At 56.1% G+C, this 56,834-nt stretch carries 53 protein-coding genes and 1 pseudogene (2 of these 54 only partly in view); 25 read left to right on the top strand and 29 right to left on the bottom strand.

The features are described 5' to 3' along the window. The 5 genes from AC0J4F_RS14370 to AC0J4F_RS14350 all read right to left on the bottom strand — a co-directional run. A protein-coding gene (locus AC0J4F_RS14370) for an amidase (RefSeq protein WP_473023823.1) crosses the window boundary here: on the bottom strand, positions 1-257 show its start. It extends 1,150 nt beyond the left edge of the window; the window shows 257 of its 1,407 coding nt (coding positions 1-257); its start codon is at positions 255-257; its stop codon lies beyond the left edge, outside the window. Between the two features lie 5 nt (positions 258-262). Next, positions 263-466 carry a hypothetical protein gene (locus tag AC0J4F_RS14365; RefSeq protein WP_155189772.1) on the bottom strand — a complete coding sequence of 68 codons (204 nt, stop codon included), beginning with the start codon at positions 464-466 and terminating at the stop codon, positions 263-265. Between the two features lie 55 nt (positions 467-521). Beyond that, positions 522-1,673 (bottom strand): M24 family metallopeptidase, encoded by a 1,152-nt coding sequence (locus AC0J4F_RS14360; protein ID WP_473023822.1) that lies wholly within the window; start codon positions 1,671-1,673, stop codon positions 522-524. Positions 1,674-1,716: 43 nt separating this feature from the next. Then, a complete protein-coding gene (locus AC0J4F_RS14355; RefSeq protein ID WP_473023821.1) occupies positions 1,717-2,874 on the bottom strand; it encodes a M24 family metallopeptidase in 1,158 nt (385 codons plus the stop codon). Between the two features lie 269 nt (positions 2,875-3,143). Then, positions 3,144-3,845 (bottom strand): GntR family transcriptional regulator, encoded by a 702-nt coding sequence (locus tag AC0J4F_RS14350; protein ID WP_473023820.1) that lies wholly within the window; start codon positions 3,843-3,845, stop codon positions 3,144-3,146. Positions 3,846-4,175: 330 nt separating this feature from the next. On the opposite strand from AC0J4F_RS14350, the gene AC0J4F_RS14345 reads away from it, so the two are divergent. Continuing rightward, a complete protein-coding gene (locus tag AC0J4F_RS14345) occupies positions 4,176-4,298 on the top strand; it encodes a hypothetical protein (protein ID WP_286183217.1) in 123 nt (40 codons plus the stop codon). A gap of 93 nt (positions 4,299-4,391) precedes the next feature. Here AC0J4F_RS14345 and AC0J4F_RS14340 read toward each other — a convergent pair whose 3' ends face one another. From AC0J4F_RS14340 to AC0J4F_RS14325, 4 genes are all read right to left on the bottom strand, one after another. Then, a complete protein-coding gene (locus AC0J4F_RS14340; RefSeq protein ID WP_055671241.1) occupies positions 4,392-6,044 on the bottom strand; it encodes an ABC transporter ATP-binding protein in 1,653 nt (550 codons plus the stop codon). Between the two features lie 2 nt (positions 6,045-6,046). After that, a complete protein-coding gene (locus AC0J4F_RS14335; protein ID WP_473023819.1) occupies positions 6,047-7,111 on the bottom strand; it encodes an ABC transporter permease in 1,065 nt (354 codons plus the stop codon). Between the two features lie 10 nt (positions 7,112-7,121). Next, entirely contained in the window at positions 7,122-8,078 is a 957-nt protein-coding gene (locus AC0J4F_RS14330; protein WP_008194311.1) for an ABC transporter permease, read from the bottom strand. A 187-nt stretch (positions 8,079-8,265) separates the two neighbouring features. Continuing rightward, entirely contained in the window at positions 8,266-9,876 is a 1,611-nt protein-coding gene (locus tag AC0J4F_RS14325) for an ABC transporter substrate-binding protein (RefSeq protein WP_473023818.1), read from the bottom strand. 419 nt (positions 9,877-10,295) lie between these two features. On the opposite strand from AC0J4F_RS14325, the gene AC0J4F_RS14320 reads away from it, so the two are divergent. The 4 genes from AC0J4F_RS14320 to AC0J4F_RS14305 all read left to right on the top strand — a co-directional run bounded on the left by AC0J4F_RS14320 (position 10,296) and on the right by AC0J4F_RS14305 (position 14,500). Further along, on the top strand, positions 10,296-11,843 hold the full coding sequence (locus AC0J4F_RS14320; RefSeq protein ID WP_133946826.1) for a trimethylamine methyltransferase family protein: 1,548 nt from the start codon (positions 10,296-10,298) through the stop codon (positions 11,841-11,843). 65 nt (positions 11,844-11,908) lie between these two features. Further along, the gene (locus AC0J4F_RS14315) at positions 11,909-13,012 is read left to right on the top strand and encodes a mandelate racemase/muconate lactonizing enzyme family protein (RefSeq protein WP_473023817.1); all 1,104 of its coding nucleotides are present in this window, start codon (positions 11,909-11,911) and stop codon (positions 13,010-13,012) included. A 25-nt stretch (positions 13,013-13,037) separates the two neighbouring features. Then, a complete protein-coding gene (locus AC0J4F_RS14310; protein ID WP_209173865.1) occupies positions 13,038-13,769 on the top strand; it encodes an SDR family NAD(P)-dependent oxidoreductase in 732 nt (243 codons plus the stop codon). Then, positions 13,766-14,500 (top strand): SDR family oxidoreductase, encoded by a 735-nt coding sequence (locus AC0J4F_RS14305; RefSeq protein ID WP_133946823.1) that lies wholly within the window; start codon positions 13,766-13,768, stop codon positions 14,498-14,500. The genes AC0J4F_RS14310 and AC0J4F_RS14305 overlap by 4 nt, the downstream gene beginning before the upstream one ends. 19 nt (positions 14,501-14,519) lie before the next feature. Here the strand turns inward: AC0J4F_RS14305 and AC0J4F_RS14300 are convergent, their stop codons facing one another. Continuing rightward, a complete protein-coding gene (locus AC0J4F_RS14300) occupies positions 14,520-15,371 on the bottom strand; it encodes a LysR substrate-binding domain-containing protein (RefSeq protein ID WP_473023816.1) in 852 nt (283 codons plus the stop codon). 90 nt (positions 15,372-15,461) lie between these two features. On the opposite strand from AC0J4F_RS14300, the gene AC0J4F_RS14295 reads away from it, so the two are divergent. Then, on the top strand, positions 15,462-16,484 hold the full coding sequence (locus AC0J4F_RS14295; RefSeq protein WP_473023815.1) for a permease: 1,023 nt from the start codon (positions 15,462-15,464) through the stop codon (positions 16,482-16,484). A gap of 53 nt (positions 16,485-16,537) precedes the next feature. Here the strand turns inward: AC0J4F_RS14295 and AC0J4F_RS14290 are convergent, their stop codons facing one another. From AC0J4F_RS14290 to AC0J4F_RS14275, 4 genes are read right to left on the bottom strand one after another with little or no spacing between them, the layout of a single operon-like run. Continuing rightward, positions 16,538-17,875 (bottom strand): NAD(P)/FAD-dependent oxidoreductase, encoded by a 1,338-nt coding sequence (locus tag AC0J4F_RS14290; protein ID WP_473023814.1) that lies wholly within the window; start codon positions 17,873-17,875, stop codon positions 16,538-16,540. Continuing rightward, on the bottom strand, positions 17,875-19,374 hold the full coding sequence (locus AC0J4F_RS14285) for an aldehyde dehydrogenase (protein WP_473023813.1): 1,500 nt from the start codon (positions 19,372-19,374) through the stop codon (positions 17,875-17,877). Before AC0J4F_RS14285 ends, AC0J4F_RS14290 begins: the two co-directional genes overlap by 1 nt. Before the next feature lie 2 nt (positions 19,375-19,376). Next, positions 19,377-20,294 carry a dihydrodipicolinate synthase family protein gene (locus tag AC0J4F_RS14280; RefSeq protein ID WP_473023812.1) on the bottom strand — a complete coding sequence of 306 codons (918 nt, stop codon included), beginning with the start codon at positions 20,292-20,294 and terminating at the stop codon, positions 19,377-19,379. Between the two features lie 17 nt (positions 20,295-20,311). Beyond that, positions 20,312-21,022 carry a GntR family transcriptional regulator gene (locus AC0J4F_RS14275; RefSeq protein WP_473023811.1) on the bottom strand — a complete coding sequence of 237 codons (711 nt, stop codon included), beginning with the start codon at positions 21,020-21,022 and terminating at the stop codon, positions 20,312-20,314. Between the two features lie 129 nt (positions 21,023-21,151). On the opposite strand from AC0J4F_RS14275, the gene AC0J4F_RS14270 reads away from it, so the two are divergent. Then, positions 21,152-22,129, top strand: coding sequence for a GlxA family transcriptional regulator (locus AC0J4F_RS14270; protein WP_473023810.1), 978 nt, complete (start codon positions 21,152-21,154; stop codon positions 22,127-22,129). A gap of 266 nt (positions 22,130-22,395) precedes the next feature. Here AC0J4F_RS14270 and AC0J4F_RS14265 read toward each other — a convergent pair. The 3 genes and pseudogenes from AC0J4F_RS14265 to AC0J4F_RS14255 all read right to left on the bottom strand — a co-directional run. Continuing rightward, positions 22,396-22,722, bottom strand: a pseudogene (locus AC0J4F_RS14265) (transposase); the annotation flags it as partial. Positions 22,723-22,810: 88 nt separating this feature from the next. Further along, entirely contained in the window at positions 22,811-25,516 is a 2,706-nt protein-coding gene (locus AC0J4F_RS14260; RefSeq protein ID WP_473023809.1) for a hypothetical protein, read from the bottom strand. 337 nt (positions 25,517-25,853) lie between these two features. Continuing rightward, positions 25,854-26,732 carry a LysR family transcriptional regulator gene (locus AC0J4F_RS14255; RefSeq protein ID WP_133946815.1) on the bottom strand — a complete coding sequence of 293 codons (879 nt, stop codon included), beginning with the start codon at positions 26,730-26,732 and terminating at the stop codon, positions 25,854-25,856. Positions 26,733-26,824: 92 nt separating this feature from the next. Here AC0J4F_RS14255 and AC0J4F_RS14250 point away from each other — a divergent pair, with 92 nt between their 5' ends. Further along, positions 26,825-28,081 carry a M24 family metallopeptidase gene (locus AC0J4F_RS14250; protein WP_473023808.1) on the top strand — a complete coding sequence of 419 codons (1,257 nt, stop codon included), beginning with the start codon at positions 26,825-26,827 and terminating at the stop codon, positions 28,079-28,081. A gap of 102 nt (positions 28,082-28,183) precedes the next feature. Here AC0J4F_RS14250 and AC0J4F_RS14245 read toward each other — a convergent pair whose 3' ends face one another. Then, a complete protein-coding gene (locus AC0J4F_RS14245; protein WP_473023807.1) occupies positions 28,184-28,846 on the bottom strand; it encodes a L,D-transpeptidase in 663 nt (220 codons plus the stop codon). A 288-nt stretch (positions 28,847-29,134) separates the two neighbouring features. Here AC0J4F_RS14245 and AC0J4F_RS14240 point away from each other — a divergent pair, with 288 nt between their 5' ends. From AC0J4F_RS14240 to AC0J4F_RS14205, 8 genes are all read left to right on the top strand, one after another. Next, positions 29,135-29,764 (top strand): glutathione S-transferase family protein, encoded by a 630-nt coding sequence (locus AC0J4F_RS14240; RefSeq protein ID WP_473023806.1) that lies wholly within the window; start codon positions 29,135-29,137, stop codon positions 29,762-29,764. Positions 29,765-29,774: 10 nt separating this feature from the next. Then, positions 29,775-30,668, top strand: a complete 894-nt coding sequence (locus tag AC0J4F_RS14235; RefSeq protein ID WP_473023805.1) for a LysR family transcriptional regulator — start codon at positions 29,775-29,777, stop codon at positions 30,666-30,668. Between the two features lie 189 nt (positions 30,669-30,857). Next, complete coding sequence (locus AC0J4F_RS14230; protein WP_473023804.1) at positions 30,858-32,045, top strand: 2-aminoethylphosphonate--pyruvate transaminase; 1,188 nt, start codon at positions 30,858-30,860, stop codon at positions 32,043-32,045. Positions 32,046-32,067: 22 nt separating this feature from the next. Further along, positions 32,068-32,847: a phosphonoacetaldehyde hydrolase gene (phnX, locus tag AC0J4F_RS14225; protein ID WP_473023803.1), complete on the top strand. Its 780-nt coding sequence runs from the start codon at positions 32,068-32,070 to the stop codon at positions 32,845-32,847. Continuing rightward, the gene (locus tag AC0J4F_RS14220) at positions 32,847-34,349 is read left to right on the top strand and encodes a sulfatase-like hydrolase/transferase (protein WP_473023802.1); all 1,503 of its coding nucleotides are present in this window, start codon (positions 32,847-32,849) and stop codon (positions 34,347-34,349) included. Before phnX ends, AC0J4F_RS14220 begins: the two co-directional genes overlap by 1 nt. A gap of 98 nt (positions 34,350-34,447) precedes the next feature. Beyond that, on the top strand, positions 34,448-35,272 hold the full coding sequence (locus AC0J4F_RS14215; protein WP_473023801.1) for a trypsin-like serine peptidase: 825 nt from the start codon (positions 34,448-34,450) through the stop codon (positions 35,270-35,272). 154 nt (positions 35,273-35,426) lie between these two features. Continuing rightward, the gene (locus AC0J4F_RS14210; protein ID WP_473023800.1) at positions 35,427-36,239 is read left to right on the top strand and encodes an NAD kinase; all 813 of its coding nucleotides are present in this window, start codon (positions 35,427-35,429) and stop codon (positions 36,237-36,239) included. 117 nt (positions 36,240-36,356) lie between these two features. Continuing rightward, positions 36,357-36,884, top strand: coding sequence for an Hpt domain-containing protein (locus tag AC0J4F_RS14205; protein ID WP_473023799.1), 528 nt, complete (start codon positions 36,357-36,359; stop codon positions 36,882-36,884). Positions 36,885-36,973: 89 nt separating this feature from the next. On the opposite strand, the gene AC0J4F_RS14200 is transcribed toward AC0J4F_RS14205, so the two are convergent. The 4 genes from AC0J4F_RS14200 to AC0J4F_RS14185 all read right to left on the bottom strand — a co-directional run bounded on the left by AC0J4F_RS14200 (position 36,974) and on the right by AC0J4F_RS14185 (position 41,173). Then, complete coding sequence (locus AC0J4F_RS14200) at positions 36,974-38,134, bottom strand: DUF2336 domain-containing protein (protein ID WP_473023798.1); 1,161 nt, start codon at positions 38,132-38,134, stop codon at positions 36,974-36,976. A 109-nt stretch (positions 38,135-38,243) separates the two neighbouring features. Further along, positions 38,244-39,653 carry a transglycosylase SLT domain-containing protein gene (locus AC0J4F_RS14195; RefSeq protein WP_473023797.1) on the bottom strand — a complete coding sequence of 470 codons (1,410 nt, stop codon included), beginning with the start codon at positions 39,651-39,653 and terminating at the stop codon, positions 38,244-38,246. Between the two features lie 318 nt (positions 39,654-39,971). After that, the gene (locus tag AC0J4F_RS14190) at positions 39,972-40,574 is read right to left on the bottom strand and encodes a flavin reductase family protein (protein WP_133946802.1); all 603 of its coding nucleotides are present in this window, start codon (positions 40,572-40,574) and stop codon (positions 39,972-39,974) included. A 2-nt stretch (positions 40,575-40,576) separates the two neighbouring features. Further along, positions 40,577-41,173, bottom strand: a complete 597-nt coding sequence (locus AC0J4F_RS14185) for a nitroreductase family protein (RefSeq protein WP_133946801.1) — start codon at positions 41,171-41,173, stop codon at positions 40,577-40,579. Between the two features lie 180 nt (positions 41,174-41,353). Here AC0J4F_RS14185 and AC0J4F_RS14180 point away from each other — a divergent pair, with 180 nt between their 5' ends. Continuing rightward, positions 41,354-42,448, top strand: coding sequence for a hypothetical protein (locus AC0J4F_RS14180; RefSeq protein ID WP_209002158.1), 1,095 nt, complete (start codon positions 41,354-41,356; stop codon positions 42,446-42,448). Between the two features lie 53 nt (positions 42,449-42,501). On the opposite strand, the gene AC0J4F_RS14175 is transcribed toward AC0J4F_RS14180, so the two are convergent. The 4 genes from AC0J4F_RS14175 to AC0J4F_RS14160 all read right to left on the bottom strand — a co-directional run bounded on the left by AC0J4F_RS14175 (position 42,502) and on the right by AC0J4F_RS14160 (position 46,994). Beyond that, complete coding sequence (locus tag AC0J4F_RS14175; protein WP_133946800.1) at positions 42,502-43,344, bottom strand: lysophospholipid acyltransferase family protein; 843 nt, start codon at positions 43,342-43,344, stop codon at positions 42,502-42,504. Positions 43,345-43,514: 170 nt separating this feature from the next. Continuing rightward, positions 43,515-45,497, bottom strand: coding sequence for a threonine--tRNA ligase (gene thrS / locus AC0J4F_RS14170; RefSeq protein ID WP_473023796.1), 1,983 nt, complete (start codon positions 45,495-45,497; stop codon positions 43,515-43,517). 156 nt (positions 45,498-45,653) lie between these two features. Further along, the gene (locus tag AC0J4F_RS14165) at positions 45,654-46,367 is read right to left on the bottom strand and encodes a substrate-binding periplasmic protein (RefSeq protein WP_473023795.1); all 714 of its coding nucleotides are present in this window, start codon (positions 46,365-46,367) and stop codon (positions 45,654-45,656) included. 192 nt (positions 46,368-46,559) lie between these two features. Beyond that, positions 46,560-46,994, bottom strand: coding sequence for an Lrp/AsnC family transcriptional regulator (locus tag AC0J4F_RS14160; protein WP_473023794.1), 435 nt, complete (start codon positions 46,992-46,994; stop codon positions 46,560-46,562). A gap of 134 nt (positions 46,995-47,128) precedes the next feature. Between AC0J4F_RS14160 and AC0J4F_RS14155 the strand changes: the two genes are divergently transcribed. Beyond that, on the top strand, positions 47,129-48,028 hold the full coding sequence (locus AC0J4F_RS14155) for a DMT family transporter (RefSeq protein WP_473023793.1): 900 nt from the start codon (positions 47,129-47,131) through the stop codon (positions 48,026-48,028). Between the two features lie 9 nt (positions 48,029-48,037). On the opposite strand, the gene AC0J4F_RS14150 is transcribed toward AC0J4F_RS14155, so the two are convergent. The 3 genes from AC0J4F_RS14150 to AC0J4F_RS14140 all read right to left on the bottom strand — a co-directional run bounded on the left by AC0J4F_RS14150 (position 48,038) and on the right by AC0J4F_RS14140 (position 50,766). Next, complete coding sequence (locus tag AC0J4F_RS14150; RefSeq protein ID WP_473023792.1) at positions 48,038-49,819, bottom strand: B12-binding domain-containing radical SAM protein; 1,782 nt, start codon at positions 49,817-49,819, stop codon at positions 48,038-48,040. A 96-nt stretch (positions 49,820-49,915) separates the two neighbouring features. Next, on the bottom strand, positions 49,916-50,266 hold the full coding sequence (gene yidD / locus AC0J4F_RS14145) for a membrane protein insertion efficiency factor YidD (protein WP_209002157.1): 351 nt from the start codon (positions 50,264-50,266) through the stop codon (positions 49,916-49,918). A 47-nt stretch (positions 50,267-50,313) separates the two neighbouring features. Then, positions 50,314-50,766 (bottom strand): iron-sulfur cluster assembly scaffold protein, encoded by a 453-nt coding sequence (locus AC0J4F_RS14140; RefSeq protein ID WP_133946794.1) that lies wholly within the window; start codon positions 50,764-50,766, stop codon positions 50,314-50,316. Between the two features lie 287 nt (positions 50,767-51,053). On the opposite strand from AC0J4F_RS14140, the gene folE reads away from it, so the two are divergent. The 7 genes from folE to AC0J4F_RS14105 form a co-directional block, all read left to right on the top strand. Beyond that, positions 51,054-51,680 carry a GTP cyclohydrolase I FolE gene (gene folE / locus AC0J4F_RS14135; RefSeq protein ID WP_055671275.1) on the top strand — a complete coding sequence of 209 codons (627 nt, stop codon included), beginning with the start codon at positions 51,054-51,056 and terminating at the stop codon, positions 51,678-51,680. Positions 51,681-51,731: 51 nt separating this feature from the next. Continuing rightward, positions 51,732-52,187 carry a phosphoribosyl-AMP cyclohydrolase gene (gene hisI, locus AC0J4F_RS14130; protein WP_209173897.1) on the top strand — a complete coding sequence of 152 codons (456 nt, stop codon included), beginning with the start codon at positions 51,732-51,734 and terminating at the stop codon, positions 52,185-52,187. Positions 52,188-52,489: 302 nt separating this feature from the next. Continuing rightward, complete coding sequence (gene napF / locus AC0J4F_RS14125; RefSeq protein WP_473023791.1) at positions 52,490-53,002, top strand: ferredoxin-type protein NapF; 513 nt, start codon at positions 52,490-52,492, stop codon at positions 53,000-53,002. Next, positions 52,999-53,301 (top strand): chaperone NapD, encoded by a 303-nt coding sequence (locus AC0J4F_RS14120; protein ID WP_473023790.1) that lies wholly within the window; start codon positions 52,999-53,001, stop codon positions 53,299-53,301. Before napF ends, AC0J4F_RS14120 begins: the two co-directional genes overlap by 4 nt. Then, positions 53,288-55,780: a nitrate reductase catalytic subunit NapA gene (napA, locus tag AC0J4F_RS14115; RefSeq protein WP_473023789.1), complete on the top strand. Its 2,493-nt coding sequence runs from the start codon at positions 53,288-53,290 to the stop codon at positions 55,778-55,780. Before AC0J4F_RS14120 ends, napA begins: the two co-directional genes overlap by 14 nt. A 56-nt stretch (positions 55,781-55,836) precedes the next feature. Next, the gene (locus AC0J4F_RS14110; protein ID WP_473023788.1) at positions 55,837-56,289 is read left to right on the top strand and encodes a nitrate reductase cytochrome c-type subunit; all 453 of its coding nucleotides are present in this window, start codon (positions 55,837-55,839) and stop codon (positions 56,287-56,289) included. A gap of 29 nt (positions 56,290-56,318) precedes the next feature. Beyond that, positions 56,319-56,834 carry the 5' portion of a NapC/NirT family cytochrome c gene (locus tag AC0J4F_RS14105; RefSeq protein WP_209173902.1) on the top strand. It continues 189 nt past the right edge of the window, so only the first 516 of its 705 coding nucleotides appear in the window; it begins with the start codon at positions 56,319-56,321; its stop codon lies beyond the right edge, outside the window.

Below are 56,834 nucleotides of genomic sequence, written 5' to 3'. Positions count from 1 at the left end.
ACGTCTTTGACGTCGAACAGATCCTTACAGGCGTAGGGAATGCCTGCTATGGGCGATTCAGCAAGATCCTCGCGCGTGAGAACTGCGGCCTGCGCGGCGGCCGCATCCAACGTCAAAGTAATAAAGGCCTTAGACACGTCATTGTGTCGCGAGATACGTTCAGCAAACATCGCAACCAGTTCGCTCGGCGTGATCTCGCCGGCATTCATCAAGGCCTTGAGAGACCGGATATCCTGAAATGCGATAGTATCGGACATGCACGTTATCGTTTCTGCACGGAAAGCGCCGGAGGCGTCGCCCCCAAATCGACCTGGCGAAGCACGTCCAGATCCTCCAGCAGTTCCTGAAAACCCGTAATGATGCCCAGCTTCGGATCAACCAGTTCGTCGAGTTCAGCTTCCGTCCAATCGTGACTGGCCATTTGGTCACATATCCCGGTCAACGTCGGCTTTTGAAGCGGTTTCATTTCTTCTTTCTCACTTGTCTGGCACAGGCATTTTCGCCTGAGTTTCGGCGAAGGATCAGCGTATCATCAGGGTCTCTGGTGTCTGATTGGTCAGGATTTCCGCACCGAATTCGGTTAGCAGAACGGTATTGGAAATGAAGTAGTCAACAACACGGGTATTCGTGAACCAGCTGTGCGCGTGAAACACCATGCCGGTTTCCAGAACCCTGTCCGACCCGGGAAACAGCGAAGTCACCATTGACCCACCGGTCCAGCTCGGCGGAAAGCCGATGCCGACCATATAGCCGCAATGGTGGCGTTCGTAGTCGTGCAACCCCGCAGAAGCGGCGACTTCACGCCATGCCGCATACGCATCACCGGCCTTACCACCAGGCTTCACAGCAGCGCAGATGGCCTGCATACCCTCTATGGCAAGCTCGGCAGACTTCTCAGCGCCCGCTGGAGCGCTGCCCACATAAACCAGCCGTCCCATGGGGGCCTGGTATTTCCGGTAAGCCGCGCAGGTTTCTAGAAATACGGCATCGCCATTGGCAAATGTATCTCCGCGCCACGTCGTATGCTCCTCACCCAGGCGGGTCGTCGGCCGGATAAACGGACCAAAGCCCGGATATTCACTGCCTTCCAGGATCATTTTGTGGTGATAGGCCGCCGCGATTTCATAGTCGCTTGCTCCGTCACGGACCGCCTCGATGGCCGCCAGCGTACCGAGATCGACGGCCCGGGCGGCCTTGCGGGTGTACTCCATTTCCAGCGGCGACTTCACCTGCCGTAAATCATCAATGATGCCGGATGCGTCGATCCAGTCGGCGTCCGCTTCCTGGATCCGTTCCGCGTGGCGAGGCGTTAGAAATAAGCTGCGCTTTTCGATCCCGACCCTGCCGCCCTTCAGCCCGAGGTCGTCCATAGCCTTGAGGACATGATCGGACAGCTCTTCGTGATCCTTGTGACCATAAAAGGTCGCATTGCGTACCTGGTTGTCGATGGTGATCTGCTCCATGGCCCGGCAAACCAGCGCCATTTTGCCATCGGCGTTCAGCACCAACACATGGGCGGCAAAAAAACCCCAATGGTCCAAACCTGTCAGCCAATAGATGCTTTCGGGCACCGAAATCAGTATACCGTCCAATTCGTTGACGGACAAAGCCGCGCAGGCTCGGGCGACACGCCGGGCGAGTTCTTCTTGCGGAAACGGATGACGAATGGACATTGAAACACTTCCCTGACCGCCGCCCTAAAAGAGCTATGGCATTTCAATGGTGGCTCAACAGGATTTGGCGCGGATAGTCCGTGATGTAGTCAGATCCTGTCTCAGAAACGACAATCGAGTCGCCGATGCGCCCCGCGGTCACACCGTCGACCGAGATTCCGCCGTCAACGGCAAATGTCATACCGGGTTGCAAAACCGTTTTATCGCCGTCCTTCAATTCCGGAGCTTCCAGATAGGCCACGCCGATGGACCGCCCGGTCCTATACCCCGTCTGGTATCCACGCTCGCGGTAAACTTCGTTGGCCGCAGCCGCCACATCTTCCGCCAGGACGCCCGGACGGATTGCAGCAATCGCCGCCCGTTGAGCCGCAATCGCCGCCTCCTGAACATCTCGCGCCTGATCGGTGACGTCGCCGACATGAAACATCCGATCAAATCCAAGCTTGTACTGCTTGAACTGCGCCATGTTGCAGAAACAGAAATAGACAGGATCGTATTTCTGGTAGGCCCGGACATTGGCCCGCCGGTGCACCATGGACGTTTCGGTACCACTCTGCAGGATCTGCAGATTGTGGATCATGGGTGACACGAACCGATCCCAGCCGCGGTCAGTCAGGAACCCTGCGGCCTTGCGCGACCCCGCCTCGATTACGGCGAGTGCCGATTCATATTCCCGCGCGCCTTCACGAAGGGAGTCATGCGCAGCCGCCATCATGGCACCGGCGATTTGCCCCGCTTCCTTCATGATGCCGATCTCAAACGGTGTCTTGATCGTGCGCTGCGCGCCGAGAACCGGTGAAATATCCTTCAACGGCACGCCGGGATGGGTGTCGTCGAGATGATTGCGGACAACCGCCGGAATTGAGTTCCGTTCGATCCATATTTCATTTGGTGCGGCGCCAATAGCTCCGGCCAAGGCCCGCCCCCAGGTGCGCTGACCGATGTCCTCCCAGACCTGAATATCTTCGACCCAGGTCATTGCAGAGACCATTTCGCTCTCCATGAGCGGTGTGATCACTGTCGGCGCGTCGCTGGCACGCACGACCAGCAACGTCGGACGGCCGAATTCAATCCCGAGATAGCCCCAGAACCCGGCAAGGTAGGCAATCGAACTCTCATCCGTGAAGACGGCAAGTTCGATCCCGTCATCGCGCATACGCTGCTGAAGGTTCGCGGTTGTCTGTTTGGCGTGTTCCAGCATTCAGATTTCCTTGGTTTTGACCGCGCAATGCAGCCTGACGCAGGAGATCAGATCACTCGACCTCTCTCTTTATAGGGGACCATAATTGGTATACCTCTACAAGATACTTTTTATCATTACTTCCAATTTTGGCCGAAAATCCAAAAAAATAATATGTATGGTATACCAATTCACAAATTTGAGCTCGGACTGACGATGTAACCGTTTTGGGAAACATGACTTTGAGACGTTAGGAAAATCGAATTTGGTGGGCTCGCCATTTTTGCCGTTCAGCGGCCTTGGAGGTCTTCCAAGTGAAGATACGGAAAGTCCTCAATTTTTGCGATCCGAGCCATGACAAGGGAGAGATGGACTTTCCGTGTGGTAACAGCAGCCGGGATATCACCCGCCTCTAGGCATCGTGCAATCAGCCGCACCTCGTCCAGCATGTCCTGCACCTCGGTGTCCCAATCCAGGCGCGACAACAACAAAAACCAGTACCGCGCGGACTGATAGAAGAGCATATCAGAGAAATCGCGCAGGATTTCATTGGTTGTGAGAAGCTGAATGGCATTGTGTAGCCGGATGCTGACCGCGCCAAAGGCCTTTTTGTCCCGCAGCCCGAAAAGGGCAGCGGTATCACTGGCAAGACTGTTGAGCTCCTCGTGCAATACCGCCGAGATTTGCCGGACTGGCATATCCGCAATACTCTCAGCGAGTTTGATCCTAAGGGCGTAGATCTCCCGCATTTCGCTCAGGTCAATCGAGGTCACGATCGTTCCGCGGCCATGCTGACTGGAAATGAGACCGTCATTTTCCAGCCGTTGCAATACGGCGCGCATAGGTGTCCTGCTGACGCAGAACTCCTCAGCCAACACACGTTCGTTCAGACTGTCGCCGGGCTGATAGTCCAGCAGACAGATACGCCTGCGCAACGTCTCGAAGATCGCTTTCTTGTCTGGTGTTGGGGAGCGCGCCAAAAGGGATTCCATCAAATTTCAGAACTGAAGGCCGTAGGTGCGCAACTGCATCGTTGCGAACTGCATGATGAACTCGGAGCTGGTTCGACAATGCTGCTGCCGATCACCCAGGCACCTCATATATAACAACAATTCGCGCCCTGCCGTGCCTTTTCTTCGCAGAATGCTTCAAAAAGGGCGGACTTTGATCCACATGGCTCTGCACAGGGCGCATTTCCGGACACATCTGCTATGCAGAAATATGGGTGAGATTCACGGATTGGCGCATTGAATTCTTAACTTCTGTCGACTAAGTGTCCCGAAAGTTCAGGTTAAGGCGCACGGGTGGAATCGGAGACGAGCATGACCCGGGATGATCTCATTCGCGAATACAGACAACACAGCGGCTCTTGGCAGGCCGTGGTCGGTGTTTATGCGCTGCTCGTGGGCGCGATGCTGCTGTCCGGTTACATGATGGTCGGCTGACCGGGCAACTTCGAGTGCGCTATGATTTATAGATGCCCCGGAGCAAAGCTGCTCCGGGGTATTTCTATTTGAGCTTGCCGGTTGTCACGCTGGTCAGACATTGGCCGCTTCGCCGATCGCATCCGTTCCGCGCTCGTCCAGCAGAGTGGTCAGCCAATTCGGGTCCATCTCCGGAACCGACGACAAGAGCAGATCCGTGTAGGGATGGTGCGGTGGCGTGAACATTTCGTCTTTCGGACCCTGTTCGACCACCTTGCCCCTCTGCATGACCACCACCTCGTCAGCAATCGACCGGACTGTCGCCAGGTCATGCGTGATGAACATGTAGGCGAGGTTGAATTCCTGCTGCAGCCGGTCAAGCAGCTTCAGGATCCCTTCGGCAACAAGCTGGTCAAGCGCGCTGGTCACCTCATCGCAGATAATGAATTTGGGATCGGCCGCAAGAGCCCGGGCGATACCCACCCGCTGCTTCTGGCCGCCTGACAATTCGGGCGGATAGCGATTGTAGAATTTGGCCGGGTCGAGTTCGATCAGGTCGAGAAGTTCATCAACGCGGCTTTTGAGTGCTGTGCCATGAAGACCACTGTAGAACTGTGCAGGACGCCCGATAATGTCGCAAATTCGGATTTTCGGATTCAAGGCCGTATCCGCCATCTGATAAATCATCTGGGCTTGGCGAAGCTGTTCTTTCGAGCGGTCCTGATAGCGCGGCGGCAACGCTTCGCCATTGAACAGAATTTGTCCCTTGGTCGGGGGCAAAAGGCCAGTGATACAGCGGGCCGTCGTTGATTTGCCCGAGCCGGACTCACCCACAACGGCGACGGTCATGCCGGGATAGATGTCAAACGACACATCGTCCAGAACCTTGGTCTTGCCATAAGCTGCGTCAATGCCCTGAACCGATATGACCGGGATGGCGTCGGCACCCGCTGGACGCTGTTTTTGGGGCCGCTTGAAACTGCGCACGGCCCAAAGGCTCTTGGTGTAGTCCTCCTTGGGCGAATCCAGCATTTGCGCGGTGGGCGCTTCCTCGACTTCCTCACCCTTTAGGAGCACCTTGATGGTGTCTGCCATTTGCGCCACAACGGCCAGATCGTGGGTGATGTAGATCGCAGCGGTGTTGAACTGATCAACAATGTCGCGGATCGCCGCCAGAACCTCGATCTGCGTGGTCACATCCAGCGCAGTTGTTGGTTCGTCAAAAATGATCAGGTCCGGCCGGCAAGCCATGGCCATGGCCGTCATGGCCCGTTGCAATTGGCCACCGGATACCTGATGCGGATACCGGAACCCGATTTCGTCGGGATTTGGCAGACGCAGCCGCTCGTAAAGCTGCATTGCATCTTCCTGCGCCTCAACCCGTTTCTGGATCCGGTACTGGATCGGCGCTTCCGTGTGCTGGTCAATGATTTTATGAGACGGGTTGAAGGACGCTGCCGCAGACTGGGCCACATAGGCAATCCGTGACCCGCGCAGGGCGCGCAGGGCAGATTCCGGTGTGGTGGTCAGCTCCATACCGTCGAATTCGATCGATCCGCCGGAGATCCGGCAGCCGTCCCGGGCAAAGCCCATCGAGGCGAGGCCAATGGTGGATTTGCCAGCCCCAGATTCGCCGATGAGACCAAGGACTTCACCCTTGTGAAGGGTCAGATCCACCCCGTGGACAATCTCAACCCATTTTTCGTCGGAATAGCCTTCTATGCGAAGGTCCTTGATTTCCAGAAGTACGTCTTTCTTGGGAACCACGATCAAACCTCCTTCAGACCGGAGGACCGGAACAGCATCCAGTCGACGACAAAGTTGACCGCAACCGTTAGCAGCGCAATCGCGGCCGCCGGAATTAGCGGTGTCAGTTCACCGAAGGAAATCAAGGTCGCGTTCTCACGCACCATAGATCCCCAGTCAGCGGTTGGTGGTTGAATGCCCAGGCCGAGGAAAGAGAGACCCGCGATCAGAAGGAACACGAAGCAGAATTCCAGGCCGAATTCGGCAATCAGCGGCGCCGTTGAGTTGGGCAGGATCTCCTTGCGGATCAAGTACCAGTCACCTTCTCCCCTGAGCTTTGCCGCCTCGATGTAATCCATCACCACCACGTTCCCGGCGACGGCACGCGTCAGCCGGAAAACCCGCGGCGAATAGATGACCGCAACGACAATGACGATAACAATCAGGTTGGTGCCAAAGATACTCAACATCAAGAGCGCGAACACCAGCGACGGCACAGACATGATGACATCGGCAAAGCGGCCCATGAACTGATCGAACCAGCCGCCTTTGGTCGCGGCCATCAGTCCGGCGAAGGCACCCATGACGAACGCCAGTGTTGTTGCAACTAGGGCCAATCCGACGGAGTTTCGCGCACCGTAGATGATGCGGCTAAACATATCACGCCCCAACTGGTCGGCTCCCAAAAGCATGTTTTCGTCCGCAGGCGCGAAAGCCGACGAAATGATTTCCGCCTCACCGAACGGCGCAATGACAGGCGCGAAAATCCCTGCAATCGCATAGGTGAAGATCACGAACATGCCGAAAGCAGCAGTCAGCGGAGCCGTTCTCAGCTCCTTGGCAACACCTTCGGGTGTGATGATGATGAGAAATTCCCGGAAAGCATAGGACGTCCCTGCCGCCAATGCCAAAATCCCGGCAGCTATTGTGACAAACCGCAGAGCACCCACCCCACCGATGATCCCCATAACGAAAGACACCAGGGTCAGGGAGAAGATCAGAAGGAACAGCTCGCGTTTCTTGAAATACGCCGCCAGGCAGGACCCGCCGATCAGCAGCGCATAGTAAGCAATAACAAATGTACTCATTTCGCTGCCCTCACTTCGGATGCCGCAAACGCGGATTGGTCAGGATTGCTCCCACATCGGCTGCCAGGTTGAGCAGGATGAAGGTTGCAGCGAAAATCAGACAGCATGCCTGAACAATGGGGAAGTCGCGTTTGGCCACCGCATCCACCAGCAGCTGACCGATCCCGGGATAGACAAAAACGACCTCGACCAGAACCACACCGGTAATGAGGTAGGCCAAATTGAGTGCAACGACGTTGATGATCGGCGCCCAGGCATTCGGCAGGGCGTGTTTCACGATAATTTTCCAAGGCGGAACACCCTTAAGCCGTGCCATCTCGATGTAGGGCGAAGCCAGAAGGTTGATAATTGCAGCCCGGGTCATCCGCATCATGTGCGCAGTGACCACTAGCACCAGCGTCAACGCCGGCAGGAAAGTGCGGTGCAACAACTCGCCGAAGGTCATGTCGGGGCTGATGCTGGCGATCGCAGGGAAATACTGGGTTTTTACCGCCAGATACAGGATCAGAATATATCCGAGGAAGAATTCTGGAGAAGAAATCGAGGTCAGCGTCGCGACGTTCGCAACCCGGTCGAACAGTGTATTGCGCAGAAGGGCAACGATCACTCCGAGAATTATGGAGATCGGAACGGCGATAACGGCTGCATAGGTCGCCAGGAAAAGAGTGTTCACAAACCTTTCGCCGATTGCGTCCCCAACGCTGACGCCGGATACCAGCGAGACACCAAAGTCGCCCGTCAAAGCGCCGCCAAGCCATTGGAAATAGCGAAAGATGGCCGGTTGATCGAGGCCAAGCTTATCGCGAAGCGCTGCAACGGTTTCGGGCGTTGCCCCCTGACCCAAAACGGCCTGTGCGATATCGCCGGGTAGCAGCTCGACCGCGAAGAATATCAGGATTGAAACCACGAGAAGCGTGACCAAACCTAAGCCAAGTCTCTTTAGGACCAGCTGTAGGATGTCCCCCATTTGTCCCTCCAGAACAGGAAGCCCGGACCTCAAATCAAGTGTCCGGACGGCAGTCAGGCGCCCCTTGTCAGCGTTATTATCTCTGCTTTGGCAGAAGGCCCCGACGCGACAGCAACATGAACCGAACTGATTTCGGGTCTATGTCATAAACGGGGCGGCGGATTTTTTCCGCCGCCCCGTATCAGGATCAGGACTCGAACCACCAGCGGCTTGCCGCCCGTGCGCCATCATTTTCCCAGCTGGCAGCCAGCTGATCCGGCGTGCCCACCTTGGTGCTGTTGGCGTAAACGAAATTGTTGAAGAACGGGATGATCGTCCCGCCGTCGTCTTTCGCCAGGATTGCCATCTCGCGGTACATGTCCGCGCGCTTGGCGTCGTCCAGTTCCGCTTTTGCCTGCAGCAGCAGCTTGTTGAATTGCTCATTCTGCCAATAAGACTCGTTCCAGGCTGCATCGTCCTTGTAGGCTAGCGTGTACATCACATCCGGTGTTGGACGCGCGCCCCAGGAGACCAGACAGAACGGCTTTTTCAACCACACATCGGAATAGTAGCCGTCGTTCGGTTCACGCACGACGTTGATGTTGATGCCCGCCGCTTTGGCGTGTTCTGCGTAAAGGACGGCCATATCGACGGCGCCGGCATAAACACTATCCGCCGTCGACAGGTTGATGGTAAGGCCTTCCGCGCCGGCTTTCTTCAGCAGGGACTTGGCTTGATCCGGATCATACTCGCGTTGCGGAAGATCGTCCGGCCAATACGGCTGCGCCGGGGAGTGGTGGAAGTCGTTGCCCTTGGTGGCGGCGCCGAAGGCGATCTTCTCGATGATCTCGTCGCGGTTCATCGCCAGTTTCAACGCGTTGCGCACGTCGACGTTGTCGAATGGAGCGGCATTACAATGCATCGGCATTGTGATCGCGCCCGCGGACGGGATATTATGAATTTTGATGTTCGGATTGCGCTGCAGCAGTCCCATCGTCTTCAGCTCGATCAGCGATACCGCATCAACGTCACCGGTCATAAGGGCGGTCTGGCGGGCATTCGGATCATTCAAGACGATGACCTCGACCTTATCGAAATAAGCGCCTTCACGGTGCCAACCATCATGACGGCTCAGGTTGAACTGAACGCCGAATTCACCGCTGTCGATCTTGTACGGACCGGTACCGTCACCGGATTCCCAATCGATCGTGCCGTCGTCCTTCGCCGGGCAAATACAAAGGTGGTAATCGGTCATCAGCCACGGGAAGTCCGCGTTGCCGCCCGAGAGCGATACCACAACAGTGTAATCACCGTCCTTCTTAATATCGGTCACACCAGCCAGGAGAGCTTTCGCCGCCGATGTCGAAGCATCACCGCGGTGGTGGTTTAGCGATGCGATCACGTCGTCTGCGGTCAACTTCTTGCCACTGTGGAAGCTGGCATTTTCGGTAAGCTTAAATGTCCACTCAGAGGCATCTGCACTGGCTTCCCAACTGTCTGCCAAGTCAGGCCCGAGAGAACCATCGCCCATGATCATCGTCAGGAAGCTGCGATGCGTGTGCGCCATGAAGATCATCTGACGGGTGAGATAGGTGCCCGGATCGTGGCTGTCCGACGTATTTCCGTCATGCAGGCCCCAGCGGAAGGTGCCGCCCGTTTTCGGCTGCGCCTTCGCCTTGGTAGACCAAAGGCCCGTTGCGGTGGAGGCGGTCAGACCTGCCAGTACCGAATAGCGGATAAACTCGCGTTTCGTGATGCCTCCGGTGCGAGCCGCACTTTCAAGGCGATTAATCATGTCTTGGTCTTTGGACTTTGTCATCTGTCTCCCCATCTGGATTATTAAAAACTGTCGACAGTAGAATTCCCAAATGCAGCATCCGAATATTTTGTAATATTTGCTATGCTCATTTGCGACATGTGACCAACAAAACACGAACTGCTATGCTTCGGCTACCCCTTTGGCATAGTTCAAGGTTTAAAATTTTTAATGTTGATCCTGCGCCCTTCGATTGTGCAGAGCAGCAATATTTTGCTGCATACTTGCCGTCTGGCTGATCAATCAAAAAGCAACCAGCCTATATTTTCACCTGCTTTGATACTTCTGCGGCAATTCCGTTTTCCATTGAACGACTATTCGCTACCCATGTCGGAAAATGCTGTTCAAGTTCGGTTTACCGCGCGTTGTCGCACCTCATCCCGCGCATCCTGACGGAAAGTGAACCATCTTCGGAGACCCCTATGAGTGTCGCAACGCGCAGCCGAAGCGGAGGCCGTGCCGGCCGCCGAGCCCTTCGCACCGCCCCTGATCACGAAATGTTGCCGGGTCTCACCCGAAAGCTGCCTTTGTGCGAACCCTTGGATCAGGATCAGATTGAACGCCTCGACAACGCGTCCATGCAAATACTGGAAGAGGTCGGCATCATCTTCCGGGACGCCATCGCGCTTGATGACTGGCGCAACGCTGGTGCCAAGGTGGATGGAGAACGGGTTTATCTCGACCGTGGCCTGGTACGCGAGCTTATCCGTACGATCCCCTCCAGCTTCACGTATCACGCCCGCAACCCGGCAAAAAACGTTCCGCTTGGTGGCAACCGGTCGATGTTCGTGCCCATGACCGGTGCCCCCTTCATTCGGGATCTCAACGACGAGCGCCGCAACCCGACGTTGGACGATCTCGCAATGTTCCACAAACTCAGCCATATGCTGCCGGCGATGCATTCCAGCGCGCATCATATCGTCGAGCCGTATGATCACCCGATCAGCCACCGCCACCTGCGCATCACCTATTCGTCGATCAAGTATTCGGACAAAACCTTCATGGGCATGACCACAAGTCCCAAGAATGCCGAAGACGTCATGGAGATGTGCGCCATCCTCTTCGGAGAGGATTATTTGGAAGACCACCCGGTCACCACTGGCAACTGCAACGGCAATTCTCCCCTGGTCTGGGACGAGACCATGCTCGGCGCCATGCGCGCCTTTTCAAAGCGGAACCAGCCAGTACTGTGCTCCCCCTTCGTGCTCGGCGGCGCCAACACACCGGCCTCGGTGGTGCCGGCCGTTGCCCAGCTGAACGCGGAAGCCCTGAGCGCACTCGCCTACACCCAGGTGATCCGCAAGGGCGCACCGGCGATCTATGGCCATTACTTATCGACAGTTTCCATGAAATCAGGCGCGCCGATGGCCGGAACACCTGAAATCAGTCTGATGAATTTTCTGATCGGGCAGCTTGCACGCTACTACAATGTGCCCTGGCGGACCTCCGGTTCGCTCGGCGGCGCCAAGACATTCGATGCGCAGGCAGGCTATGAGAGTGCAGCAACATTGAACGCCGTGATCCATGCCGGTGCCAACTACATCTGGCACGCTGCTGGCTGGAACGAAGCCGGCATGCACTGTTCAGTTGCCAAGTTCATTGTCGATGCCGAACAATGCGCCATGGCCTATCGCATGGCCGAAGGCCCACGTTGGGATGATTTCGACGAGGCGTTGTCGGCCGTCCGCGACGTCGGCCCGGGCGGTCACTATCTTGGCCATGCCCACACCCAGGAAAACTTCCAGCGGGCCTTCTTCATGCCAGACATGTTCGACAACAACTCGATCGAACAATGGAAGGCGGAAGGCGAAATCGAGATTACAGAGCGTGCCCTGACCCAGGCCCGCAAGCTCCTTTTAGAGTACCAGGAACCGAGGCTCGACGAAGCGAAGAACGAAGCTCTTTTGGACTATATTGCCCGTCGCGAACGGGAAATACCGGCCGAAGATGCCTTGAACCAGGACTACTAACTCTCCCGCTACTGCGGCGTCTGGCCTCGCCGTCCAACGCTGATATTTTTTGAAGGCTTTGCCGCATGCGTATTCGAGAAATCCATGTCTACAGCCATACCCTGCCGGTTAAAGACGGGCCCTATGTCATGGCTTCGACCGTGGTGGACGTGCTGGAAACCACATTGGTCAAGATCGTCGATGAAACCGGCGCCGTTGGTTGGGGAGAGACCTGCCCGGTAGGACCTGTGTATGCGCCCGCGCACGCCGCCGGCGCGCTGGCAGCAATCAAGGAAATCGCACCCGGCCTTATCGGCGCCGACATAACCGGCCTGCGCGCCTTTCAGCGACTGATGGACAAACGGTTGAACGGACACGCCTATGCAAAGGCAGCCTTCGACATTGCAGCCCATGATCTTCTCGGGAAACGCACGGGTCTTAGTGTTGCCGACCTTCTGGGCGGTGCAATGACCGGAAAGGTGCCCTCCTATTTCGCCTCGGGCGTTGGGTCGCCGGAGGACATTGCCCGGATTGCCAAGGACAAGGCAGATCAGGGCTTCAAACGCATGCAAATCAAGGTCGGCGGTCGGGCGGTCGATCTGGATATTGAGACGATCCGCATGGTTTGGGAATCCGTCGGCACACGGATGCGGTTGATCGTTGATGGCAACCGGGGCTGGACATCGCAGGAAGCCTTGCGCGTGAGCCGCTCCTGCCTCGACATACCTATCGTTCTGGAACAGCCCTGCAACACGATCGAAGAAGTTGCCCGCATCCGGCATCAGCTGGGACACGGGGTCTACCTGGATGAATCGGCAACCGACATTTCGGCAGTGGTACGCGCCATCGGCGACGGGATCTGCGATGGCTTCGGCATGAAGCTAACACGGATCGGCGGGTTGCAGCCCATGTCCGTGTTCAGGGATATTTGCGAAGCCGCGGCTCTGCCCCACACCTGCGACGACAGCTGGGGCGGCGATATCATCGCTGCGGCTTGCGTTCAGATCGCGGCCACGGTCCACCCGAAGTTCCTCGAAGGGGCTTGGATCGCCCAGCCATACATTGACGGCAACTATGACAGCCGTAACCCTGTCAATATCGTAGACGGGCATTTGAGCGTCCCGGCAGGCCCCGGGCTCGGCGTGGTCCCCGATGAAGCCCTGTTCGGGGCACCTGTTGCATCATTCTAGGCTGTACGGACCAATTGGAGGCGTCATGCGATTTACCGGAAAGAAAGCGCTCGTGACCGGTGCTGCCGGCGGTATGGGGCAGGTGATCACCAAAATGTTGCGTAATGAAGGCGCTGCGGTCGCAGTTGCTGATTTCAATTGCAACGGCATCGCAGCTGAGGCGGATCTTCCCGGCGACCTCTTGGATCAGGTTTATGCAGACAGTCTTCCTGGTGCTGCGGCCAAGGAGCTCGGCGGTCTTGATATCATCATCAACAATGCCGGAGTGATCACGCGCGGCCCGGTTACGGACACCAGCGACCGTGACTGGGATCTTTCGGTGGGTGTGAATGTCGAGGCCCCGTTCCGGATCTGCCGCGCGGGCATCCCGATTCTGGCAGAAGGTGGCGGCGGCGCGATTGTCAATCTTGCCTCTTGCTGGGGCGTTCATCCCGGTCCAAATCACGCTGTCTATTGCATGACAAAGGCGGCAATTGCCTCTCTGACCCAATGCATGGGCCGCGATCACGCCCATCAGGGCATAAGGATCAACGCGGTCTGCCCCAATGAAGTCGACACGCCGATGTTGCGCACCGGTTTCGAAAAGCGGGGCTTCGATCCGGTAACGGCAATCAAGGACCTCGGCATGACCGTGCCGCTCGGCCGGATCGCCAAGCCGGACGACATTGCAGATGTGGTGCTGTTTCTGGCCTCCGATGCGGCCCGGTACATGTGCGGCGCGCTGGTCGAGGTCAATGGCGGGAAATCGGTTGCATGACACGCTTTGAAGGCAAGACGGCGCTGGTCACCGGCGGGCGCAGCGGGATCGGTAGGGCGATTGCACTTCGACTGCGCGACGAAGGCGCCCGTGTCTTCACAGCCCAGCGCGGTGAAGACACAGAATTCGAGCACGTTTGTGCCGATTTTTCAGATAGCGCGGCACTCGCAAAAGTGATCCCAGCGGTCATAAACGCGTCAGGGCGGCTTGATGTTCTGGTCAACAATGCCGGGCTGATGCAGGAAGCCAGTGTCGAGTGCATGACACTTGAAGATTGGCAACGCAGCCTAACGGTCAATCTCACGGCCCCGTTCCTGCTTGTCAAATACGCCCTGCCCCATTTGCGCATCACCAAAGGCACGATCGTCAATGTGGGATCAATCGAAGGAGTTGGATGCAATCCTCATCATGCCGCTTATGCGGCCTCCAAAGCAGGACTTCACGGCTTGACGCGCGCCATTGCGGTTGACCATGGCCAGGACGGTATTCGCTGCAACGCCGTTGCCCCAGGCTGGATCGATACTGACCTGAATCTGGATTTCATCGCGGCCCAGACCAACCCCGAGGCCTTCAGGCGGGATATTGGCAAGATCCATCCCGTTGGCCGAACAGGCGCACCGGAAGAGGTAGCCGCGCTTGTTGCTTTCCTGGCCGCGGAAGAAAGCGGCTTCATCACCGGCCAGATCTATGCCGTTGACGGCGGTCGCATGACCCAGCTCAGCCTACCTTAACGCCAAAAATGCTTCGTACTCAGTTCTGAAATGCCGTGCGGATGGCGGATGACATGGTGACAACCAGATCCCTGTCTACCTCTGCAGAGGTGCCGATCACCAATTGGGACGCGGGGGTCTCGCCAAAGCCGTCTTGTGTTCCAAGCGTCCGCAATTGTGGTCCGATCGAGGACTTCCCCAGCAAGCCGATGGCAATGCCAGCCTCTACAGCTGCCGTCACACCGGCAACACTCTGACTGGAAAAGACGATCCTGTACGGCCGCCCACTTTTCTCAAGTGCCGCAATCGCAGCATCCCTCCACCAGCAAGCTCGGTCGAACAACGCAATCGGCACCACCGCCTGATCCGGCAATGACAAGTGTTTCGCGCAGACCCAGCAGGTCGGATCCACGTAAATCACCTCTTCAAAGGCTTGCGGCGTCTCAACTTCGTAGACGGCGAGATCGAGTTGTCCCCTGGCAATCATTTCCGGAAATTCTGTGCTGATCGAACACGTTACGTCCAATTCCACCTGAGGATGAGATTGCACAAACGCTCCGAGGATCGCCGCAAGCCTGGTTTGGCCGTGATCATCCGGGATGGCCAGCCGCAGCCTGCCGCGCAACCCGTCCGCGGTGATTTCACGGAGCGCCACATCCAGACGACCGGTAACCTCCCGTGCGACCGGCAAAAGCTGTTCACCGGTTTGCGACAAGGATACCCCGCGCCCCGTCCGGTCAAAGACGGGACGTCCCACCACCTCTTCCAGACGCATGATCTGCAGACTGGTGGCGGATTGCGACCGGCCGATCACACGAGCCCCTTCAGTGATACTGCCCGTTCCTGCCACCGCCAGGAATGTTCTAAGCAACTCACTGTCCAGACTATTCATCGAATTTTCCGATATCCGATATTAATGATATTCGTTTTACTGATGAATTCAGCATATCTATCCTGATCCCGTCAAGCTCAGGAGATCGACATGGCAGATCAGTCAACCGCCTCAGTCCAACGTCCGACGCGCCTGCATTTTGCCGGGGTTGGTCTTTTGGTCTTTGCGACCATGACATGGCTTTGGCCAGATTTCGTCTGGAATGGCGCGGTCTTCACCGTTGAGGGGCTCATTGCTGTTGCCCCACTGGTCGTGCCGGGCATCCTCCTAACAGCGTGGATCATGGCGAGCGGTGCCGACAAGATCATCAGCCGGGCCTTTGAGGGGCATATGGCACGTGCCATCTTGGCCGCCGCGGCGATCGGTGCGATCACTCCCGTATGTGGCGTGACAGTTCTGCCCTTGATGGTCGGCCTTCTCGCAGCAGGTGTGCCGCTCGCACCCGTCATGGCTTTCTGGCTGTCTTCGCCTGTCACAGATCCGGCAATGCTTGCGACAACTGCGGCCACTCTGGGCCTTGCATTTGCCATTGGAAAAACTGTTGCAGCCTTCGGGCTCGGCCTCTTCGGCGGCACCGTGACGGCATTTCTGACAGCCGGAAAATCCGGTCAGTCGGCGCTCAGAAAAAATGGTCTGGCCTCGTCCCTCAAGACAAGAACCTGCTGTGGAGCAGCCAGCTTCTCGCCGAGGGTTTGGATGAACGCAGACCGGCGCGAATCCTTCTTCCGACAGGGATTCGCCACAACCCGGCTGATCCTGATCTGCTTGATCCCGGCTTTCTTTGCCGAATTTGCCTTGAACCAGGCGCTGACACCGGGCTCTCTCGCTGTATATGTCGGCGCCGACAAATGGTGGGCGATCCCCGCTGCCGTTTTTGTTGGGGCGCCAGCCTATATTGACGGCTACGCCGCCTTGCCACTCACGCGCGGTCTCATCGACAACGGCATGTCCCCAGGCGCGGCGATGGCTTTCCTCGTCTCTGGAGGCGTCGTCAGCATCTGGGGAGCGCTCGCGATCTTTCCCGTGCTGAGACTGCGTCCCTTCTTGCTCTACCTGGCGCTGGCCATCACCGGCTCCCTGCTCGCCGGTTATGCCTTCAGTTGGGTCTATTGAGGCTTGAACAGTCAACGGCTGATGGTTCTTAGGATGCTTTCGGCGTGGCGCGTCTATTCTTCAGCAGCCCGCCATTCCTTCCAACGCAACACCAAATTAGCACCAAGTTCACGAAACGGCTGCGGCGGCAGTTTTTTGGGTAGAGTTTCCGCACCGAAATGCCGCGTGATGTCGCTCTCGATACCGAAGGCAAGTTCCGCGGCACCTATCCCGGTCAGAGTTCCGCGCGCGGTGCCAAGGCCGTTTTGAACACAGCCGGAATAGACACCGTCCTCCAGTTCCCGCATCACGGCCACACCGTTCATGGAAAGGCACAGGTGTCCAGCCCAGCGATACTCCATCTTCAGTCCGGCCAATTTCGGGAAACGCCGGTCGAACTTGTCCTGCATAACTGCGGCTGCCCTGTCGACATGCGCTTGCGTCAGCCGCATATCCGGCTTCAGAACTGCACAGGTGCGAGTAACAATCCGATTGCCGCCCTGACCGGTATCGATCCGCCTCAGGGTCGTCCCCATCGGGTCGGAGGGAGTGATCCCCCAGCGAGGCTGTCCACCGAGTTTCTTCATTGCATCGTTATCGAGCTCCGAGGTCATCACGGCAAACAAGAACAGCTGCATCAACCGGTCACGTTCATAACCGAAACTTTCCAGATGGCCATTGATTGTCAGAATGATTTTGCCGGTTGAAACCTTGCCGCCGGGCGTCACGACGAGCCAGCCCGAGTCCTGCTTGGAGAACGAGGTTACCGGGCTCTCTTCAAAGACTGATACGCCGGCCCGTCTCAACCCGGATGCCAGACCGCGCACATAACCTGCTGGCTGTAACATCACGGTGCCGGGGGTATAGAGCCCGCCAAGATAGTGACGGCTTCCCGTCAGCTCCGTCATTTGGCGCTGGTCAAGCAGTTCATAGTCTTCGCCGAGGCTGGCAAGGTGTTGCGCATAGCTCTTGTTATGAGCGGCAGCCTTCACGCTGGCAGCACCGTTTACCTTGCCCGCCGGATCGAAATAATTCGCGTCAATCTGGTATTCGTCTACCGCTTCGCGTGCGAAATGAATAGCCTGACGGTTGAGGGCTATCAGGGACTTGTCGTCACCAGCCCCGGCATAGTCCTCTGATGTCAGTTCATGCGGCAGATCGATCATGAACCCGGAATTGCGTCCGGCAGAGCTCTCTGCGATGGGCAAGGCATCCAACACGACAACCTTCAAGCCGGCATCGATCTGCGTCAGCCTCCGCGCTGCGCTGAGCCCGGCGAAGCCTGCACCGATGATGGTGACGTCCGCAGTGAGATCCTCGGCGAGAACCTGCCGCTGCAGCGGTACCGGCAGGATCCGGTTCCAGGCCGCCGGCCCTTGCAAACTTGGCAGGCATTTGGCGGCCCGCTGCATCAGCCGACTGCCTCGTCCTCGTCGTCAGCGAGATCCACCCAGATTGTCTTCAGCTGGGTGTACTGGTCATGGGCTGCAAGGCTGTTGTCACGGCCACCGAACCCGGACTGCTTGTAGCCTCCGAAGGGCGTCGTGATATCGCCTTCTCCGAAACAGTTTACCGTGACAGTCCCTGCCCGGATGGCGCGTGCGCCACGCAAGGCCTTCTTGGTGTTGGACGTGAAAATTGATGCAGCAAGGCCATAATCCGTGGCGTTGGCCATAGCGATCGCTTCATCAAACCCGCGCACCGTCAGGACACTCAGGACCGGACCGAAGATCTCCTCCCTGGCAAGCGCCGAAGACGCATTCACTTCCAGCACCGTCGGCTCCACATAGGCTCCGTCATAGCTTTTACCGCCCATCAGGACATCGGCATCTCTATCCAAATAGGAACAGACCTTCTGGAAATGCGCGCTTGATACAAGCGCACCGACCCGGTGCTCCGGATCAAGCGGATCGCCAAGAGTCCATACACGGGCATGAGCCAGGATCCGCTCCATCAGCGCGTCCTTTATCTCCTCTTCGACGATCAGGCGCGAGCTCGCCGAGCAGTTTTCGCCCATGTTCCAGAATGCGCCGTTGACCACGTGAGCTGCAACACGATCGAGATTGTCTGCATCTTTCAGGACAACGCTGGGGTTCTTGCCGCCCATCTCTAGAACGACTTCCTTCAGATTGCTGTCTGCCGCGTAGTGCAGGAACCGGCGTCCTGTTTCGGTCGATCCGGTAAAGGACACCATGTCGACATCCATATGCCGTCCAAGAGGTTCGCCCACCTCCGGACCAGTGCCCGGCACCACGTTGAAAACACCACGCGGTATGCCAGCTTCCATGGCAAGTTCGGCAACGCGCAGCGCCGTTAGAGAGGTTTCCTCCGCCGGCTTGACGATCACCGAACAACCAGCTGCCAGTGCAGGCCCAATTTTCCAGGCCAGCATCAGGAGCGGGAAGTTCCATGGCAGCACAAGGCCCACCACACCAATCGGTTCACGCACGATCATCGCGATGTGGTCATCGGATGCAGGGGACACCTGATCATAGATCTTGTCGATCGCTTCCGCGTGCCATTTCAAACAATGGATTGTCTCCGGAACATCGACTGTCTCGCAGTCGAGGATGGTTTTGCCGCTGTCGAGGCTTTCCATCACCGCCAGTTCCCGCCGGTTCCGGGTGAGCAATTTGGCAAAGCGGATCAGAACGTCCTTCCGGTCACCGGGAGACAGTTTCGACCAGCGCCCGTCTTCAAATGCTTCGCGCGCTTTTGAAACAGCGAAGTCGACATCCTCCGAGCCGCAAGCCGCTATATCGGCCAGCGTCTCACCCGTGGCCGGGTTTATGCTTGAGAATGTCTCTCCCGATTGTGCCGGCCGATAGCTGCCATGGATAAAGGCGTTGGTCGGCAAAGTGAGTTTGGCGGCCAGAGCCCTGTACTCGTCACGCGTCAGAAGGTCGGTCATGGTCACGCTCCTGCCGTGATGTCATCGATGGTGGATTTCAACACTCGAACAACCTGCTCGAGTTGGCGTTTGTCGTCCTTGTTCAGCGCCTTCAGCGGCGGGCGCGGTGGCCCGGCATAAAGACCACTCATCTCAACTCCGTGCTTGACGCACTGGATGAATTTGCCGCCCTGTTCCAGGACGCGCATCAAAGGCATCATCGCCGACATGATCTTGCGCCCCTTGGTAAAATCCCCTTCAACCGCACAGGCCTTGTAAAGCGCGACGTGTTCCTCAGGCAGGAAATTTGAACCGGCGCAGACCCAGCTGCGCGCGCCCCAGGCAAAAAACTCCAGCGCCTGGTCGTCCATGCCGCAGGACATCTGGATATGCGGATAGTCCCGTGCCAGCAAATGCACCCGGTTGATGTCGCCAGAACTTTCCTTGATGGCGCAAACATTGCGGGACCGGCCAACCCGGTCGAGGAATTCCTCGCCCATATTGACGCCCATCCGGCCAGGATAATTGTAGAGCATGACCGGCAGGTCTGCGGCCCTGTCGATGGTCAGGACGTTGAGCGCGTTTTCCCGCTCCGTCGGCACCGCATAAGGCGGCGTGGCAACCAGAATTGCCTCGGCATCCATCTTTGCCGCACCTTCAGCCAAAGCGATTGAGTCCGGCGTGCGCATGGTGCCCGTTCCGACGATCAGCGGAAGACGTCCGGCCAGTTTGTCCTTTGTAAACTGCGCAAGTTCCAGACGCTCTTCCACCGTCTGAGTATAGTTCTCGCCAGTTGAACCACCCGAAATCACGCCGTGAACGCCGCTGGCAACCAGGTGATCGATCACCTTCTCCAGCGCATCCCAGACGACATTGCCGTCCGTATCATAGGGCGTCACGGCAGGCGTATAGATACCCTCAAAGGTTAGTCTTGGTGTCATCCAGATGGTCTCCGGCTTCAGGCGGATTTGAGTTTGGGAGGCTGGCCGAGCGGGGCTTCCAGCCCGGGCGGCATGACAAAGAGTTCGATCTGGTCGCGCGACAATGCCCAGTGCTCAAGCGCCAGTTCGGCGGCGCGGTCTTCATCGCCGTACTCTATGGCAACGATCATTTGGTCATGTTGCGCGCTGGCCAGCTTGAGCCGCTCGTCCTTCGCACCGCGGGTCTGACGAAAGAACGTCATGCCGATACGGGTGTGATCGATCAGCAGCCGGTCAAGGCTCGCCATAAGGTAGCTGTTGCCGGCCATCCGCCCTGTGATGCGGTGAAAACGATCGTTGGTCAAAGCACGCGCAGTGACATCGCCTGTGTCCATTGCCTCACGGAATGCATCCTGTGCAGCCTTCAGTTCGTCAATTTGCACCGGTGTGGCGTTCTGTGCGGCCAGACGCAGGATGGCGCTGTAAATCAATGGCGCAGCAAGGAAAAAGTCGCGCAGCGTGAAATGGGTCATGTCGGAGACCCGGGCGCCGCGGTTGAGCTGCAACGTGACATAGCCGTCGCCGGACAGTTGCTGCAGCACTTCCCTCAAGGGGGTTCGGGACAGGCCGTATAGTTCGCACAATTCCGTTTCCTCCAGCGCACTGCCGGGCTTGCGTTCCAATGTCAGGATCGCTCGCTTCAGATCTTCATAGGCAACGGTCTTGGCCGTTCCACGCTGAGGAGGCATCACACCGCTCCGTTTCGATTTTGGTTGACCAATTTGTATACAATGTGAATACAATGACAACACATAAATCATACAATGATGCCCGGTACTCGAAACGGGCCAAGGCGACAGGCTCCGGAGAAAAGCGACATGCCCAGAACGCGCGACGTCACCTTCCTGCTTCTCGACGATTTTTCACATATCGCTTTTGCCTGCGCCGTCGAACCGCTGCGCATCGCCAACCTGCTTCAGGGTCAGGAGATTTACCGCTGGCGGCTTGCATCGGTCGATGGAGAACGGGTCGTCTGTTCCAACAAGACCGTCACCTTGGTCGATCAGGGCCTGAAGGACTTGCCGCCGCGCAGCAGTTTGTTTCTGATTTCCGGTCAAAATGTCGGCGACCGGGCAACCTCGGACGTGCTCGCCTTTCTGAGGCGCGAACGGGCGCGCGGCACCCGGATCGGTGCCATTTGTTCCGGGGCTCATGTGCTGGCAAGCGCCGGGTTTCTGAACAACCGCCGGGCTGCCATCCACTGGTCTTTCCACGACAGCTTTCAGGAGAACTTTCCGGAAGTTGAACTGTGCCGCAACGTCTTTGTCGCCGACGAGACGTTTGTGACGGCCTCGGGCGGCACGGCAGCGACCGATCTGATGCTGCATCTGATTGGCGAAACACACGGTGAAGACCTTGCCGCAGCGATTGCCGACATGATGGTCTATTCCGGCGTCCGCCCCGCAGACGCGGCCCAGCAGATTTCCCTCCAGGCCCGCCACGGCATCCGCAATCCGCATATCGCCGAAGCCATCCGGCTGCTCAACGAGAGCGCACCCTACTACCTGCCAACGTCAGAGATCGCCCGTACGATCGGCATTTCCACACGGCAACTGGAACGCCTGTTCCAAAAACACCTGAAAATGTCGCCAAAACAGTTTGCCATAAACCAGAAGCTGACCAGAGCGCGAAACCTATTGCTGCAGACGGAGCAGTCGATCTCCGAAATCGCCCTGGCATGCGGCTACGAGTCTCCTTCGCACTTCATCCGCACCTATCAGAACCGCTTCGGCGTCACCCCGCACAACCAGCGGGTCTTCGCTGCGACACCCCAAACTGTGTACCAAATAGCCTAACCGGTGCAGCAGGTCCGGTCTAGGCAACGTCACCCACCCGCCGCGGTGGATACGGGATTGGCAACATTTGCCGGGTTTGTGGCTGGTTGGTTAGGGAACGGACCTTCGCCGCGCTATGCACGAAAGGCCGCAATGCGGACTTTTTTGCCGTTCACCCAATTAGCAGCAACCGGCCCGAAACCGATTTTCCTGCATTCCCAGTCGAACGTCTGCTTTTTATGATGGCGACCACAATGATCGGCAACCTAGGATCAAAGACTCACGCGGCGCTTCATTAGCTTGTTCGGCAACCACTCCTTGAGATTTCTAGCTGCACGACGCAGATCTTGCATTTCACCTGCGTTTGCTTCCCCGGCAGTGTCACCAGCCAAACGCTTGCGGCCTGCTTCCATAAACTCTTTCGACTAATTGTAGAACTGGCTCTGAGCAATGCCTTCCCGGCCACACAGCTCCGTTATGCTGTCTTCCCCATTAAAGCCAGCTAGTACAATCTGTCTCTTGTCTTCTGAGGAATTCCTCTTCCGCATCTTTCTGCTAACATCCTTAACCGTGCGATCTGCTGCAGACCGGTGACGCTCGCTCTTCTGTCTCATGCTTCACTCCTGAATGGTGAAGATGAACCAAATTCTCTGCCTTATCCAATCAGCCGAACAAGACCTATAGGCGCTTACTGGGAACAACCTACGCAATCACAATGTCGTTGTCGAAATTAACGGTCAATCTGGATGCTGCTCCAATAATTTGAACCACAAAGTCGGCGTCTGTGATCTGCCCCGTTCCTTCAAAATCCAATACCAAATATTGGGTTCCATCAACGAATTCGATCAACATGCCTTCACGGGGCGCGTTGCTGTCTTCATTTGCCTGAAAAACGGTGTTTAGTGCGTTTAGAAGCGAGTCGCCATTTCCATCTGAAGGATTTGCGACACCTGTTATTTCGTCGAATTTTGCGCCAGCGACTCTACCAGGAAAATCAAATATGTCGCCTGCAGTTACGGTAACTTTGTCAAACCCGGTTGCCGGCACAGCCCTATTGTCTACGGTTGACTCACTTGAGCCAAAGTACACATAGGTATCCATTCCGAGGCCGCCATCGATGGTATCGGCCCCGAAACTGCCAGAAAGGGTATCTGCTCCGCTACCTCCATTTATCGTATCAGCCAATTCTGTACCTAAAACTGTGTCCACGCCAGCGTTGCCATTATAGGTCATGGCGCTGTCATCTTCGTCAGACGCATCAAAAGAAACAGCGCTAGCGGTTTTGGCGTTGACCGTGAAATCAGATGAAAAGGTTCCGTCGATTAGAGTATAACCAGTCGAATTTTTGTTAGTTATGTTCAAGATCTCAAAGTTTGTAACACCATTTAGCTCATCATTAACCCTATGATCATCGTCATCATCTGAAACGTTCAAAGTGTCGATGCCGGCTCCTCCGTCCAAAGTGTCGGCGCTGGTTAGATCGAACTCAATGTCAACCGTATCGTTGCCGCTGCCTGTTCTAATTTCGTGTTGTGAACGATGAATGGCGTTAATTTCATCGTCTCCCGCACCTGTTGTTATGGTTTGCTTGGAAGGTGAGGCAATCGTTTCAACCGTGATGCTGTCGGTTGAGGTGGAATTTTCTGCCCTAAAATCTCCGAGGATGAGGGTAACTTTGTAATCTGTACCGTTGGTCGTATCTTCTATTGAAAGCGTTTGGTTGTCGGCAAGACTTTCGGCGTTAATTTCATCAAATCCATCGAAATCACCAATATCTACGGATGAACCACCGATTAAGAACAAATCACTCCTGCCACTGCCAGTGAGACTACCAAATTGATCTTTGTCGATATTTCCATCAGTTTCCAGAGCACCCGCAGCTGATAAAATCAGTGCTTCAATACCCGCTATTGTTCCTGCTGTCCTTAGATCTACCGTGCCAAACCCTTCAATATTCAGGGTGTCGTTGCCGCCCAATCCATCAATGGTGTTACCTCCACCATTGATGTGAGTCACAGAAGTGACAATGAAATTGTTGTTGCCATCTGCGGTTCTGTTACCGTCCGTGTTTGTGCCATCGACTGTGTTGAACCCGGCAGCCGTAGACCTTATCGGGTTGATTGAACCATCCTCATCGATGAGATTTATTGTTGCCGTTGCAGACGTGTCATCTGGAGTATTGCCCACCGCCGTATCATCAACCGTGACTGCCACCTCCAGCCTGCGCGCTGTATCCGCGACCGTCAGATCTGTGCCAGCTTTGATGAACAGCTCCATGCCAACAATCTCAAAAAGACCTGCATCATTTCCGGTAACAGCAAGATCGTTCGTACCAAGTCCATCATCAGTCACTGTGATATCGGCAACCTTGATGCGGTTGGTAGTATCTGTGTCTTCAGCGATTGACGGGAGGATGTTCGACAAGGTGACGGCAGCTGGAGCCTCATTCACATCCGTCACATTGATAGTCGCAGTGGCAGAAGTGGCGTCTGGGGTGTTGCCAACTGTTGTGTCATCAACGGTGACGGCGACTTCAAAGCTTGGATCAGTTTCATGATCCAGTGCCGTATTTGCCTTTAAGAACAGTTCTGTCCCGTCAATCTCGAACTTCGCTGCATCTGCACCAGCAAGGCCAAGCGTGTTCGTGCCAAGTCCATCATCGGTCACTGTGATATCGGCAATCTTGATGCGGTTGGTAGTATCAGCATTCTCTGCAATGGACTGAACATTTGTCACGACAACAGCCGTGGGGGCTAGATTAGCCGGAGGGTTTGGAACTACTACCGTCGGGTCAGGTGTAACCGGCGTTTCCGGTTCCCGGTCCCCCAAAACAGAAGGCCCATCTGTGTTCAGCGCGGTGTTCTCAATAGCAATACCACCGGTATCAACCGCTGCCCGGTTCTCCATTTGTCCGTAGAGCAGATAGTGTTCAAGTCCACCTGTGAGGTCACCATTGGCAATAGCCAGAGCAACATCGCCGTGGGCTTCCAGATAGGCAGATTCGTCAAAGGAGGAACCACCATTCCCCAATCGCTCTTGTGCGTTGGAATTGGGCATGCGCCCTTCACCGGCACCGTACACCAGGAAATGCTCTAGCGGATTAATTCCTGCTTCTGCAACATCAGGGTTTTGTTCCAGATAGAAAGACGTATCAAAGAAAGGGTTTGGATCACGCCGTTCATTGGATCCGAACAGGTTGAAATGCTCTAGCGGGTTAACCCCTGCTTCTGCGACATCGGGATTTTGTTCCAGATAGAAAGACGTATCAAAAACGGGGCTTGGATCACGCCCTTCTTTCCAGCCAATCAGGTTGAAATGATCCAGCGCGCTGCTCAGCGTTCCAGCTTCCAAGGCCGCTGCAACATCCGGATTTTGAGACAGGTAAAAGGATTGATCAAACTGCACCATTCTGGTCAGCCCCCCGCCAATACAAAAAACAAAAGCGGCTCACGAGCCAGAAGATTAAATGGCACGGTCATCCGTTAACAAAGCCTTTACCAAATCCCGCGTGAGAATCCCAGAAGACAAAGCGTCAATCTCAGGCGAAGGTTAATTGGCTTCGGGTGGGGCAAGTCGGAAAGAGGACGTTCGTTCAAGCTGCGGCGAAAGTCGGATTTCCGACCTATTTTCGAGCTCACAGCTACGCATCGAAGGTCTTGGATGGGCTCGAAGCAGGCATTGCCTGCCCACTCATCAGAAGGCTGCTCAGCAGTCAAAAAACCTATCAGCTGCACATGCACAAAGATCAGCTGAGGCCGAGGTGTTTGGCCAGGTTATCAACTTCGGGCCGCACAGCTTTCGCTGCCTGCCAAACCAGAAAGTACCCCTTGCCGGTTTTCAGCGGCTTATTGACAAGCCTCACAAGCCGCCCGGATGCCAGGTCTGCTTGCAAGAGCGAACAGCTTGCCAAGGCGATGCCCTTGCCCTCCAACGCCAAACCGATGGAATGACTGTAACTCTGGCAAAATGTTTTGGTCAGACCGTGAAAAACGCTTTGATGTTCCCGCTGTTGCCAAACGTCCCAATTGATCCAATCCGGTGCGTGTCTGTGATAGTCCAGCAGCCTCGAATTTTGAGGGGCGTTGGCAAAGCGCCCGGCTTCGGCGGGTGAGGCAACAGGGGCCAGTTCCTCGTCCATCAGCAAATGTCCTTCCCAACCCGCGGGAACCTTGTCGGCGTAGATAATGGCAAGGTCATTGCTGGCTGAAAGCACGTCGCGGGGGTCATCCTTCACGACCGTTTCGACAGGACAGGATGCAGCGCTGAGCGCAAAAGACCGAAGGCGCTCGAACAGCCAAAAGACTGACACGGCTGAATTGGCGGCGATACGAACGGAAGACGCCGCTGGCGACCTGACCTGGTCAAGCGCGCCTTGAAGATAGTCCAGCGCCATGGCCACGGGATCGGCCAGTTGTGCCCCGGCCTGCGTTGGTTTGAGGCTCCGCGCGCCGCGCTCAAACAAATCCGCACCCAGCCAATTTTCCAATTGCTTCACACGCTTGCTGACCGCGGCTTGCGACACATAAAGCTCCGACGCCGCAGCGCTGAAGCTGCCGGCGCGCAGCGCCGTTTCAAAGAACACAAGCGTGTCGAGCGGCGGGAGCGATTTTCGCCGGCTATCCATTCCCATTGGTTATAGCTATGCCTGAGAATTTTCAATATTCACCGCGTGCCGATGTCGAATTAGTTTTGGCTCAAACTCATTGGCGAAACGACATGGCGAATTTCGACTGGCATGCAGAGCGAAGCGATCTGGATGGAATCACATTGCTTGATCGCGCACCGGAGGGTGAAGGGATCGATCTGGAATCCGTCAGACTTTACCGCCTTGGCCGGGTGCGCGAGCAAATGGCTCACTTTGGCGTCGACGCCGTCATCCTGTCGGACCCCATCAACATCCGCTACGCCACGGGTGCGCGGAACATGCAGGTTTTTTGTCAACGCAATGCACCGTCGCGCTACCTGCTGCTAACCGCCGCGAGATCTCTCCTTTTCGAGTTTACCGGATGCCTGCATCTTGGGCAGGGCTTGGAAACAATTGACGAAGTACGCCCCGCCAAGACCGCCAGCTTTGTCGCGGCCGGTCCCGGCATTCAGGCCCGGGAAAAGGCCTGGGCCATCGAAATGGCGGACCTGATTGAGGAGCTTGCCGGGAAAGGAGCAACCGTCGGGCTGGAGCGGCTGAATGCCGGAACCGCGATTGCACTTAAGGACTGCGGTCTGCGCATCGTTGATGCCCAACAGCCGGTAGAAATGGCGCGTTCGGTCAAGTCCAACGAAGAAATGAAATGCGTGAATGCCTCATTGCGGGCGACCGAGACCGGCGTGGCGAGGTTGCGGGATGCAATCCGCCCCGGAATGACAGAAAATGAACTGTGGTCCGTCTTGCATCAATCGGTGATCGCGCAGAACGCGGATTATTGCGAAACACGGCTTCTTAACGCAGGCGCCCGGACGAATCCGTGGTTTCAGGAGACCTCCAGCAATGTCATTGGTGAAAACGAATTGATTGCGCTCGACACGGATGTGGTCGGCTGTCACGGCTACTATTCCGATTTCTCGCGTACATTCCATTCTGGACCGGGCAAACCGACAGAGGCGCAACGCGAGCTCTACAAGGTTGCGTACGAGCAAGTCCAAAACAACATGGACATTCTCCATGCGGGCATGAGTTTTCTGGACTATGCGGAGCGTGCGTGGGATATCCCGGAAAAATTCTACGACAACCGCTATTACCTCTCGGCCCATGGCTGCGGCATGACGGGCGAATACCCCTATCTGTATCACAAGGGGGATTTTCCCGATGCCGGATATGACGGAGAGATCGTCGCCGGGATGACGATTTGCGTTGAAAGCTATATCGGCGCCGCTGGGGGCTGCGAAGGTGTCAAACTTGAGCAACAGGTTCTGGTAACAGAAAAGGGCACTGAACTACTGTCCCGCTTTCCCTTCGAAGAAGAACTGCTGCGGTAACTCTTATTTTAAAACCCCGCATTTTTGGGAGGTTCCACGCTATAGCTGAAACACGGCGCAGCCCTCTTATGAAAACGGCGCTCTGGCTTCCGGAACAACCGGTCACCCGAGGACAATCACCTTGGTGCCCAGCTCGACACGATCATAAAGATCGATGATGTCCTGGTGCCACATGCGGATGCAGCCGCTTGAAGCATTGGTGCCGATGCTGCGGGGCTGATTGGTGCTGTGGATCCGATAAAGCGTATCCTTGTTGCCTTGCCAGAGGTAAAGACCGCGCGCGCCGATCGGATTGCTCGGCCCGCCCTCCTGGCCGTCCCGGTACCGTTCCAGATCTGGATCGCGTTCGATCATCTCATCGGGCGGAAACCATTTCGGCCACTCCCGCTTGAAGCGGATCACCGCCTCGCCATTCCAGGCAAACCCGGCCCTGCCAACCCCGATGCCGTACCGGATCGCCCGCCCGCCAGACTGAACGAGATAGAGGAACTTGTTGTTCGGATCGACCACGATTGTTCCAACCGGATGTGAGGTTGGATAAAAAACCGTTTGGCGCAGGTATTTCGGATCAAAAGTCTGATAATCGATCGGCGGCAGATTGAATCCACCATCGCGGACAGCAGCGTAAGCCAGAGCATAATTTGGCGTCCCATCAGACAAGGGCGTCAGACCAGCCTCAACAGTTGCGCTTTTCTTGCTCTGGCAAGCTGCCAGGGCGAGCGGAAGGCCGATGACAAAACTCCGGCGAGTAAACTTCAGTGCCATGCTCTCACATCCTTTCACCGGCACATTTCCGGTTTTCTGAAATCACCCAAAGTCACGTCAGACCTGGATGCTTTTTGAAAGACCGGCCGATGGATCTAACGTCAATTTCCGAACCTGTTGCAGGAATGAATGCCAACATCATTATGGTAAACAGCCCCTTAACAGCAACGCAATCTGACAAACAAACCGGTGACACACACGCCAATTTGATCATCAGGGTTGAAATCACCGTTATCCTGCTTTCTTGCTGTTCCCAACACATGTGATCCAGACATCCGGAGCCGACCCATGATTGACCTTTACACTTGGACCACCCCGAACGGCCGTAAGGTGTCGATCCTTTTGGAAGAGCTTGGTGTTGATTACACGTCCCATGCGATCGACATTACCAATGGTGATCAGATGGCACCGGAATTTCTGGAGATCAGCCCAAACAACAAAATTCCGGCAATTGTGGATCGCGAGACTGGTCTGAAGCTTATGGAATCCGGGGCAATCATGATTTACCTCGCCGAGAAATACGGCAAGTTTCTCGCCCCGTCTGGAGAAGACCGGGCCCGGACGCTGGAATGGCTGATGTGGCAAATGGGTGGGTTTGGACCCATGCTTGGCCAGGCGCATCATTTTGTGCATTTCAATCCGGACAAGTCCGACTATGCCAAGGAACGCTATTCCACAGAAGCGCGCCGGCTCTACGGCGTGCTCGACAAACAACTTCAAGGGCGCGATTTTATCGCGGGCGATTGTTCGATTGCCGATATGGCATGCTGGCCTTGGGCATCGCGCTATGAATGGCAGGGCGTCACTCTCTCCGATTTTCCGAATGTCCAGGCCTGGTATCAGCGCATAGCTGCACGTCCGGCCGTCCAGCGTGGTTATCAAGTGCCGAAAGACATGGGACCAATTCCGGCCGGGTAAACAAGCAGAGATGGACGTCCCAAACCGCATTAAAAATCCGCTCAGCCTCAGTCAGTTGCGCGCTCTGGAAGCTGTGGTACGCCGGGGCAGTTTTTCTGCGGCCGCAAAGGAGATCGGGGTTTCTCAGCCGTCGATTTCCAACCATGTGCATGGATTGGAAAACCGCTTCAAGACCCGGCTGATCGCCAAATCCGGTTACTCGGTCTCCGCAACACCTGCGCTTGAGGCGCTCTTGCCGAAGATACGGGCGATCCTCGCTCTCACCAGCGATCTGGAATCGGAACTGCTTCATCAAAAGCAGCTGGGCGCTGGTGAGCTCAGGATCGGTTATTCGACTTATCAGCTGGCGATCCCGAGAATTTCGGCCTTCATGGCGCGTCATCCGGAAATATCCATCGAAGCCCGCGCCTTGGCCACCAGCGATATTCTTGACCTGTTTGACAACGGGGACATCGACATCGGCTTTGTGACCGGCCGGGAAATCCCGGCAGGTCTTGAGGGCGAACTTCTGGTCCAGACGCGCATCGTCATTGCCGCACGGGCCGACCATCCACTGGCATCCAAAGGCGTCGTCAGCTGGAAAGACTTGGAAACCCTTCCGTTGCTGCAGCGAGAAAGTTCATCCGGAACCCGCAAGATGTTCGAGGCAGCTGCCATTGTTGCCGGGATCAAACCCAATACGATCCTTGCGCTCGGGTCCTGGGGGTCGATCGCCACCCTGATCCGGTCCGGCATCGGTGTCGGCATTGCCATGGAAGCAGAAATCACAGACCGGGACGGCTGTGTCGCAATCCCGATCGACAGCCCTTCCCTCATCGCGAACCATTATGTTGTCTGGCAAAAAGACATGGCAGGCGTTGCTGCAATAGAGGCGTTCCGGGCCAGCTTGAACGCTACAGCCTGACCCGCTTGCCGACAGCGCCAGCATCAAGTCTATAACTAATAATTATAGACAAGACTATTTCATTAAACTGTTACGCGAAGAGAGTGTTAAAGGCGCAATGGCCTTCGACGTGGTTTCGGTTATCGCACCAAGACGGCAGGCGTCTTGGGCTTAGTTCGCAATTCATATCATGCCCCAAAGGGACCACTCATGACCCAACACCCGATGGCCTTGCCAAACCCGAAAAACGGCGAGCCCTATCTTTTGACCCCTGGGCCGCTCACGACATCGTTCGATGTCAAGGAAGCAATGTTGCGGGATTGGGGCAGTTGGGACGGCGATTTCAAGGCAATGACCGCCGAACTCCGAAAAAGCCTCAATTCTTTGCTGGGCGATGGCAGCGATGCCTATGACTGCGTCCCGATCCAGGGCAGCGGCACCTTTGCGGTCGAGGCGATGTTGGGCAGTTTCACGCCGAAGACCAAAAAGACCCTGATCCTGTCCAATGGCGCTTACGGCAAACGCGCAGTTGAAACGATGGCTTATCTTGGCCGCCCGGCGGAAGTGCTGGACAAGGGTGACTATCTTCCGCCGCGTGGACCGGAAGTCGCCGCCCTTCTGAACGCGGATCCGGAGATCAGCCACGTCCTGATCGTCCATTGTGAGACAAGCTCGGGCATCCTCAATCCCTTGCAGGAAATTTCGGACGCCGTTGCCGCCGCGGGCAGAACCCTTTTGATCGATTCCATGTCGGCCTTCGGCGCCATACCCGTCGAGCCGTCAAAGCTCCGGTTTGCAGCGATGGTATCATCTGCAAACAAATGCATTGAAGGCGTGCCAGGGTTCGGTTTTGTCATCGCACAAAGGGCCGAGCTCGAGGTTGCCAAAGGCAACAGCCATTCCATTAGCCTCGATGTACATGCCCAATGGGCACATCTGGAGAAAACCGGTCAGTGGCGATTCACACCGCCAACACATGTCGTCGCAGCCTTCCTGGAGGCCTTGCGGGCGCACAAAGCCGAAGGCGGCGTTGCCGCGCGCGGCGCGCGCTACAGGACAAACAGGGACGTTATGGTTTCAGGGATGCGGGCGCTTGGATTTGAAACCCTTCTGGACGCCGAATGGTTGTCGCCGATCATCGTCACCTTCTTTTGCCCGGCAGACCCCGCCTTCAGCTTCCCGCGGTTCTACGAGCTCATGAAAGCGCGCGGGTTCATCCTTTATCCCGGCAAACTGACTGTCGTTGACAGCTTCCGGGTCGGCTGCATTGGTCAGATGGACGAACATGTCATGCGCAGCGTAACCGCCGCCGCTTCTGACGTTTTGAAAGAAATGGGCGTTGAAAGCGCCGCCCCACCTGCAGAAGCGCTCGCAGAGCGCGCAAAACTCGCCGCTTGAGCAAACACAAGAAAGAGAACCAATGAGCAAATTCAAAGCTGTCGTTTTCGACTGGGCCGGCACCATGATCGATTTCGGATCCTTCGCACCCATGGGTGTGTTTGTAAAAGCATTCGAGAAATTCGGCATCACTGCGAGCATTGATCAGGCCCGTGGCCCAATGGGCATGCCGAAGTGGGACCACATCCGGTCCATGATGGACGATCCGGACATTGCTGCTCAATGGCAGGCCAAATACGGCAGCGCCCCAACCAATGCGGACGTCGACAAGGTCTATGAGATCTTTGTGCCAATGAATGAGGAAGTGGTCGCGGATTATGCCGACCTCGTTCCAGGCGCCCTAGATACGATCGCTTACCTGCGATCGAACAACGTGAAAATCGGCTCCACCACTGGATACACCCGGTCCATTATGGAGCGCGTTCTTCCAAGAGCTGCCGAACAGGGCTATGAGCCGGACAATCTGGTGTGTTCTGATGATCTGCCTGAGGGCCGTCCGGGTCCGCTCGGCATGTATCAGTGCTTTGTTGATCTTGTAGCCTACCCGCCCAGCGCCGTGATCAAGGTAGATGATACGGAGCCCGGCATCGCAGAGGGCGTGGCAGCCGGCTGCATCACCGTTGGTCTTGCTCTTTCCGGTAACTTTGCAGGAAAAACCCCGGAAGAACTGGCAGCCCTGCCTGAGGCCGAGATCAATGCGATCCGTCAGGAAGCAACCGCCAAACTTACGGAAGCTGGCGCAGACTATGTCATCGATACCGTTGCCGATCTTCCCAAACTGATGGATCAGATGGAAGCTTAATGACCGCCCGTCCGAACATCCTTCTGATAACGGCCGATCAGTGGCGCGGCGATTGCCTCGGCACGGTATGCCATCCGGTGGTCAAAACCCCGAACCTTGATGCCTTTGCAGAAAAGGCCACCGTTTTCGAGCAGCATTATGCGACGACCGCGCCCTGCTCTCCGGCCAGGGCCTCTCTCTACACCGGCCTTTACCAGATGAACCATAGAGTGATCTGGAACGGGGCTCCGCTAGACAACCGGTTCGACAACATTGCCCGCGCCGCACGAAGAGCCGGCTATGTCCCGACCTTGTTCGGTTATACGGACACCTCGCCGGACCCACGGGTGCATGATCCGAACGATCCGGCCCTCTCTACTTATGAGGGGGTTCTTCCTGGATTTTCCGTTCGTCAACCGCTGCCCGAAGACGACAAGCCCTGGCGCTCCTGGCTGGCCGCTCGCGGCCATGATCCGGCATCCTTCGACACCCTGCACCACGTTGAGCCGGAGGATGGCGAGCTTATCTCCCGCAAGGCCCCGCGCTATTCCAAGAACGAAACGCAGACCGCTTTCCTAGCGGACAGTTTTTTCAATTGGCTTGGCGAACAGGACGCAGGAAAGCCCTGGATGGCGCATATTTCATTCCTGCGCCCGCATCCACCGATCACCGTGCCCGAGCCTTATAATACGATGTACGATCCGGATGACGGGCCTGAGTTCAAGGGCGCCGAAAGCGCATGGCAAGAAGCAGCGTTCCATCCCCTTGTCTCCGCCTTGCAAGAGTACCAGCATCTTTCCAGCCACATTCCAGGCGCCAACGGCCACGTGCGCGACTTGACCCGACACGATTTAAAGCGCCTTCGCGCGCTTTACTACGGTATGATCACAGAGGTTGATGCTCAGCTTGGCCGCATTTTCTCGGCCCTCGATCAGATGGCGGACGACACACTGATCATCTTCACCTCCGATCATGCGGAGATGATGGGCGACCACTGGATGCTCGGCAAAGGCGGGTTTTACAAAGAGAGTTATCACATCCCCCTGATCATCCGGGGTCCCGGCATGGCCAAGGACAACAGGGTTTCTGCCTTTACTTCGGCCGCAGACATCTTTCCCACCCTTTTGGACGTTCTAGGTCTCGAGCCCAAGCACAAACCTGACGGAAACAGCCTTGCCCCGTATCTTAGAGGCCAAACACCGACCGGTTGGCGGGATGCTGCGCTATATGAATTTGACTTTCGGCGTTTGTTGCAGTTTTTCCCGGAAGACACCCGCAAGAGCTGCCAGGCGGGCGGTGCGTCAGCACTGACACGCCTTGGAACCGAGTGGCAGTATGTGCACTTCAGCGGATTGCCCAATCTGTTGCTCTCAACAAACGATGAAACGGGTGGGATCGAGAACAAGGCTGACAGCGAACCGGCGGCCCTGATCCAAAATATGGACGCCCTGCTTTCCAGTCGCATGCGCCACAATGACGAGACACTCGCCCGGACAATGGTGTGGGAGTATTATTCCAACTAGTCCAGCTTTCAGCGATTGACTTTAGGCCGCGTTAAACCCGTTCAGCGACACTGCCCGTAGGAAAACAGTCAGCTCAGGTTCGTCGGAGGCTTCAAAACGTGGCTGTCCCCAATGGGATTACATCAAGCAGCGGAACAAAGTGGCGCACGCTCGCGGCCGCTTATGCGGCCGTGTTCGCACTGTCTTGCCTCGCCCTTTCAGACACTGCTGTTGCAACAGAACCAGCTCTTAAGGTCATAGACAGCACGGATGCGCCATGGCCCTCCATTGGCCGGGTAAATGTGGCTGGCTACCGCACCACATCCATGTGTACCGGCACACTGATTGCACCGAATATCGTTTTGACCGCAGCACACTGCCTTTACAACAAGGCGACGCTGAAGAAGTTTCCAGTAGACGACATGTTCTTCATCGCCGGTGTCCGCCGAGACGAGTTTTCTGCGCGCCTGGAGGTGGCCTGTGCCCTGTCTGCCAAGGGCTATGCTCCAAAGAAGCAACCGAAACTGGCTGATGTGCATACCGATGTCGGGATCTTGATTTTGAAGGAAAACGCAAAGCTGCTTACCGTCCCGGCTCTATCACCTGAGGATGCTGGCGTGTTGACGCAGGATACCCGGTTCGACTCAGCCGGCTATCGCCGCAGCCGCCGTTTTCTGCCAACCGTCGTCTCAGCCTGCCAGGTGATCGGCACCGTAGAAGACAGCTGGGTTACCAACTGCTCTTCGGAAAGCGGCGCATCGGGCGGACCCTTGCTGGTAAAAACACCGGATGGGCTCAGAGTGGCCGGTGTAATGTCTGCAAAAATCGACGATATCCGGTCTGCAATCGTACCCTTTTTCGAGTGGCAGGAACTTCTGGCCTCACCGGTTTGTCCAGCAAGCGGCGATGCAGCCCAAACGGCTTTGCGTCCCACAATTGACTGATAGCTTGGCCTCACCTTCGACTGCGAACCTGTTTCCCACCACCGGCACTTGCTAATTTTTCAAGGGCATGGCCTAGTCCTTAGTCAGCTGGCGCCACAGCGCCGTGGCGGCACGAAATCCGTAAGACAACTCTCGTCCAGGCCCTTGTTGATCAATGAACCGTATTGTTTCTTCCCCGCAGCCGGACGATGCCAGCCAGATCAATGACAAGAAGCTCGCCTTTGTCTCCAGTGACACGGATGAGGCGAAACACGCGCGGGAAACATTGTCGGCGCAATATGGTGAAGTTGCGATCGCTGATGCCGATATCATAGTGGCACTGGGCGGTGATGGCCTGATGCTGGAAACCCTCTATGCACAGATGGGATCAAACAAGCCTATTTACGGCATGAACCGTGGTTCGGTCGGCTTCCTCATGAACGAGTACCGGGAAGATGGCCTGCGGGAACGTCTGGCCAAAGCGGACACCACGGCGATCTACCCACTGGAGATGACGGCCACCGATGACAACGGCGCAGAGCATTCCGCGCTCGCCATCAACGAAGTTTCCCTGCTCCGCCAAACATCCCAGGCTGCGCGCCTGAAGATTTCGGTCGATGGCCGCGTCCGGCTGGAAGAACTGATTTGCGATGGGATCATTGTGGCAACACCCGCCGGCAGCACGGCGTATAACCTCTCAGCGCACGGTCCGATCCTGCCAATCACAGCCCAGTTGCTTGCCTTGACCCCAATCAGCGCCTTCCGCCCGCGCCGTTGGCGCGGTGCATTGCTTCCCGATTGGGCGGCGGTCGATATCGAAATCCTGGACCCGGAAAAACGGCCGGTCAGCGCGTCCGCGGATCACCGCGAGATCCGTAGGGTCACAAAAGTGTCGGTTCGGGAGTCCACGGAAAAGGAAGGCCGGATCATGTTTGATGACGATCACGGCTGGGATGAGCGGATCCTAACGGAAATGTTCAGATACTAACGGTGCTGACCAGCCACCTGCCAAAGACTTGGCGGCGGGAAAGACCCTGTTAAAGTTGTTTACGCATACTGGCGATCGTGAGTGACCGCTCACTGCAACGATGAGGACCCTGCCGCAATGGCTGAAACCGCTCCGGATCAAGACTACGAAATTCTGCAGCCACCAACAGATCTGCGGAAGAAGGTCCGTGAACTGACGCCTCGCGAGGCACGCAAGTTTGATCCGGTGAAAGCTGCAGAAGCTGCTCTGCAAAGGATCGCTCCTCATTTTGGCAACTGGATGGAGAACGAAGCCAAAACGCTCGTGGGTGCTTGGGACTCCGTCAAAGCGGACGGCATTTCCTCCGAAACGATCGATGTCCTTTATCAATCGGCGCACAACATCAAGGGCCAGGCGCTAACACTGGGCTTTCCGCTTGTCGGAGATGTTGCGTCAAGCTTCTGTCACCTGATTGAAAATATTCCAACGCCTAACGATCTGCCGGTAGGGCTCGCGGAAGGATTTGTAGAAGCCATCCGGGCAATGGTGATTGAAGGCGCGAAGGATACCGCCAACAAGACCGGTGTCGAGCTTTTGGAAACGCTGCGCACGGCGACCGACACCTATCTGGCCCAGTTCCCAGCCAAAGAAACAGACGAGAACTAAGCGGACGCGATCAGCCGCAAGCCTGACCGATTACCCATCTAATCTGGATTGGACTCGCTCCGCGCACCAATGCTGCCCGGCGTTGGCAATCACGCAGCATTGACCGAGCGAAGATCTCCGGCGCTCTTTTTCAGAACTGAGCGTGCCTCAAGACGGGCAACATCGATCGCAAACCGACGCAGGAATGCATTGATATCCTCATCCGCACCAAAAGCACCGTCTTGCATTTCAGACAGCAACGCTTCAGTCAAAGCCCGCGCTTCTTCAAGGGCAAGGTCATAGCTGAAGTCAGCCTCAGCCTTGCGGGCAATGTCGATCGCAAGCAGGAACGCCTGGTGTGACCGGATTGGCAATCCGGCCTTTCTCAAAACGGCTTGAAGTGCCGCCCGGCGGACAGTGAGCAAAACCTTGCACAGGCGTGGCAACGGCATGTTGCCAAGGTTTGCCAGAGCTGCCGCAAAGAAGCGTAGCCGACCGCAACAAACAGCCCGCAGCAGGAGACGCGTGTTCAATCGACCGCTTTTCCGCAAATGCTCCACGAACTCAGGAAGGTCAGCATCTTTGGCTTCAAGCGCGAGGCGAAGGACGACTTTATCAATTGCATCCGACAGGAACACATCGCGCTGATGCTCTGGAACACGTTCCAGAACAACGGGATGATTTTCAAGGTTCTGCGCAAGCCGCATCAAAAGTTCGTAGCGCACAGGAATTGGCAGATCGCCGAGTTTCAGCAATTCATCGCAGAGATCGGGGTGTTGCTCAAAGCGTTCGGCAAGCCGTACCAGAGACGACTTCAAAACTGTTGCCCCTGGATTCTTGAGCAAGGCCATACAGGCCGCTTCGTCAGCAACTTCGCACATAGCCGCGCTGACACCCGCAGGGACAGATTCGCGCTCTGCGATGGCGCACTGAACTGCTGGGCTGCCCTCGGCTAGAAGGTCCACCAGCTCGGTTTCGTTCAAGAGCGGGGAAGATTTCAGAACAAGGACCGCGATCTCATCGACGTCCTGCGCCAGAAAACGGATCACGTGTCCGGGTGCATGCGCGCTCGCAGCCAATACCTTCGCGACGGTTTTGCGAACCGGCCGGCTCGGATCATCCAGAAGAACTGTAAGTGCTGCCGCCATGGTCTTCCGTTCCAGGCTGCCCTCGTCGGCAGCCAAATAACGCTCTGCATAGGTTCGCGCCGCTTCGATATCGAGGCCAGCCTGATCAGTGTCGGTGAGGTGCAGAATGTCGTGAACGGTCATGCTCTTAACGTCAGTCCTGAATAGTCTTTGCACTATCCTGACATCAAAGACTTAACGATCCGTTCACCATAATTTTGACATGCCCCCGCCTGTCTTCAACCTCCGAAACCTAAGCCGGAGGCAGTAAGTCTTTCTGTTCTTCCTGAGCCTTCAAACGAAGAAACCGTGTGAGGTCTAGCGGACCACCTTGATTGACAAGTGCCAATTCCTGGGCAGCCACCTGAGTCGATGCTCCGGACACAGCGCTGTAGAGCGCAGCCTCTTCAACGGCCGCGAAGGCGGATGCAAACCTTGGATTGACGCCTGCCTGATCGGAACCTGGATCATTGCGGAACAGAGCTTCAAACGGGTTCGCTGTCTGGGCTGCCTGGAACGCGGACAACACACGGCTCGCGGTTTGATCCGGGGCCTGGTTGATACTCGCGTCACGCGGGTCGTCAGGATCGGGCCGCGGAGCGCTTGCCACTTGTTGAGCCTGTGCTTGAGTTTGCGCCGGATCGCTCGCCCCCGGATCGGCTACCGCGACAGTCTGCGGACGTCCCTCCGGAACAGGCGCTTTCGCAACCGTTTCAGGAAGGTCCAGCGGCAGTTCGGGCTGGACGGGAACTGTCGCCGCCGCCATTTGCACCGGTGCATCCGGCTTGGACCGCATTGCGAACTGCGCGGCCGGATCCCCTGCCAAATGGTCAAAGTCCTTCGGCTTTGCCTCTGCCATCATGCTCGGCGGCTGCGGCTTGGACCGCATCGCAAAAGCTGCAGCCGGATCGCCCGCCAGATCATCAAACGGAACCGGTGCCGTTACCGGCGCTCCAGATCCCGGCTTCGCATTGGGTAGCGCCGCAACGTTCAAAAGCTCGCCAGAGGTCCTGAGGTTTTTACGTCCGCCGGCTTCAGCAATCATGTTGACTGCATCATGCTTGGACACGATCACCTGATAGACTTCTTCCATGGACCGGGCTTGGCCATTGCGATGGTAGAAGATCGGCTTGTTGGCCCGCGCCTGTGCGGAAAAAACCTGATCGGCGCGCATATCGGGATTTGCAGCCGTTTTTTCTATCAAGCGACTCGCACCATTCGCACCAAGAAAATGCGCCATATAGAGCTCGCCGTCCGTCGGCTCGCGGCCAATCCGGCGCTCAAGATACTGCGCGTTCTTCTGGGTCAAAGCCCCCGCCATGACCGACGAGATTTCAGGATCCTTGCGAAGATCAAGGATGTCACGGCGCATCTGGGGGTCGCTGACATAATACTTGCCGCTTTTGGACCGCTGAATATGGTCCGCGTACTTGTCCAACCCGTGCTTGGGCCCCGCCTGTTTCATCGTTTCGAGCCAGGTGGACTCTATGAATTGGAATAAGCCTGTAGCACTCGATGTTTTTGCCTTGGCCGACGGATTAAACGAAGATTCCCGTGCGGCTGTTTTCACAAGATAGTCAAACGACGTTCCTGTGGATGTACTCGCAGACTGAAACGCAAGCTCGATCCTAGACGCGACCGAGGTAGTGTCAGCAACCCGCATGACTGGCCTCCTCGACGAAACTAATTATTACTTCCTTAACTTTCGCGCCAAAAAGGTTAACAAAACCTTAACAAGCCACAGGCGGGACCGATTCATTTATTAGAGAAACGAAAACCTAACGGCTCCTACGTAACTATGCCAATGCAATCTCAGGCATTTGTGGACTTTGGCTGTTTCCTGCGATTTTTCTTGGGAAAAATTTGCCGGGTTGGTCCGGAATTATTTGGGACAAATCAGTTGCTGGACGGAAAATTCATTGTTTCATAATGAGACAAGACGCTGTTCACTGCAGCGCCTTGTCGATTCTCGGACAGATACTCAGACTTTGGGGCGGCCCATCTGAAATACCTCCGTCACCACAGCGTAATCCATGTAGCCGAGGCGGGAGAGCGGCTTGTACCGGGTCACGTCCACCATGCCGTTGACGATTACATCATCGGAAATATGCACCCCGACCACCTGACCGAAGATGACCCAGCTGTTCGTATCGGTTCCGTCGAGACCTTTCATACGGATGGTTTGAAGATGCTTGCACTCCAGGGCAGTTGCCGCTTTGGCAACGCGCGGCACGCTCACGAGATTGGATTGAGCCATTTCCAAACCCGTCAACTCAAATTCAGATTTCTCGTGCGGCACGGCAGCCGAGGACAGGTTCATCTCGTCTTTCAGATCGTAGCTTGCCATGTTGCAGACGAACTCACCGGTCGCATCAATGTTGGCAGCGCTGTCCTTATAGTTGGAGGATGAGAACATCACGATCGGCGGCGTATCGCAGACACAGTTGAAGAAACTGTAGGGAGCCAGATTGGTTTTCCCATCCTTGTCGACGCTGGAAATCCAACCGATCGGCCGCGGTGCGATGATCGCCTTGAATGGATTATGCGGCAGCCCGTGATCGTTTTTTTCTGTTTCGTAGAACATGTTCAGTCCGTTTCCGTCCAGTTGGAAGTTATTTCGGAAAGATCCGGCCGCGGACGTTCAACGGGCGGCTGCGTGGCTGTTCCGATATGAATAAAACCTGCAAACCGCTCACCGTCTTGAAGACCGAGATAACGCCCGGCTTCTTCATCGAACGCATACCACTCCGTCAGCCATTGGGAGGCAAAGCCAGCAGCAGCGGCTGCAGAAACAAGGGTCATGCAAACGGCGCCGGCAGAAAGCTGCTGTTCCCAGATCGGTATTTTTGGGTGCTCTGCGGCCTTGCTTACGACACCGACAACCACAGGCGCGCGCGTAAACCGGGTCCGTTCCTTGTCGGTCTGGGCTTCATCAAGCGGCCCGTTCTTTCTGGCATAAAGCTCTGAAAGGAAGGCCCCGATCTTTTCGCCCTGCGGTGCCCGGTAAGTGATGAAGCGCCAAGGCGCGAGCTTTCCGTGGTCTGGAACGCGCGCAGCAATGGTCAACAGATCTGTGAGCTTGGCATCATCCGGGCCAGGCGCTGACATGGTGACAGATGGGTGTGACCGGCGGGTCCGCAAAAACTCCAAGGTTTGAGGTGATCCCCTGCCAAACTCGGACATTCGGTCTGCCTTTCCGCAGATAGTTTCATTTGCAACTATCTACCTAATTGATTGTTGGGATTTGTCAACTGCACTCTTCAGGTCTTGAATTCGCCAAATTTTAAGGTCCATTACAAGAAACAGGCTGGAAGGCACCGCTGACCAGATGACATCGCTTGGCCAAAACGATAATAAGTGGGCATGCAGAATCCAACGACTTTGTTGAACCGGATCAAAGACACGCGCACCAAGGTGCAACGGTTTGTCATGACTGCGCTCTGCGCGGCGCTGATTTCAGCGCTACCTGGCACAGGACAGGCCCAGACCAGTGCGCCGATGCCGCCTGCCATGAAGCCGGATCCAAACGCACCGTCCGCGGCGTCTCAAGAACCCATTCAGAATCTTCTCGACCGCGAACCGGAACCCTTGTTCTCGGACAACACGCTGGTTCCCTACGCGCCCGCATCCGGCGGCATTCAAGGAACGGCCGACGGACTGGATGGCGGCGCACTATATCTCATGGCGAAGCTGACGCGGGACAGCCAACCGCTGAACGACAATCTCATTTGGCGCATCTACTCCGAAACGACCAACGCCGATGGCCGGCTTCAGTTGATTGCCACGTCGAAAGGCGGGGATGCCGAATTCCGTTTGGATCCGGGTGCATACATGATCCACACCTCCTACGGCTATGCGCAGGCTACCAACCGGATCGTGATCGGCAAGGAAGTCCTATCAAAGATGGTGACGTTGAATGCCGGCGGCATCAAATTCGACGCCACGCTGCCGGACGGTGCGCCATTGGAGAGCGGCCCTGTGACGTTCGACATTTACAGTCGGGAATTCGATCAGCGCGGCGAGCGGGATCTGATCGCCAGCAGCGTGAAGCCCGGTTCGATCATCCGGTTGAACGCAGACACCTATCACATTGTTAGCCGATACGGGGATGCGAACGCTGAAATCCGAGCCGACATCCAGGTCCTTCCGGGCAAGCTCACCGAAGCCACGATTTTCCATAAAGCGGCCGACATCACGCTGAAGCTCGTCAATGAGCGTGGCGGAGAAGCCATCGCCAATACCACCTGGTCGGTCCTCTCTCCAGGCGGTGACGTGGTCGTCGAAGCAACCGGCGCCTTTCCAGACTTTGTTCTTGCAGCGGGTGAATATGAAGCAGTGGCCCGCAACAACGGCAGAACTTACCTTCATACATTCAAAGTCGAGCCGGGCGCAGACCGGGAAGTGGAAGTGGTCTCTTCGATCAGCGAATTGGTCAGCGGATCCTCAAGGGCGAATTGATCGCCCTTGGCAAAACCATTTCAGACCACTCCTGAAACAAAAATGATCGATGATCAATGGCGGCTGAGCAGCCGTTCTTTTTGTTCGGCCGGCGCCATTTCCATCACTTTAGACTGCAGGAAGTCCATGACTTCCTTTTGGTCCTTGAAACCGGAAATGGTTTCATAGGGGATCGGCGCCCCTGCCCTTGCCCGGATTGCCTGTCCGAGTGTCCTGCGGAACTCGCGGACATAAAGCGAAAGACGAAGGGTCAGCGAGAACCGGCTGACCAAATGAAACAACCAGGAATTCTGGCCTTCAAAGTGGATCGGCAAGACGGTCGCTTTGGATGAGCGGATCATCTTCGCCGTAAAGGTTTTCCATGGCAGTTCTTCTGCACGGCCGAACGGCTTTTGTGCCGTTGCCACGCCCCCACCTGGAAACACGATAATCGTCGTGCCTTCTTCCAGGAGTTTCAGCGCCTCCTTGCGGGTCGCCATATTTGTCTTGAGCGCTTCTTTGGTTTCCTCAAAATCGACCGGTAAGGAGAATGGCCGGATCTCCGGAAGCTTGAGCAACTCGTTGTTGATCATGATCTTGAACGGACGGCCAAGTTGTTCGGCTAGGGAGAGAATTGCGAGACCATCGCCGATGCCATACGGGTGATTAGCAATCAGAACCAAAGGCCCATCCGGCACATCCTTGGGTGGCCACTCTCCACTGTCCACCGATACGCGAATATTGATGAGACGCAGAAGTTCGCTCCACATATAGTCTGTGGTCACGATGGACTGCTTCCAGATCTCGTAAAGATCAAGAAGCTTCCGGCGCCCCGACAGGCGTTCAATCGACCGGATCACCATGCGCTTCAGCGGATGGTGGTCTGGGTTGGCGTAGCTGAATTCTGCGTAATCCACGGTATGCCGACTTCGTTTGTTACATTGTTTGCACCCGCTGCCCGCGTCCGGACCGGCGGAATTAAAACGCTCTAACAGACTCTCTGTTGCAGCCTTATGACATCACACTGCCCTTAAGTAAGGGCAGTGTGCAAGCTGGCATTTTTTCCGTTAACAAAACGGAAGTTCGATCATTTCAGATCCGGCGGCGTCGCTTCTTCGACAAATGCAGCGACCGCTTCATCCAATCCCATCGGCGTCTGGTTCTTGGAACCAAGACGGCGGATGTTGACCGTACGCTCTTCCGCTTCCCGCATGCCGCAGACCAGGATGACCGGAACCTTGGCAAGCGAGTGCTCGCGGACCTTGTAGTTGATCTTCTCGTTGCGGAAGTCGGTTTCAACCTTCAGGCCCTTAGAGCGCAGAAGATCAGCCACTTCCTGGCCATAATCGTCAGCCTCTGACGTAATGGTTGCAACCACGATCTGCAAGGGTGCGAACCACAGCGGGAAGTGCCCGGCATAGTTCTCGATCAAGATCCCGAGGAACCGCTCCATGGAGCCACAGATGGCCCGGTGGATCATCACCGGCACCTTTTTTTCGCCGTTGTTATCGACATAAAACGCGCCAAAGCGTTCCGGCAGGTTGAAGTCGACCTGGGTCGTGCCACACTGCCACTCCCGGCCAATCGCATCCCGAAGCGTGTATTCGAACTTAGGTCCGTAGAACGCGCCCTCGCCCGGCAAGATGTCCGTCTTTACGCGGCCGTCTGATTGCTCTTCGATCTGCTTCAGCACATCGGACATGATGCCTTCTGCATGATCCCAATTTTCATCAGAACCAACGCGTTTTTCCGGCCGTGTCGACAGTTTGACGACGATCTCTTCAAAGCCGAAATCCTTGTAGACCGACAGAATAAGATCGTTGATCTTCAAGCATTCGTCAGCCATCTGCTCTTCGGTGCAGAAGACGTGGGCATCATCCTGGGTAAAGCCGCGCACGCGCATCAAGCCGTGCAAGGCACCTGACGGCTCATAGCGGTGAACAACGCCGAATTCGGACAAGCGCATCGGCAGGTCGCGGTAGCTCTTCAAACCGTGCTTGAAGATCTGAACGTGGCCCGGGCAGTTCATCGGCTTGAGCGCGTAGACGCGATCGTCCTCGCTCTCTGGATCCGCGCTCTGAACGGCGAACATGTTCTCCTTGTACCAGCCCCAGTGGCCGGAGGTTTCCCAGAGCGAGGTGTGCAGGACTTGCGGTGCGTTCACCTCGTCATACGTCCCGCGCAAACGGCGGCGCTTATAGGCAATCAGGTTCTGGAACATGTCCCAGCCCTTCGGATGCCAAAAGACGACGCCCGGTCCTTCTTCCTGGAAATGGAACAGGTCCATCTCGCGGCCGAGTTTGCGGTGATCGCGCTTTTCCGCTTCCTCCAGCATGTGAAGGTAGCCTTTCAGCTCCTTCTCATTGTGCCAAGCTGTCGCATAGATGCGGGTCAGCATTTCATTGTTGCTGTCCCCGCGCCAATAGGCACCGGCCACCTTCATCAGCTTGAAGGCGTCGCCAATCTGCTTGGTGGAAACCATGTGCGGGCCACGGCAGAGATCCAGCCACTGGCCCTGCTTGTAGATCTTGATTTCCTGGTCTTCCGGGATCGCATCGACAAGCTCGACCTTGTAGTGCTCGCCCTTGGCGGCAAAGTAGGTCTTGGCTTCTTCGCGGCTCCAGATTTCCTTTGTGAACTGCGCACCGCGCGCGATGATTTCGCGCATCTTCTTTTCGATGACCGGCAGCTCTTCCGGGTTAAACGGCCAGTCAGACCCGGCATTGGCCGACCCTTCTGGGTGAACCCGCTTGAAGTCATAGTAAAAACCGTTTTCGATCACGGGCCCGATGGTCACCTGCGTACCCGGCCACAACTCCTGAACAGCTTCCGCCATAACGTGAGCTGCATCGTGCCGGATCAACTCCAGCGCCCGCGGGTCTTCCCGGGTCACGATCTCGATATTGGCGTCCGCATCGATGGGATCGGTGAGGTCTTTCAATTCCCCGTCGAGGGTCATCGCGACAGCCTTTTTGGCCAGCGATTTGGAAATACCGGTCGCCACGTCGAGACCGGAAGTCCCAGCTTCATAGGCGCGCACGGAATTGTCGGGGAAGGTCAATTGAATCATGTCAGTCTCCTGCTCACTCCTGCACACACAGCAGGTAAGCGATGTCTTTGGTCTTGAGATGTGTGCTGATACGGGATTCAGCCTAAAACGGCAACCTTTTCCGAAACCGGCGAGATGATCGTCTGGGTCGATCCGCAGAAACGGGCCGACAGTCACCTATCCGTTCGGCGGATCAGCCTTCTTGATTGCAGCCCACTCTCCGTCGTTGATCATGGCCCGGAAAGCGGAGTTGATCTTTTCGGCATGAAGCGCGCCGCACTCCGTTTTGGCGAAAAGGATCCAGACGCTGAGTTCATTGATCGGGCTGGTTTCATCGTAAACGATGTTGTCGACACCTGCTTCTGCAATTGCCCTCAGGCCGGATTGCTCTTCGATGATCGACCCGTCCAGACGGCCCGCGGACAACATTCTGATATTGTCCAGATCTGAGTTCGGCTCGCGGCTGAAGTCGATTTCATCGTTGGCCGTCAGCGATTTCGGATAGGCGTATTGGGCAGTCAAGCCGATCCGGAGGCCTTCCAGATCAGAAACACTCGACGGCACCGAGCCACCCTTTCGAACAAACGCAAAGTCGCGCTTCGTTAGAATTGGCAGTGATTTGTAGGACGCGACATCCGCGCCAGCAGTGGAATGGGGCATCAGCGCGTCGACCACCCCCATCTGAAACAATCCAAGAGCGCGTTTTTTTGGATAAAGCCTGATGTCCAAAGCCAAGTCCGCGCGCTTTGCCGCGGACTGCAATAAAACGACGAACTCCCCTTCGCTCTCACTCTCAACAAAATGCGGAATTTCGGCGGCTGCAACGGTCATCTTGCTGCAGCTATCTGCGGCAAGAGAGCCCGGCGCCAGCAGGAACGTTAGGCTCAACATTCCCGAGACTTTGAAAAACGATTTGAGCCTATTCAACAAAACACTGTGCCTTTGAGCGGCAAGCCAGCCTGGGCTTGCCGGAGAGTTCCCTGATCGCTGGCGAATTTACAGACATCTTAAGACGGCTATCGTTCTAAAGCGTTAACGGCTCCGGTTTCGAAAACGTCACGCAGACCAATACAACGTTGGCCACTAAAACTCTAAGGGCACCCGCCGGGGCACTGGTTGAGATTTGACGATCGAGGTGCTCGTTTCAGCCTTGTCCGTGATCCGTTCAAGAATGCTGTCCAGTTCTTCGATTTCCCGGATCACCAAACGCACCACAAAACAATCATCACCTGTGACTTTGTCGCACTCAACGACCTCTGGAATTTCCTGCAGCAACTCGCGGACGATATGGAGTTTTCCAGGCAACGGCCGGACGCGTGTAATCGCCTGAAGCGCGTATCCGAGAGCCCGGGGATCAACATCGGCCGTAAAGCTGCGAATGACACCGGAATCTTGTAAGCGCCTGAGCCGGTCCGAAACGCTTGGCGACGACAAACTGACCTTGACGGCAATGTCCTTGATCGAACACCGGCCATCCTCGATCAGAATTTTCAATATTTCACGATCTTGGGCGTCCATATCTTTCACTTTAAACCCTAATGGGTCTTTTGCCTAATATTATGAGGTCAATTACGTCCGCTGCCTTGAATATCATATGGAGCGGCTCATCCAAACAGCAGATCCTTGAAAGCGTATTGATAGGAGTTGCTCAAATGTCAGAAAGAACCACCGGCATTTTGGAAATGACCTTCGCGATGACCTTGATTGGCACCTTGGGCATTTTCGTTGTTTTTAGCGGAGAAAACCCGGTCACGGTCGCCTTTTGGCGCTGCCTGTTCGGCGCAGTCGGGCTGGCGCTCATATGTTCACTCAAAGGCGCTTTTGCATACAAAATCTCACTGAAGCAGTTTCTACTGGCGGTCTTGGGCGGCATTGCGCTGACCACCAATTGGGTCATGCTGTTTCACGCGATCGGGCATGCGTCCATTTCACTTACGACGGCCATCTACAATACACAGCCTTTCATGCTGGTAGGTTTTGGCGTGCTCTTTTTTGGAGAACACCTGACACTCAGAAAGCTGTGTTGGTTGGCTCTCGCCTTTTGCGGTGTTGTGGTGATCGCCCAATCAAAACCCGAACTGGCTTATGCGGACGGCAACTTTACCGTCGGTGTCGCGCTGTCCATTGGCGCTGCGTTTCTTTGGGCCGTCGCTGTTGTTGTGACCAAAAAGCTGAGCGCCATCCCCTCACATATGATCGCGCTGATACAGGTCTCAGCAGGCGCCATCCTGCTCGCCCCTTTCGCGAGTGTGGCGGACCTCCCATCGCAAAGCTCTGCTTGGGGCTCCCTGCTCACCCTTGGTTTTGTGCACACTGCAATGATGTACACGATCTTGTACTCAGCTGTGCAGAAGCTGCCGACAGACCTTCAGGGCGCGCTGACGTTCCTCTATCCATCAGTCGCCTACGTCACTGACTATTTGGTTCTGGGACAGAAACTTGGAACCGTGCAAATCCTCGGCGTTGCGGTGATCATGCTGGCGGCTGCAGGCATGACACTCGGATGGCGTTTGCCGTTCTTTCGGAAAGAGAAAAGCTGGCACCAGGCCTAGGCCGTTTGCTTAAGAGGCCAGCGCACGTTTTTTCGCGGCCTTCACGATTGACGCGTCCCGGGCGGATTTGGCAACAGCGTCTTTGCCGCCCCGCGTTTCCGTGATCATTGCCAGATCCTCTTCCATGTCCGCGCTCATCGGTGCGATCGCCACGTCGGAATATTCGCGCCGGCCGGGCGCCGCTTTTACCCTGCGGTAGATCCGGTGAACACGCCAAACCGCAGACACATAAGCCCAGTGTTTGGAAATCACCTCCCAGACATAGCGCGGGTAAAAGACAAAAGGATTTTCGATCGGGAACCCGCTACGCCGGTCTTTGCGGAATTTGAGCCGGAAATAACCGCCCTCCAGCGGATGAACGCCCTCACACTCGATCATCAGTTTGAACCACATCATCAAGAACAGCTTGTTGCCCGGCCGCCCCTTTTTATGGGCCGCCGCACGGCGGAGCACCGTCTCAATGTGGCTGTCGGAATAATAACTCGACCAAGCCTCCCGATAGGCCTCCTCCCATTCATCATCGCTCATCTTCGAATGATGGGAGACCCGGTGGTTGAGATCGTACTTGTTAAGATCCGGATCCATCCAGATACCCTTTTCAAGCAGAACCTTGTGATCTTCCGAGCCCGGCAGAGGCGTGAGGAAAAAGAACTCAAGAAGGTCGAGCGGCAACTCCTTCTTGATGATCTCGACATCCCGCAAGACCGCTTCCTTGGTGTCTCCCGGAAACCCGATGATGTATCCGGCATAAGTAGTCGCGCCGTGGTCACGCCACTTTTGCAACATCTGCCGGTATTCGGTGATCTTGTTTTGCCGTTTCTTGGCGGCGAGCAGATTGTCGGGATTGATGTTTTCAAGACCGATGAACACACGGTTGACCCCGGCCCGGGTTGCCTTTTCGATAAAGTTCTCAATCCGGTGGCAGAGCGTATCCACCTGGATGATGAACTTGATGTCGAACTTCTCCTCCTCCCGCAATTGAATGAGCCGGTCGAACAGCGGTTCCCACTCACGATTGCGGGCGAAATTGTCGTCTGTGATGAAGAACCGGTCGATGCCCTGCGCATAGTTGTCGCGAATAATCTGCTCCAGATCATCTGCGGACCTGAACCGGCTCTTGCGCCCCTGCACGTTGATGATCGTGCAAAAGGAGCACTGGAACGGGCATCCCCGCCCGAGATCAAAGCTGGAATGCGATCCGGCGGTGAACTGGATGTGCTTGGTCGGCAGGATCGGCGTCGGCTCTCCTTCAAGCGACGGCAGATGCGTCATGAAATTGTAAAGTGGCTTCAGGTCATCATTAAAGGCGTCCCGGAAAACCTGATCAAGCCGCCGCTCCTCTGCCTCGCCTGCAAAATAGCAAACGCCCTCTCCCTGCAGCGCCACCATCTCTTCGGGCATCTCATCCAGCATCGAAATGCAGCCTGAAACATGAAACCCGCCAATCGCCGTCGGCAGCCCCTCGCGCAGGAACTCCCGTGCAAGGTCCGTTGCCCTTGGAAACTGATTGGATTGCACCCCAACCAAGGCAATCAGCGCTTTGCCGCCCGTGCGCCGGATATCCCGCGCAATCTTGTTCGGTCGGACGCGTTTGTTTGTTTCATCATAGGTGTGAAGATGAATCTGGACATCGTCACCAAGCGCGTTGCGCTCGCACGCCGCATCAGCGAGCCCGTTCAAGCTGGCCAACGTGTTCGATGGAATGGCGGATCGAAGCCATTGAATTGGGTAGCCGTCGTCGTCGTAGTGCGTCGGCTTGATCATCACAAAATGGAAGTCTTGCGCGTTCATCTGCCCTCTCCTGCACCAGAAGCCGGGCCAAAAGAGTTGCACTCACGCGAGGTAAGTTCAACCTTTTCTTAACGCTGCGTCATTCCTGTTTTGAAATCAATCCATTCGATGGTCGTCAGGGATATGGTCGCCCGTCCAGCGGCCATACCGCCAGGGCAAATACCAGCGCGCAGTGTCGGGAAGCGTGTCGGGAAGCGGATCAAAACCTGACGCGCCCCACGGGTTACAACGCAGGATCCGCGACAATCCCAGCCAGCCGCCGGCCCAGAAACCGAACCTGCGGATGGCCTGATCCGTATAATCGGAACAGGTTGGCGCATACCGGCAGGTCCGTCCCATGAAGAGCGACAGGGTATGGCGGTAGATCCAGATCAGTCCGATCGCGGCCCATCCGGCTATTGAAAGCTTTCGGGTTTGATCCGGCTTATGATCGCAGGATGAACACATCTGAGGGGCTAACCTGACATCAGGCCGGATCACTGCGATCGCACATATTACGCGGCGGCGCCGTCGGCCTTTGTATCTGCCGCAGCTTGATCAAGCGCACCGACAACCGCATCAAACGTTAGAAGCGTCGACGCGTGCCGCGCCTTGTATTCACGAACGGGCAACAAGAACTTCAGATCCTCGAACCGGCCAACCGGCGGTTCCCCCCCCTCTTTCAACATGGCATGCATCGTTGTCTTTAAGGTCCGCAACTCGTCTTCAGTCGCGCCGACCACATGCTGGGCCAGAATTGAGGACGATGCCTGACCGAGCGCGCAGGCTTTCACATCATGCGCGAAATCCGTCACAACGCCATCCTTGACGCACAAATCGACAACCACCGTCGACCCGCACAGCTTGGAATGCGCCTTGGACGTCCCATCCGGATGCTCAAGCCTGCCAACGCGGGGAATGTTGCCGGCGAACTCCAGGATCTTTGCATTATAGATGTCGTCGAGCATTCTCGCCTCTTCGTGACAGCTAGTGAGCAGGTGCCGCATTGTCGGCACGCTTCTTTCATATATATAGATCAGACGCCACAGCAATTTCGCAAGGGGCAGAGTGGTCGCAGCCAGATGAAAAGGCGCCGGATCGGCGCTTGACGCTGGCTTAACCCGCTCAGAAACTGTGCGTTCGCTTTTCGTGCGGAGTATGCTACATCTCCGCGCCCTTTTGATCGAGAGGTCTTGATCTGAGCCAGAGCGTATGCCGTATGACGAGTGATAAGGGTAAAATCGCGAGGATCCCTATGGACGCTGTCCTAAAGCCGGTCGGAAAAACATTCGAACGTAAAACACCGGATCAACTTCAACGCCCGAGCCGTGAAGAGGCGGAGGCTGCTGTGCGGACCATCCTCGCCTGGACCGGTGACGACCCGGACCGCGAAGGATTGCTGGACACGCCCAAGCGTGTCGTGAAAGCAATCACACAGTTGTATGGCGGATATTTTGAAGATCCGGCCGAGCATCTTGAACGCACGTTTGAAGACGTCGGCGGATATCAGGACATCGTGCTGGTTCGCGGCATTCCGTTTCATTCGCATTGCGAACACCATATGCTGCCGTTCGTCGGTGAAGCACACATCGCTTATTACCCGGCAGAAGGCGTTGTCGGTCTTTCAAAGCTTGCGCGCGTCGTCGACATTTTCGCCAAGCGCTTGCAAACCCAAGAAAACCTGACGTCGCAAATCGCCTCAACCATCGATGACGCTTTGGCTCCGCGTGGCCTTGCTGTTATGATGGAAGCTGAACATCAATGCATGACCATGCGCGGTGTTCAAAAACCCGGTGTATCCACGATCACTACGCAGTTCACGGGCATCTTCGAAGACGATCCGGCCGAACAAGCCAAGTTCATGACTTTGGTGCGCGGTTAAACCTACCTATAGTGGCCATCCAGCTCCCTGGGTGGCCAAAATCGAGTTTACATGTCTGATTTGATTATTTCCGCCCGCGCCGACAAAGCGACGGTCGAAGAAGGCGATCGCCTGATGCCGAAATTCGACCAGGACGGCCTGATTGCAGCTGTCGTGACCGACTTCAAAACATCTGAAGTCCTGATGGTCGGCTACATGAATGAAGAAGCCTTGAAACGCACCATCGAAACCGGGGAAGCCTGGTATTGGAGCCGGTCCCGTAAAGGGTTCTGGAAAAAGGGCGAAACGTCAGGCCAGATCCAGAAGGTGCAAGAAATCCTTACCGATTGCGACCAGGACGCACTGGTCGTGAAAGTCACCGTGGAAGGCAATGGCGCGACCTGCCACGTCGGTTACCGGTCCTGCTTTTTCCGTAAGGTTTCCAACACACAAGACGGCACCGTTCGCTTGGAAAACGTAGAAAAAGAGAAAGTCTACGACCCCAAGGAAGTTTACGGAAAGTCTTAGGTTCAGCCGGTTTCTGGCTGGACTGGGTTATGCGCAGCTGCGGCGACTTCCGTCGCCCGAATGTTCTCCCTCCCTTCCAATGCATAAGTATTCGCACCTATACGCCACCACGCGGACTTAGCATAAGCTTTGTCCAAACCGACGGTTGCAGATAAGCACCGCGGTTGACCAAATGCGACCGGAGAGATGCCTGGGAGGGCTCGCAAGGTGGTCCAGTGTGACGCGCATCTGAGTATTCAGCTGCAGGTAAAACCTGTGCGTTTTGTCATGCTCCAAAGCTGTTACATGGGCTGGAGGGCATTATGACCCCTGCCCAACCGACGCGCAGAAACTTTCTCAAAGGCTCCCTTCGGTCACCCGACTATACGCTCATGCGTCCTCCTCGAGCGGTTGATGCTTTTCCAACCCTCTGTGATGGCTGCACCAAATGCGAAACTGCTTGTCCTGAAAACATCATTGTGATGGGGAAAGATCGTCAACCGGTCATCGATTTCACCCATGGACTTTGCACGTTTTGCAGCGAGTGCGCCAACGCATGCCCTACCGGGGCTTTGGATCCACTTCTTGACCTTGATTGGAACTGGAAGCCTGCCATTTCACAGACCTGTTTTTCGCAAATCGGGGTCACCTGCAGAAGTTGCGAAGACGTTTGTGATCAAAACGTCATCCGTTTCAAGTTGAGGTTGGGCGGCAGGTCCGAACCCCAAATCGATTTCGACAGTTGCAGCGGGTGCGGCGCATGCGCCCATGTGTGCCCGGCAAATGCCGTGACGTTCAAGCTATCACAACCAGAGATGAGTGAGGCCATCACATGAACATATGCGGCTGCCTCGTACACACGACGCCGGATGCAACCGAAAGAATTGGTGTTGTCATAGATGCCATGGACGGCGCCGAAGTTCATGCAATTGGCGACGGAGGCCGGCTTGTTGTCGTCGTCGAAGACACGCCAAGCCGCATGGCATCGGAACTGATCATGGATATGCATCAGATCCCGGGCGTTATCTCCCTGTCTCTGACCTACCACCATTTCGATGAATCCGAAGCTTTGGGCGCCGCTTCTCTGCCCACCTCATCAAGCCAAGCCGGAGACCAGACAAATGACCATTTCTGAATCCCGCCGGACGTTTTTAAAGGCCACCGCAGCCGCAGCAACCGCGTCTGCTGCTGGAATTCCACTTGGAACAGGTATTGCCCAAGCCCAAATCCAAGCGCCAGACATCAAATGGGACAAGGCCGCCTGCCGGTTTTGCGGCACCGGGTGTTCTGTCCTCGTTGGGACCAAGGAAGGCCGGGTTGTTGCAACTCAGGGCGACCCCGAAGCTTCGGTCAATCGCGGCCTAAACTGCGTAAAAGGGTATTTCCTGTCCAAAATCATGTACGGCGCAGACCGGTTGAAACATCCTCTACTTCGCAAAACGAATGGTGTGTACGACAAAAGTGGCGAGTTTGAACCAGTCAGCTGGGATGAAGCCTTCGATGTCATGGCACAGAAGTGGAAGGAAGCTCTCAAGGCCAAGGGGCCGACCAGTGTTGGCATGTTCGGTTCCGGACAGTGGACGATCTGGGAGGGTTATGCTGCTGCCAAACTGATGAAAGCCGGGTTCCGGTCCAACAACATTGATCCCAACGCCCGCCACTGCATGGCGTCAGCGGTCGTAGGTTTCATGCGCACGTTTGGGATCGATGAGCCTATGGGCTGCTACGATGATTTCGAAGCGGCAGATACGTTTGTGCTCTGGGGCTCGAATATGGCCGAGATGCACCCGATCCTCTGGTCAAGGCTGACAGACACGCGGCTGACGAAACCCGGTGCTCAGGTCCATGTCTTATCAACCTACGAACACCGGTCGTTTGAGCTTGCAGACAATGGCATGGTTTTCAAGCCGCAGACGGATTTGGCGATCCTGAATTACATCGCCAATCACATCATTCAGTCTGGTTCTGTGAACGAAGACTTCATGGCCAAGCACGTGAACATTACCAAGACCGAAACGGATATCGGCTATGGTCTGCGGCCCGAGAACCCGTTGCAACAGGAAGCAGCTCATCCAGACTCCGGCAAATTGACCGCCATTGATTTGGACGAATACGCGTCAGCCGTCGCCGAGTACACGGTCGACATGGTTTCAGAGTTGTCCGGTGTGCCTGCCGAGAAGCTCGAAAAACTCGCGCATCAATACGCCGACCCGAACCGCAAGGTCATGTCGCTCTGGACGATGGGGTTCAACCAGCACACCCGCGGATCTTGGGTTAACTCCCTGTGTTACAATGTCCACCTCCTAACGGGCAAAATCTCCGAGCCAGGAAACTCACCGTTCTCGCTAACAGGTCAACCTTCGGCCTGTGGCACGGCAAGGGAAGTGGGAACGTTTTCGCACCGCCTGCCAGCCGACATGGTGGTCAACAACGACAAGCATCGGGAAATCTGCGAGACCGCTTGGAACATTCCTGAAGGCACAATACCGCCCAAACCGGGTTTCCATGCCGTTCTGCAAAACAGAATGCTCAAGGACGGGAAACTCAACGCCTATTGGGTCCAGTGCAACAACAACATGCAGGCGGCGCCAAACCTGAATGAAGAAAGCTTTCCCGGGTACAGAAACCCGGAAAACTTTGTCACCGTTTCAGACCCCTACCCGACCGTAACCGCCATTGCGGCAGACCTGATATTGCCGACGGCCATGTGGGTTGAAAAGGAGGGGGCCTATGGCAACGCGGAACGGCGCACGCAGTTCTGGCGCCAACAGGTTCATGCACCGGGCGAAGCCAAGTCCGATCTCTGGCAATTGATGGAGTTTTCCAAGCGCTTCACGGTCGAGGAGGTCTGGGGCGAAGAACTGCTTGCGAAAATGCCCGAACACCGCGGGAAAACGATGTATGACGTGCTCTACGCAAACGGAACAGTCGACAAATTTCCCCTAAGCGAAACTCAAGAAGGTCATCCGAACGACGACGCCGCGCATTTCGGTTTCTATGTCCAAAAGGGTCTGTTTGAAGAGTATGCCGGATTTGGCCGCGATCACGGCCATGACCTCGCGCCGTTCGAAACATATCATGAGGTAAGAGGCCTTCGATGGCCCGTGGTTGACGGCAAGGAAACGCTTTATCGGTTCCGTGAAGGCCATGACCCTTATGTTCCGGAGGGCGAAGGGGTGCGGTTTTATGGCCATAAGGACGGCAAGGCCAAGATCATCTTTGCCCCCTATGAAGCACCGCCTGAAGTCCCGGACGATGAGTACAATCTCTGGCTTTGCACAGGCCGTGTCCTGGAACACTGGCATTCGGGCTCCATGACCCAGCGGGTGCCGGAGCTGCACCGCGCTTTTCCGCTGGCTGTTGTCTTCATGCACCCGAATGACGCGGAAAAACGAGGGCTTCGCAACGGTCAGGAGATCGTTATCTCCACACGCCGCGGCGAGGTTCGCAGCAAACTTGCAACCCGTGGCCGGAACAAGGTGCCTGAAGGCCTTGTCTTCATGCCGTGGTTTGACGAAGGCCAGTTGACCAACAAGCTCACGCTGGACGCCACCTGCCCCCTGTCCAAGGAAACAGACTTCAAGAAATGCGCCTGCAAGGTCGAACGCGCCTGAACCAGTGAAGCGTATTCGAGTTTGCGCGGTACGAATGACCGTAAGGAGAGATTTCAATGAAGAAACAATTTCTCGCAAGTCTTGCAGCGCTGCTTTTTGCGACAGGCCTCGTCGGCTTCGCGGTCGCACAGCAGCAACAAGTTCAAGCCATGCGCTCCACCCCAATCGATGCGCCCAACCGGCTTGGACCAGACTTCAAATGGGAAGGCAAGGAAGGCCGAATGCAACGGAATTACCGGCAGCAACCGCCGTTGATCCCGCACTCTATTGCACAGTACCAGATCGACACACGCACCAATCAATGCCTGTCCTGTCATGACTGGACGAAAGCCGGTGAGCGCAGCGCGCCGACCTTGTCCATGACGCATTATCTCGACAGGGACGGAAACGAACTCGATCAGCTGGCCGGCACACGATACTTTTGCAATCAGTGTCACGTACCTCAAGCGGACGTTCCGCCACTGGTCGAAAACACCTTCCAGCCATCCGCTCCAGTCTCCGTTCGATAAGCAACTACTTTTCAGTCAGGAGTTCATAGATGAACGACTCCAAAAAGACGAAACAGTCCCGGAATTTCTTGTTGCGCATGTGGGATTGGTTTTGGACCCCGACAAAGGTCCTGAGCGCTGGCTTTGTTCTGCTTGCGGGTTTTTTGGGTGGCATCCTGTTTTGGGGCGGCTTTCACTGGACCCTGGAATTGACCAACACCGAGGAGTTCTGCACTGGCTGCCATACTATGGAGACCAACCTTGCAGAATACCGAAACACTATTCACTACAACAATCACTCCGGGGTGCGGGCAATCTGCTCTGATTGTCATGTTCCGCATGAATGGCAGCACAAGATCAAAGCGAAAATCATGGCTGTGAAAGACGTCTATCACGAGATAGCCGGCACCATCAGCACACCGGAAAAGTATGAGGAACACCGAATTGCAATGGCGACGGTCGTCTGGCGCAAAATGAAAGTCTCCGACAGTCGCGAGTGCCGCAATTGCCACAATTTCAAGTATATGGACTTTACGGTTCAGGAAACGCGCGCAGCTTCAGAGCAT

It is taken from the genome of Roseibium sp. R5 (genome assembly GCF_055755305.1).
The sequence above is the reverse complement of the archived record's forward strand: the minus strand, read 5'-3'. Positions and strand labels throughout refer to the sequence as shown.

What these genes read in the sequence shown, in the direction of transcription:
- AC0J4F_RS14365 (WP_155189772.1), bottom strand. Translation starts at nt 466, where the DNA reads ATGAAACCGCTTCAAAAGCCGACGTTGACCGGGATATGTGACCAAATG.
- AC0J4F_RS14360 (WP_473023822.1), bottom strand. Translation starts at nt 1,673, where the DNA reads ATGTCCATTCGTCATCCGTTTCCGCAAGAAGAACTCGCCCGGCGTGTC.
- AC0J4F_RS14355 (WP_473023821.1), bottom strand. Translation starts at nt 2,874, where the DNA reads ATGCTGGAACACGCCAAACAGACAACCGCGAACCTTCAGCAGCGTATG.
- AC0J4F_RS14350 (WP_473023820.1), bottom strand. Translation starts at nt 3,845, where the DNA reads ATGGAATCCCTTTTGGCGCGCTCCCCAACACCAGACAAGAAAGCGATC.
- AC0J4F_RS14345 (WP_286183217.1), top strand. Translation starts at nt 4,176, where the DNA reads ATGACCCGGGATGATCTCATTCGCGAATACAGACAACACAGCGGCTCT.
- AC0J4F_RS14335 (WP_473023819.1), bottom strand. Translation starts at nt 7,111, where the DNA reads ATGAGTACATTTGTTATTGCTTACTATGCGCTGCTGATCGGCGGGTCC.
- AC0J4F_RS14330 (WP_008194311.1), bottom strand. Translation starts at nt 8,078, where the DNA reads ATGGGGGACATCCTACAGCTGGTCCTAAAGAGACTTGGCTTAGGTTTG.
- AC0J4F_RS14325 (WP_473023818.1), bottom strand. Translation starts at nt 9,876, where the DNA reads ATGACAAAGTCCAAAGACCAAGACATGATTAATCGCCTTGAAAGTGCG.
- AC0J4F_RS14320 (WP_133946826.1), top strand. Translation starts at nt 10,296, where the DNA reads ATGAGTGTCGCAACGCGCAGCCGAAGCGGAGGCCGTGCCGGCCGCCGA.
- AC0J4F_RS14315 (WP_473023817.1), top strand. Translation starts at nt 11,909, where the DNA reads ATGCGTATTCGAGAAATCCATGTCTACAGCCATACCCTGCCGGTTAAA.
- AC0J4F_RS14310 (WP_209173865.1), top strand. Translation starts at nt 13,038, where the DNA reads ATGCGATTTACCGGAAAGAAAGCGCTCGTGACCGGTGCTGCCGGCGGT.
- AC0J4F_RS14305 (WP_133946823.1), top strand. Translation starts at nt 13,766, where the DNA reads ATGACACGCTTTGAAGGCAAGACGGCGCTGGTCACCGGCGGGCGCAGC.
- AC0J4F_RS14300 (WP_473023816.1), bottom strand. Translation starts at nt 15,371, where the DNA reads ATGAATAGTCTGGACAGTGAGTTGCTTAGAACATTCCTGGCGGTGGCA.
- AC0J4F_RS14295 (WP_473023815.1), top strand. Translation starts at nt 15,462, where the DNA reads ATGGCAGATCAGTCAACCGCCTCAGTCCAACGTCCGACGCGCCTGCAT.
- AC0J4F_RS14290 (WP_473023814.1), bottom strand. Translation starts at nt 17,875, where the DNA reads ATGCAGCGGGCCGCCAAATGCCTGCCAAGTTTGCAAGGGCCGGCGGCC.
- AC0J4F_RS14285 (WP_473023813.1), bottom strand. Translation starts at nt 19,374, where the DNA reads ATGACCGACCTTCTGACGCGTGACGAGTACAGGGCTCTGGCCGCCAAA.
- AC0J4F_RS14280 (WP_473023812.1), bottom strand. Translation starts at nt 20,294, where the DNA reads ATGACACCAAGACTAACCTTTGAGGGTATCTATACGCCTGCCGTGACG.
- AC0J4F_RS14275 (WP_473023811.1), bottom strand. Translation starts at nt 21,022, where the DNA reads ATGCCTCCTCAGCGTGGAACGGCCAAGACCGTTGCCTATGAAGATCTG.
- AC0J4F_RS14270 (WP_473023810.1), top strand. Translation starts at nt 21,152, where the DNA reads ATGCCCAGAACGCGCGACGTCACCTTCCTGCTTCTCGACGATTTTTCA.
- AC0J4F_RS14260 (WP_473023809.1), bottom strand. Translation starts at nt 25,516, where the DNA reads ATGGTGCAGTTTGATCAATCCTTTTACCTGTCTCAAAATCCGGATGTT.
- AC0J4F_RS14255 (WP_133946815.1), bottom strand. Translation starts at nt 26,732, where the DNA reads ATGGATAGCCGGCGAAAATCGCTCCCGCCGCTCGACACGCTTGTGTTC.
- AC0J4F_RS14250 (WP_473023808.1), top strand. Translation starts at nt 26,825, where the DNA reads ATGGCGAATTTCGACTGGCATGCAGAGCGAAGCGATCTGGATGGAATC.
- AC0J4F_RS14245 (WP_473023807.1), bottom strand. Translation starts at nt 28,846, where the DNA reads ATGGCACTGAAGTTTACTCGCCGGAGTTTTGTCATCGGCCTTCCGCTC.
- AC0J4F_RS14240 (WP_473023806.1), top strand. Translation starts at nt 29,135, where the DNA reads ATGATTGACCTTTACACTTGGACCACCCCGAACGGCCGTAAGGTGTCG.
- AC0J4F_RS14235 (WP_473023805.1), top strand. Translation starts at nt 29,775, where the DNA reads ATGGACGTCCCAAACCGCATTAAAAATCCGCTCAGCCTCAGTCAGTTG.
- AC0J4F_RS14230 (WP_473023804.1), top strand. Translation starts at nt 30,858, where the DNA reads ATGACCCAACACCCGATGGCCTTGCCAAACCCGAAAAACGGCGAGCCC.
- phnX (WP_473023803.1), top strand. Translation starts at nt 32,068, where the DNA reads ATGAGCAAATTCAAAGCTGTCGTTTTCGACTGGGCCGGCACCATGATC.
- AC0J4F_RS14220 (WP_473023802.1), top strand. Translation starts at nt 32,847, where the DNA reads ATGACCGCCCGTCCGAACATCCTTCTGATAACGGCCGATCAGTGGCGC.
- AC0J4F_RS14210 (WP_473023800.1), top strand. Translation starts at nt 35,427, where the DNA reads ATGAACCGTATTGTTTCTTCCCCGCAGCCGGACGATGCCAGCCAGATC.
- AC0J4F_RS14205 (WP_473023799.1), top strand. Translation starts at nt 36,357, where the DNA reads ATGGCTGAAACCGCTCCGGATCAAGACTACGAAATTCTGCAGCCACCA.
- AC0J4F_RS14200 (WP_473023798.1), bottom strand. Translation starts at nt 38,134, where the DNA reads ATGACCGTTCACGACATTCTGCACCTCACCGACACTGATCAGGCTGGC.
- AC0J4F_RS14195 (WP_473023797.1), bottom strand. Translation starts at nt 39,653, where the DNA reads ATGCGGGTTGCTGACACTACCTCGGTCGCGTCTAGGATCGAGCTTGCG.
- AC0J4F_RS14190 (WP_133946802.1), bottom strand. Translation starts at nt 40,574, where the DNA reads ATGTTCTACGAAACAGAAAAAAACGATCACGGGCTGCCGCATAATCCA.
- AC0J4F_RS14185 (WP_133946801.1), bottom strand. Translation starts at nt 41,173, where the DNA reads ATGTCCGAGTTTGGCAGGGGATCACCTCAAACCTTGGAGTTTTTGCGG.
- AC0J4F_RS14180 (WP_209002158.1), top strand. Translation starts at nt 41,354, where the DNA reads ATGCAGAATCCAACGACTTTGTTGAACCGGATCAAAGACACGCGCACC.
- thrS (WP_473023796.1), bottom strand. Translation starts at nt 45,497, where the DNA reads ATGATTCAATTGACCTTCCCCGACAATTCCGTGCGCGCCTATGAAGCT.
- AC0J4F_RS14165 (WP_473023795.1), bottom strand. Translation starts at nt 46,367, where the DNA reads ATGTTGAGCCTAACGTTCCTGCTGGCGCCGGGCTCTCTTGCCGCAGAT.
- AC0J4F_RS14160 (WP_473023794.1), bottom strand. Translation starts at nt 46,994, where the DNA reads ATGGACGCCCAAGATCGTGAAATATTGAAAATTCTGATCGAGGATGGC.
- AC0J4F_RS14155 (WP_473023793.1), top strand. Translation starts at nt 47,129, where the DNA reads ATGTCAGAAAGAACCACCGGCATTTTGGAAATGACCTTCGCGATGACC.
- AC0J4F_RS14150 (WP_473023792.1), bottom strand. Translation starts at nt 49,819, where the DNA reads ATGAACGCGCAAGACTTCCATTTTGTGATGATCAAGCCGACGCACTAC.
- yidD (WP_209002157.1), bottom strand. Translation starts at nt 50,266, where the DNA reads ATGTGTTCATCCTGCGATCATAAGCCGGATCAAACCCGAAAGCTTTCA.
- AC0J4F_RS14140 (WP_133946794.1), bottom strand. Translation starts at nt 50,766, where the DNA reads ATGCTCGACGACATCTATAATGCAAAGATCCTGGAGTTCGCCGGCAAC.
- folE (WP_055671275.1), top strand. Translation starts at nt 51,054, where the DNA reads ATGGACGCTGTCCTAAAGCCGGTCGGAAAAACATTCGAACGTAAAACA.
- hisI (WP_209173897.1), top strand. Translation starts at nt 51,732, where the DNA reads ATGTCTGATTTGATTATTTCCGCCCGCGCCGACAAAGCGACGGTCGAA.
- napF (WP_473023791.1), top strand. Translation starts at nt 52,490, where the DNA reads ATGACCCCTGCCCAACCGACGCGCAGAAACTTTCTCAAAGGCTCCCTT.
- AC0J4F_RS14120 (WP_473023790.1), top strand. Translation starts at nt 52,999, where the DNA reads ATGAACATATGCGGCTGCCTCGTACACACGACGCCGGATGCAACCGAA.
- napA (WP_473023789.1), top strand. Translation starts at nt 53,288, where the DNA reads ATGACCATTTCTGAATCCCGCCGGACGTTTTTAAAGGCCACCGCAGCC.
- AC0J4F_RS14110 (WP_473023788.1), top strand. Translation starts at nt 55,837, where the DNA reads ATGAAGAAACAATTTCTCGCAAGTCTTGCAGCGCTGCTTTTTGCGACA.